We start from the raw sequence: 57671 nt of genomic DNA, 5'->3' as shown, positions 1-57671 counted from the left end.
TCACAACACTAAGTCCATCTTCTATAATTAATAGAATCATAAGCATTTCTAAAGTAACGATAAAAACACTTAAAATCGCAGAAAATTTAGGAGTAATAGTACGGTTATATTTTTTGAAAATGTATCCAATATAACCTGTTATAATCCCAGCCAAAATTGATGAAATTGCACAACTTACTGCCGTCGTCCCACCAAGCATATAACGATGAATACCCGCAATAGAACCTACTCCAATTCCGACGATAGGACCGCCAAGCAATCCACTAATTCCAACACCCATGATTCGTGTATTCGCAATTGTGCTGGATGATGAAACACCTTGTAACCAATTTTCATTCATAATAGTATTTCCTGCTATTTCAATCCCTGTGTAATTGCTTACAATTGTAAACACTGAAAAAATACAAATAAGCTTAAACTTATCTACATATCCGTCTTGCTTATGAAGAAGACGCCGGAACGTTTTAATATGAGAAAGTAAAAATCCTAAAATAACAATAAGTCCGACGCGTTCAATCATCATAAGTACTAAATTTAGCATCTGTGATTCATTCCTTTTTATATTAGTTAGTTTTATTATGGGAAAATAATGAAGCGTGCGTCAAGGAGAATGAAATGTTTTTTGAAATATTTTACACATAACTATCCCCTCTTTATTTGACAATCTAACAGAAGAGTGCTAAAAATAAAGTAATATAATACAGTCCTTTAACCCAACCCCGTGAGGTTGAGAAGGAAGTCGGAATATACTATACGTATGGTCTTTTTTAGGGATACGTATGCTTTTTTGGCCTTCTCATCATATCAGGTGAGAAGGCCTTTTGTTATTCTTCCATAGCGACTGTAGAAGAAAATAAGGAGGATTAATGATGAACGTCACTACTGATGTACAATCAACAACAGAGGAGACGAAAGAGAAAAGATATAAAACATTGTTTGGTTCTGCGCTAGGATATGCAGCAGAAGGTTTAGACATGTTGCTCTTATCTTTCGTACTCGTCTACATTTTAAAAGAATTTCATTTAAGCCCTGTTGAAGGTGGAAACTTAACATTAGCTACCACAATAGGAATGCTAATCGGGTCTTATTTATTTGGATTTATTGCTGATTTATTTGGGCGTATCCGTACGATGTCCTTCACAATCTTACTATTCTCACTAGCAACAGCACTTATTTATTTCGCAACAGATTATTGGCAATTATTAATTCTTCGCTTTTTAGTTGGAATGGGAGTTGGTGGTGAATTCGGGATTGGGATGGCCATCGTAACTGAAACATGGTCTAAAGAAATGCGCGCTAAGGCGACATCCGTTGTTGCACTTGGATGGCAATTTGGCGTACTAGTCGCTTCACTCCTTCCGGCATTTATCGTCCCACATTTCGGATGGAGAGCTGTTTTCTTATTTGGACTCATTCCCGCTCTACTAGCTGTTTACGTCCGCAAAAGTTTAAGTGAACCGAAAATATGGGAACAAAAACAACGATACAAAAAAGAATTGTTACAAAAAGAAGCTAAAGGTAATTTAACAACTACTGAGGCAGAACAACTAAAGCAAATGAAAAAGTTCCCACTTCGAAAGTTATTTGCCAATAAAAAAGTAACGATAACAACAATTGGTCTTATTATTATGTCATTCATCCAGAACTTCGGATATTATGGAATTTTCACATGGATGCCAACTATTTTAGCGAATAAATATAACTACACATTAGCAAAAGCGAGCGGTTGGATGTTCATCTCTACAATCGGCATGCTAATTGGAATTGCAACTTTTGGTATTCTAGCCGATAAAATTGGCCGCCGTAAAACTTTTACAATCTATTATGTCGGTGGTACTATATACTGTCTCATTTACTTCTTCTTATTCACAGACTCAACATCATTGTTATGGGGAAGTGCACTGCTTGGATTCTTTGCCAATGGCATGATGGGTGGATTCGGAGCAGTTTTAGCTGAAAACTATCCTGCTGAAGCTCGCTCGACAGCAGAGAACTTTATTTTCGGTACAGGACGTGGGTTAGCTGGATTTGGACCTGTTATTATCGGCTTACTTGCTGCAGGTGGTAATTTAATGGGAGCATTATCTCTCATCTTCATTATCTATCCAATAGGTTTAGTTACAATGCTATTATGTGTCCCAGAGACGAAAGATAAAGTATTAGAATAGATTGAAACTGTACGAAATGTTTATCCAAATACTGTCCCCTCAGGAAAAGTATTTGGATAAATAGCAAAGAGGAAGCATCTCAAATGAAATGCTTCCTCTTCTTATATAAATACAATTATTTATTTTGATTTACTAGCTTTTTGAAACAAGAAGCTAGTTTTATCTTCTTCTTTTACAATACCTTGTTTTAACGCTAATTCCCCTGCGACTTTAGGCGCTAGCCATAGCATTGGGAATAACAGAATAGATACCGGAACAGCCGTCACTACAATGAAGGATTGTAAGGCGTTAATACTTCCCTCACCCATATATAAAAGAATCGCCGCAACTGCGCCCATAATAAGCGACCAAAAAACTCGCAAACTAATTCTAGGATCTCCATCTCCAGTCACTGCCATTGAAATCGAATAAGCCATTGAATCTCCTGTTGTCACTACAAATAAAATTGTTAATAAAAGAAATGCAGGTCCAATAATATTAGATAGTGGCAGTTGCTCTGTAATTGCAATCATAGCCGCTGGCATACCAGATTCACTTAATGCGGTCGAGATAGAACCAGGATTCATTAACTCATAAAACACACCTGATCCCCCTAGTATAGTAAACCAAAACGTTGTAATAATAGGTGCAATAATTCCAATTGCAACGATGATTTCTCGGATTGTTCTTCCTCTTGAAATTCGGCTCACTAAAATTGCCATCATCGGTCCATATCCAATAAACCATCCCCAGAAAAAGATTGTCCACGATCCTAACCAAGCTGTATCACCACGATATGTGCTCATTGGAATAAATTCATTTATATAAAATCCAAACGAAGAAACAAATGAATCGATAATAAATCCACCTGGTCCAAATAGTAATACAAATACCATTAATAGAACTGCTAACCTAACATTTAAATTACTTATAATTTGAATCCCTTTATCAATTCCTGTTACCGCAGATATAGTAGAAACAGCTACTACACAAACAATAATGGCTAATTGAGTAGTAAACACATCAGGAATGTTAAACAATGCTTGTAACCCATAGCTTGCTTGCAAGCCTAAAAATCCGATTGGACCAATCGTCCCTGCAGCTACTGCAATAATGGCAAATACATCAATCATCGTTCCAAGCCAACTCTTTCGCAATTTCTCTCCAAAAATAGGATATAAAAGCGTTCGAGGCTTTAAAGGCATATCTTTATGATAATGCCCGTACATCATAACTACCGCACTAATTGTACCTAAAATCGTCCAAGCCAGGAAACCCCAGTGCATATAACTTTGTGCTAAAGCAGGCATTACCGCTTCTTTCGTTCCAGCAGTTATACCTTCATGTATTGGTGGCACCGTCATCAAGTGGTACATCGGCTCTGCGGCTGCCCAAAAAACGCCACCTCCAGCAAGTAATGTAGACATAATAATAGCGAGCCATTTTGTCGTACTAATCTCAGGTTTTTCTAATCCCCCAAGTTTAACTCTCCCATATTTCGAAAACGCCATACACATTGCAACAACAAATGTACCAATTAATAAAACCTGCCAAAAGGCACCAAAATATTTAATTGAAGCTGCAAAACCGCTATTAATGGCTCCCTCTACGTAACTTTTATTTAAAATAACTGCAATTACAAATAATAAAAGTGAGCCACCACTAATAAGAAATACAGGCCAATCCGTTTTTCGACTCTTCATCCTCATTTACACTTCCTCCTTCCTCAGCAATCTAAAAAAACAACTTTATTATGTTTTCTTGTTTACACCCAAAACACAATGATTATATAAGAATAATAATTCATCAATTTCCTACACACTTATGTTGTCCCTAAAAATATGCTAAATCCCTTATTTAAAAGAAAATTTCTATTCCTATTACATAAAAAAGCAAAACAAAAGACCTTATATTTCTATAAGGTCTTCGAAACAGAAATTTGATTATAACATAAGGAACTCCTTGGTTCAAAAAGTCCTTTCCAAAAATAACCGATAGTAAAGGCTTCCATTTGCTACGTAACAGTAATTAAAAAAAATTATATTTTGCAGAAAAAAAACTATACTAGCTATTATTTATGAAAGAAATTCGGCTTCAAAATTTCATTTGGATACGGTTTATGATAAATATGAGTGGTAGCTGGCGACAACGGTGGAATGAGCCACACCCAATTACCTGTTACAACCCGTCCACATGCCACTTCCTGCTTCTCAAATTGTTGAAATTGTTGTGCAGCTGTATGGTGATCCACAATACTAACTCCTTGTTTTTTAAAAGAATGTAAAACAGCCACGTTTAATTCAATTAGCGCCTTGTCTTTCCATAACGTACCGTTTCTCGATGTATCGAGCTTCATCATCTCCGCAACAGCCGGAAGTAAATTATAGCGATCATGATCCGCTAAGTTACGAGCCCCAATCTCCGTTCCCATATACCATCCATTGAACGGGGCTGCCGTATAAGAAATACCACCAATTTCTAAGCGCATATCTGAAATCATTGGAACCCCATACCATTTTGCTCCAAGTGACGAAATCGGGTATTCTGGGTGTTCAATTGGCACTTCTTTTACTTCTTCTCTCGGAATTTCTTTATATATAGGTGCCTTCCCGTTTATAGAAAACACAAGTGGCAATACATCGAAATTCGTACCTTCTCCTTGCCAGCCAAGTTCCTGACAAAAATCCGTAAACTCAGTGGAATGAGCGTCACCAATCACTCCCATTTCTGTTTTATATCCTGCATACCGAATCAATTGGTGATTATAAATTCGTATATTATTTTCTTCACCTTGATATTGCTTAAAAATTGTAATTGTCGGTTTAACTTTCCCATCGTTCGTTGCATATTTAATATGATGAATTAATGCATTGTATACACCTTCCTCATCATTTACTTCACGTGCATCTAATATGTGCATCTTACTCCAAAATAGTCTTCCGATACATCGATTACTATTGCGCCATGCCATTCGTGATCCATGAACAAGTTCTTCAAATGTATGCTCATACGTCCCCGTCTTCTCTATTTCAATTTGAATTTCTTTTATTCTCTCTTCTATGAATTGTTCTTTATTAAGCTCTTTATAGCAAACCGTAATAAAATGACTCGCTTCCTCTATTAATTGTTTCGTTTTACTCATAAACGATCTCCTTCTATTTCAACAAAACGTTACTACTTTACAGTATAAGCAAAAAGAATAAGAGTCACAAATGAAAGTCGAAGTGTTACTTTTATTGTAATATTTTTCAGAAAATTAAAGAGATTACTATTGACTTGTATAAAAAATAGGTGTATTTTTGACTCAGGTAAATTATTTTTACCTAGACCAACTTTTTTAATAAGAAAGGAGGGAATGTTATGTCTTCATTTCAATTGCCAAAGCTTTCATATGACTATGATGAACTAGAGCCATATATCGATAGCAACACGCTTTCTATTCATCATGGAAAGCACCATGCGACATACGTAAATAACTTGAATGCCGCTTTAGAAAACTATACGGAATTACATAATAAATCTTTAGAAGAGTTACTATGTAATTTAAAAACTTTACCAAAAGAAATTGTTACAGCTGTCAGAAATAACGGTGGTGGACATTATTGTCATAGTCTTTTTTGGGAATTAATGAGCCCGCGAGGTGGCGGTGAGCCTAATGGAGACGTTGCAAAAGTAATTGATTATTATTTCAATACCTTTGACAACTTAAAAGATCAACTTTCCAAAGCAGCTATTAGTCGTTTTGGAAGTGGCTATGGATGGCTTGTTCTGGACGGTGAGGAACTTTCCGTTATGAGTACACCCAATCAAGATACACCTTTGCAAGAAGGTAAAATTCCATTACTCGTCATCGATGTATGGGAACACGCCTATTATTTAAAGTATCAAAATCGGCGTCCAGAATTTGTTACCAACTGGTGGCATACGGTGAACTGGGACCGGGTAAATGAAAAGTATTTACAAGCAATTCAATCACAAACACATTAGTCGTGCGTATAAGGTAAATTTGGTAATGTAAAATTAGTATTGTCGAAATCCTCCAGAATCCCCCGGATTGCCACCGGGGGATTTATGATTATTTCATTGTATTTATGTAATAAAGTAAAACTTTTTCCGTCTCTAATTTCAACTCTCGGAACGGGAATCCTAATTCACGAGCCTTTCCATTATGTAACGTACAATTAATCACTCCATTATAAGGAGCTATATTCTCTCCTACTTCTTGAATGAGCGCTTTTATCCCGGTATTCTCTTCTATGAAACGCATAACTTCTCTGGTAGAAACCACCCCGTTACTACAAGCATTAATTGGCCCTTCTATGTCCTTCATCCCGCACCAAGCTAAAAATTCTCCTGCTTCTTTTTCATGTATAAATGACAACTCTCCATCTACATGATCCACAACGATAGACTCTTGTTTCACAACATGTTCAACGTAAGATTGTAATCTTTTCGTATAATCGTTTTCTCCAATAACGACGGGAAATCTTACCGCAACGACTGGGAATGTTGCATGTTGAAATAAAACTGCTTCAGCTAATCGCTTACCTTCACTATAATTGAAATCATTCCTACCTCCATACGTAATTGTATACTCGTACGGATTGAAGTTTTCTTCTAACAGGCCTAGCGCAGGCTCATAGACAGCCATTGAAGATGTCATAATGTATTTCTTCGTTTTTCCTTTTAGCACTTCACATATTATCTTCGCTGCATTCGAGCTATAGCATAAATTATCGTATACGATATCATAACTTTTACCTTCAAAACGCTCTTCTAGTAGCCTCTCATCTTCTCTATCTACAATCAGTCTTTTTACTGCACTTCCAAAGGGATCTTCAGTAACTCCCCTCGTCGCAATCGTTACATCATGTCCAGCTTGCAACAGTACTTCTACTAAATGTTTACCAAAAAATCTTGTTCCCCCTAGCACCAATACTTTTTTCACCTTCATCATCCCCGTTTTTACAAATTGTAAAATACTACCTCTATTATTATAAACGCTAAAATAAAAAAACATGGAATCAGTTTAACGATTCCATGTTTTTTCTACACACGATACATTAACGTACTCGATATTTAAAAATACAATAGCAGCAATATAAAATAGAAATTACTGATACATAAACCCATAGTTCATATATGAATCCCTCGCCCCATACTCCCATAAAATAAAAGAGTGAAGGCAACGTCAATGTTACCCACGATTGTACAAAAGCAATTCTGCCAAGATATTGATTGATATTCTTTTTTTGTGCATTTAATACAAAGAATAAATACCAAAGTAATGCCCACATAAACCATGTTAACGCATTAACAACATCGTGGAATTGAACAAATGAAACAACCATATAGAATAAAGCAATAAGTGCTACCCAAATACAGAACCAGCCTAGTCCACTACTATCCATTCCTTTAATAAAAGTAACGCCTACATATAAATAAGTTAAACCAAATAAAAAAGTAGCTGCATATGAATATACCGTCCAATTACTTTGATCAGAAATCATAATTAAATAAAACGGTATAATAATTTGTAACGCCCCTACAAATAAATTAAAAACACCTGCACTTTTCATCTCTACTTTTCCTAATATGACAAGACTATTTAAAAATAAAGCTGCACCTGAAAGTAATAATCCTACGTAACCCATATATATTCGTGTGAAAATCTTTCCCTTTCACACTTTTAACCTCCCCACAATATAAAGTGATACTTTATCCTGCATTAACGAGCAGTAAAACCCCCACCTCAAAATTCAGCTAGAGCAAAGAAGTTAAGTGGGAGATCAACTGCCCGTAAAGCCCGATTGGTGAAAGCTAATAATCAGTGGGGATGAACAACCCCCACCCACTGATTAAAGTTTCACTTTATTATTTTTCTTCCTATTTAAAACTACATACATAATTTTTAATCTGAATAAGTTAGACTTCCTACCTTAAAAAACAACAAATTTAAAACGCTTTCAATAATAAATAACCCTATCAAAACATGAAATAGGATTCCTTGATTATAAACGTACTCTAACAATGATACAAGTGTTGGAATACTTTTCAATACTACGTTTTGAATTTCTATAAAAAATTAGTAGAATGATACATTTTCCCTATCTCATTCTATTAATTTTTTGCATAGAATATCGTACACTCATATTAATTTAGAAAGGTTTGATATTTATGCCTCTTCATTATCCAAATCATTTTGTTTTTCACTCCACAGGTGTATTAACAAGAGAGCTCGCAACTGTTTCAGCAGTAGTAAACATTGTAAATTTAGATGCATATTACACACACCATGTAACTATAGAGGTTTGGGATTGGTCTAACTATTCTAATCCTGTAAAATTACCTGTACTACTTGGTGAAAATACGGAAGTAGCATTCCCATATATTTTACAAGGCAACCACTTAGCAGTTTTTTATGCTGATTTAGATGACTCTATTGATTTGTATGAAATTCGTATTTCTTATCCTGGCCACTCCAATATTGTTGCAAATTGTTTTGGGCGAAGTATCCCGCCATATACAAGCCAAGAAGGTAATACAGTATACCATAAACAACTCGTTCGAATTCATTAAATCTCCCCCTATTATGTGAAAGGGGCTGGTCAGTAATACATTTATCTTTATAAGATAATCGTATTACTGACCTAAAGCGTGATAGTCAATCTTGATAGTTTCTCATTTTGAACACTTGCTATTTATATGAAGAAAGTAGTGGATCCTTCTTAAATTACTTTTGGATGTGGAGATTTATGTTCACACCAATCATTCAAATTTTACAAATTGATTTTCCTGAATTAGATCTTATTCATTCTGTATCGACAGGGTATGGTGGATTGCTTGGTGCTGCAATTAGTGCCAAGTCCGATATACCATTTATTCTAACTGAACACGGTATTTATTCTCGGGAGTGTGAAGAAGAAATACTACAATCTACTTGGATACCAATTGAATATAAAAAAAGATGGGTTTCTTTCTTTCATCACTTGTCTCATCAAGCATATGAACAAGCCGCTGATGTAATTACGTTGTTCGGCCGAAATAGTGCATATCAAAAAGAATTAGGTGCTCCGGCCCATAAACTAAAAATCGTTCCAAATGGCGTTACTTTATCTGACTATAAAGGGTTACGTAAACCAAAATACAATTCGGATAAACTCATCATTTACGCTATTATACGAGTTGTACCAATTAAAGATGTAAAAACAATGATTTATGCAGCTAAATTATTATTAGAAAAAGATATTCCATTTATATTTTACTTACTAGGTCCTGATACGGAAGAAGCAGAATATGCTCAGGAATGTCGTGATTTAATTCAACAATTAGGATTAGAAGAGCATGTAATAATGACCGGCAAAGTAAATATTAAAGATTACTTAAAACAAACAGATATTCTCGTATTAACAAGTATATCTGAAGGACAACCATTAGCCTTGTATTATAAAATTGTGATGCTATTTTTATTTTTAGCTTTAAACATCATTTGGATTCAATCCATTTATTTAACAGCAGCTAAAGATTATCAGTCCATCGCTCTTGCATTTTTAATTGGTTCCATTTTCTCCTTATCTGGAATTGCACTTATCGCTTACTGGCATCCAACACTTGGAATAGAACACGGATTGGCCCTATTACTTTTAATTTCTTTTACAATCGGGACTTTCATTACATTAGTGTGGTTAAGTATAGTTATTGTACGAATGTTTCCAAATAGCGATGCTACTGAACAATTTACCTTTCTTTCTTATTTAGATAAATATCCAGAACTATTTTGGTCAAGCTTACTTTACAATATTGGCATTTGGGTATGTAACTTTGTTATTTGGTTCGGAGAAGGGCGAGGAAATATTGAAAACATGTTTATTTATCATCAAATTTATGATACATCTGTTTTCTGGGCTTATTTAAGCATTATCCCAACCTATATTTTCTTCGTAGTATCCATTGAAACAAGGTTTTATGAACGGTATAAGAAGTTCTTCGGTTCAGTTAACAATGGGGCGACATTAAATACAATTTTACAATTAAAAGAATCAATGAACTTTGTCCTAAAGCAAGAAATGGAACGAATACTTCGTAATCAAGGTATTTTTTCTTTACTTATTATTTTTATAATATGGATGTTTAGTTCACAATCTGGGAACGTAACACTTGAATACTCTATTTTGCAGCTGACTATAATTGGTGCTTATGCAAACGGGATGGTCCTTGTTATCACGTTACTACTCTTATATTTTGAAGATCGTAAAGGGGCATTTCGAACATCAGCCCTGTTCTTTTCTGCAAATTTGTTATTAAGTCTTCTTCTACTTCCATTTGGGTTCAATGGTTACGGTATTAGTTTTGCACTCGGATCTTCTATTACATTCTTATATGCTATTTCTAGACTCTTTACTTACATTAAAGATATTGATTACTATACGTTTTGTCAGTCAAATACTCCTATAAAACGGCAAACTTTCTTTACTAAATTTGCTAATAAACTTAATGGAAATCAATAAATAAAAATGACCTTTTGCTCCCGCAAAAGGTCATTTTTTTATCTGTTTATTAAACTTCTAGATAGCCATTTTTGTTATTTGATTGCCATCTCCAAGAGTCTGCACACATCTCTTCTAATCCGCGTTTTGCTTCCCATCCTAATTCACGCTTCGCTTTCGATGCATCTGCAAAACATACTGCCACATCGCCAGGTCGACGCTCCGTAATTTTATAAGGAACTTCTTTTCCCGAAACCTTTTCAAATGCTTCAACCATTTCCAACACACTATAACCAGTACCTGTACCGAGATTGTATGCATCTATCCCAGTAGTGCCAAGTACCTTTTCAAGCGCCTTTACATGGCCATTTGCTAAGTCTACAACATGAATATAATCACGGACACCCGTGCCATCTTTTGTTGGATAGTCATTTCCAAATACACTTAATTCCTCTAACTTCCCTACTGCTACTTGCGTTACATATGGCATTAAGTTATTTGGAATTCCGTTTGGATCTTCTCCAATGCGTCCACTTTCATGTGCACCAAATGGGTTGAAATAACGAAGTAATGCAATACTCCATCCTGCATCTGCAAATGCTACGTCACGCATAATTTGTTCAATCATTAATTTCGTTTGACCATATGGATTCGTTGCACTTAATGGAAACTCCTCCGTAATTGGTGATGTTTCTGGAATACCATACACTGTTGCAGACGAACTGAAGATCATCTTCTTCACATCATGCTTCTGCATCACTTCACATAGCACTAATGTGCTTGTAATGTTGTTATGATAATACGTTAACGGAATTTCTACTGATTCCCCTACAGCCTTAAAGCCTGCAAAGTGAATAACAGCTTCAATTGTATTTTCTTCAAAAATCGTATCAAGTGCTTCTCGATTTAAAATATCTTCTTTATAAAATTTAAACTGTTTTCCTGTTATCTCTGTCACTCGATTTATAGACTCTGCTGAGCTATTCGAAAGATTATCTACTACTATAATTTCGTAACCGTTTTTTAGTAATTCTACGCATGTATGACTACCAATATATCCTGCTCCACCTGTTACAAGTATTGCCATAATTATAGTCCTCCATATTTCATTCATTATAAACTTCTCAAAGTATATCACATATTTCTTATCATATGTTTATTATGCGAACACAGAAACTTACATTTTATCCCATGATTTTTAGTACAATACACGATTCAAATCAGGTAATAAAAAAACGCCACATAACAGACATCGCGTGGCGTTTTTTGATCAAATTACGTAACAATATACACTTAGAAAATGTGCAAGACTACCTAACAATACAAAAACATGAAAAATTTCATGGTGTCCCATATATTTAAACTCCAACCATTTTGGCTTCGCACCGTAAATAAACCCACCAATTGTATAAAAAATGCCTCCAAGTACTAAGAAAATAATACCTCCTGTACTTAGATTCTCAGCTAGCGGTGCAAAGAATAGAACAATTAACCAACCCATCAGAAGATAAATTGCTGTCGATAACCATCTTGGACAATTAAACCAAAACATTTTAAAAGCAATACCACAAATTGCCGTTGCATAAACTAAACAAAATAATAGTAAACCATTTGCCGAATTTAATGTAATTAAGCAAAAGGGTGCATATGTACCTGCAATTAATATGAAAATCATAGAATGATCTAGCTTCCTAAAGAAATAAATAACACGTTCACTGGCTACGACACTATGATACACAGCTGATGCCATATAAAGGACCATCATCCCGATACCGAATAAAATAACAGCTGTAATTGCAGCAACAGATGGCATCTTAACAGAAACTTTCACAAGCATAGCTAATAATGCAATAAATGATAATACAGCTCCTCCTAAGTGAGTAAATGCATTAACCGGTTCTCTTACATAAACATTCATATAAACACCCCTCATATAATTACATGTAGTTTTCATAACTACATGTAATTATATACGTATTATCCGTACGGGTCAACATTTACAATTCATTTGTTTCGTAATACCATATTTAAAGATATACTAAACATTAAGTTCCACTAAGTTATAAAAGTGAGGGGTTCTACGTGGAAAATATAAATAAATTACTTGAATCATTACATTTAGAAAAAAGTATTAAACTTGAGGATATCCCAAATGTCGACTTATATGTAGACCAAGTTGTCCAACTATTTGAGAATACTTATGCGGATACAACGAGAACTGATGATGAAAAAGTATTAACAAAAACAATGATTAACAATTACGCAAAAGGGAAATTATTCATCCCTATCAAAAATAAAAAGTATTCAAAAGAACATATGATTTTAATCAGCTTAATTTATCAATTAAAAGGAGCTCTTTCCATTAATGATATAAAAAGCTCCTTAGAAAATATAAATGCACCGTTAATAAACGATGATACATTCGAATTAAATGCTCTATATAAAGATTACCTTTCTCTTACTGACACCAATGTGGAAAGCTTTAAGCAAGACGTGAATAACCGTGTTAAGGAAGTAAACGAGGTTTCTTCCTTAGAAGATCCAAAGCTAGAAAAGTTTTTATTACTAACATCCTTCGTGACTATGAGTAATATGTATAGACGTTTAGCAGAGAAACTAGTTGATGACCTCAAAGAAACTTAAACAAAAAAAACTATCCACCTGTTAGAGGTGGATAGTTTTTTTGTTTACTTAATTGCTTCATGAACCTTTAATTGTTTTCCTTTAATCGTTGTGTTTTTCATATTTTTTAAAACAAGTGGTCCTTTTCCATTTAATATTTCAACGTAAGAAACATTGTCTTGTATTGTAATAATTCCTATATCTTCTGCTGTAACACCTTTAATTTTAGCAATTGTACCGACGAAATCTACCGCCCTAATTTTCTTTTTCTTCCCGCCATTAAAGTACAATTTCATAATTCCTTTGTTTAGGTCTGCATTTTTATCTTTCTTTATAATTGGTTTAGCATGTATCTTTTCCTCAAATACTGCTTTCCCTTTCATAACTTCTTCTTTTGAAGGTGCAAGTGCCTTTGGAATTTCAAAGCCAATGTACTCCTCAATCTCTTCTAAAAATCTATTTTCATACGGCGTCATGAATGTAATAGCTTTCCCGTTATTACCAGCTCGTCCCGTTCTTCCCGTACGATGTACATAACTTTCTTTTTCTAATGGAATATCATAGTTAATAACATGTGTAATATTATCAATATCAATTCCTCTAGCAGCTACGTCTGTCGCTACTAAATAACGGAACTTTCCTTTTCTAAAATCGTCCATAACTTCAAAACGATCTTCTTGTACCATACCACCATGTATTTTGTCACAAGGATAGTTAACCCGCTTTAACTGCTGAAATACATGATCTACATTTTCTTGCGTACGGCAAAAAATAATACAACTATCTGGATTCTCAATCGTTGTTACATCTTTAAGAAGTGAAAGCTTCTCCTCTTCTCTCATCTCAAAAAGTGTATGTTCAATTTTATCTGTTGTAATCCCGGTAGCCTTAATTTCAATATGCGTTGGCGAATCCATATACGTACGAGATAACTTTTCAACATCTTTTGGAAGTGTTGCTGAAAATAGCATTGTCATTCGTTTTTTAGGTAATTCGTCAATAATTGCCTCTACTTGATCGATAAAACCCATATTCAGCATTTCATCCGCTTCATCAATAACTAAATACTTCAAACAATCTAAAGAAAGGGTACCTTTTTCAATATGATCTAACACACGGCCAGGAGTCCCAACTACAATATGTGTTTTTTGCTTTAACTCTAATTTTTGACGTGCAAATGGAGATTTACCATAAACTGCAGCGGCCTTAATTCTTTTGAAACGACCTATATTCGTAATATCTTCTTTTACTTGCACCGCAAGCTCTCTCGTCGGTGTTAAAACTAAAGCTTGTGGCTTATTCTCTTCCCACTCCACCATTTCACAAAGTGGTATGCCAAATGAAGCGGTTTTTCCACTTCCAGTCTGTGATTTCACGACAAGGTCTTTCTTTTGCAAGGCAACTGGAATAACCTCTCCTTGCACTTCCGTTGGATGTTCATATCCTAAACCAGTAAGTGCTCTTACAATTTCTTTACTTAATGCATAATCAGCAAAACTTTTTTTACTCATATATTAACCTCTTTTTATTCTGTATTATTTTCTTTTTTCGCTTTTTCTATCAATGAATCATCATATACCTTATTATCACCTTATTCATTATACTTGAAAGCTCACATAAAAAGGCGAATCATTCGTGATTCGCCCGACTAAACAAAAGGATCTTCTATTTTAAAAATTTTTCAAAAATATTATTCTGCCTTCTGACCGGTAATAACACTTTCTTTCTTCGGCTTCTCTTCTATTACTTTTTCTTCCTTACGGTTCTCATCTTTTGTTTTATCTACATCTACTGCCCTCGGCACACTCTGTATAATTTGTTCATTCGCATTTTGATAATATATTTTAAACTGTTCTTTCCCTTTCGTTTCCCTAATAATTACGTTAAGTTGCTCTTTTACATCCGCAAACTTCTGCTCGTTTTTCAAATCCTCTACTTTAACTAGCATTTGCTTATATTTTTCTTCCTCATCTTTTTGATTAGCTAAAACTTCTCGTTTTTCTTTTGTTTGGCTAATATAACTGAACTAGCAGAATCATTTTCAATTTCCCTCAATAACGAAATTGCTCGGTCTATATTACTTTCCTGTAACGCTTCAATCATTTTATTTGTTTGATTCACCTTCAGCCTTATTCCCGATCATCCTTCTTTTCTTTTAATGCTAATTCAAAAGATGCGACTGCTCTATCGTATTCTTTATTTTCCAATGCTAAATCTCCTTGTTTCTCTGCCTTATCAAATGCATCATTATTGCTACATCCGGCAGTAACCAACAAAGTTATTCCTATTATTAGTATTAACTTTTTCATAGTATTTCCTTAGCCCCCCTCGCTCAAAATAAGAGGCATACATACAATCTTATGCAATTATCGCAACTTCCCTTACTTTTTATAAACGAACATTATTCATAAGAAACCTATTTAAATTCGTTTTTAACGTTATTTTTAAAATATATTAGCTTCTTTTCAAAAAAACGTTAAGAAAATCTTTGACTTCTTACTGAAAATGATGTAAATTATCCTATAGACGAACATTTTCAATCAATAAAAATAAAATATTCGTATTTTAGGGGTGTAAATGATGGAAAACGTATTTGACTATGAAGATATTCAATTAATTCCTGCAAAATGCATTGTAAATAGCCGATCTGAATGTGATACAACTGTCACTTTAGGAAAACATAAATTTAAATTACCTGTCGTACCTGCAAATATGCAAACGATTATTGATGAAAGAATCGCAACTTATTTAGCTGAAAATAATTACTTCTATATCATGCATCGTTTCCAACCAGAGAAACGAATTTCATTCATTAGAGATATGCAATCACGTGGATTAATTGCTTCAATCAGCGTTGGTGTTAAAGAAGACGAGTACGAATTCGTACAACAATTAGCTGCTGAGCAACTTTCACCTGAATACATTACAATCGATATCGCACATGGTCACTCTAACGCTGTGATCAACATGATTCAACATATTAAAAAACATTTACCAGAAAGCTTCGTTATCGCTGGAAACGTTGGAACTCCAGAAGCGGTAAGAGAATTAGAAAACGCTGGTGCTGATGCAACAAAAGTTGGCATTGGACCTGGTAAAGTTTGTATTACTAAAATTAAAACAGGCTTTGGAACTGGCGGTTGGCAGCTAGCTGCACTTCGCTGGTGTGCAAAAGCTGCAAGTAAGCCAATTATCGCTGACGGTGGTATTCGTACACATGGCGACGTAGCTAAATCAATTCGATTTGGAGCAACTATGGTTATGGTCGGTTCTCTATTCGCAGGTCATGAAGAGTCTCCAGGGGAAACAATCGAAAAAGATGGCAAACTTTATAAAGAGTACTTCGGTTCAGCTTCTGAATTCCAAAAAGGTGAGAAGAAAAACGTTGAAGGTAAGAAAATGTTCGTTGAGCATAAAGGTTCTTTAGAAGACACTTTAATCGAAATGGAACAAGATCTTCAATCTTCTATCTCTTACGCTGGTGGAACAAAATTAGACGCAATTCGTACTGTAGATTATGTAGTCGTGAAAAACTCTATTTTCAACGGTGACAAAGTATATTAATTTATAAATTTAACTAGAAGGACAAGCATTTTTTATGCTTGTCCTTCTTTTTCATGTATAAAAATGTAAAATATTTTCATTTAACTGAATTTTCTAGTATTATGTTTTTAGATACTTATAATAAGGGGGATATAACAAATGAAAAATGTAATTGAGAAGCGCCTTATTCGCGCGGAAGTCTCTACTGAATTGACATGGGACCTTTCTGATTTATACGAATCTGACAAAGAGTGGGAAACTGCATTACGTGTATTAACAGACGATATAAAAAAACTTGATGCATTTAAAGGACAATTACACACTAGCCCCGCTACCTTATTAAATTGCCTACTTTTAGAAGAAGAGCTTTTAATGAAGCTAACAAAACTCGGCGCATATGCAAATTTAAAAGAATCCGCTGATCGTACAGATTCAGTTATTCAAGCGAACTCTTCCAAAATTTCCGCTCTAAGAACGAATGTACATACTGCACTATCCTTTATTCATAACGAAATTCTCTCATTTGAGGAGGGAACAATTGAAAAATATTTAACTGAGGAAATAAAACTTGAACCTTTCCGTAAATCATTACTAGAGATACTCAAAAAGAGGCAGCACACACTCTCTCCTGAAACAGAAGAAGCTCTTGCTGCACTCGGCGAAGTTCATAGTTCACCCTACAAAATTTACGGCATGACTAAATTAGCCGATATGGATTTCCCTTCTATACAAGATGAACAGGGAAATGATTTGCCTGTATCGTTTGCATTATTCGAAAGCAAATATGAGTTTTCTCCAAGCGCATATATACGTAAAAAAGCATATTCATCATTTGTTTCCACATTGAAACGATATAAAAATACAGTTGCAACAACATATGCTACTGAAGTAAAAAAACAAGTGGCGCTTTCTCGTTTGCGCAAGTACGAGTCCGTTACCCATATGCTTTTAGAACCTCAAAAAGTTCCACTTGAAATGTATAACAACCAACTAGATATTATTTATAACGAATTAGCGCCTCATATGCGCCGTTTTGCAGATTTAAAAAAGAATGTATTAGGGCTTGATCAAATGCTTTTCTGTGACTTACATGCACCGTTAGATCCTGAATTTAATCCAACAATCACTTACGAAGAAGCTGGCAAACTCATTCAAGATTCTTTAAAAGTATTAGGAAATGAATATAGTTCCATTATCGAAAAGGGCTTCAAAGAAAGATGGGTAGACCTTGCAGATAACGTAGGAAAATCAACAGGTGCCTTCTGCTCTAGCCCATACGGTTCTCACCCTTATATTTTAATTACATGGCAGGGTACGATGCGCGGGTGTTTCACATTAGCTCATGAATTTGGACATGCTGGTCATTTTTATTTAGCAAATAAAAATCAGCGTATTATGAATGTGCGTCCATCTATGTACTTCGTTGAAGCTCCATCAACAATGAATGAATTACTATTAGCCCAGCATTTACTTGCGACTACTGAAGATAAGAGAATGCGCAGATGGGTTATTCTGCAACTACTCGGCACATATTACCACAACTTCGTTACCCATCTACTTGAGGGAGAATATCAAAGAAGAGTATACGCTCTAGCAGAAGAAGGGCAAGCACTCACAGCTACAACTTTAACTGAAATAAAAACGAAGGTCCTTTCGACATTCTGGGGAGATTCCGTAGAAATTGATGAAGGCGCCGGTTTAACATGGATGCGTCAACCTCACTATTATATGGGCTTATATTCTTACACATATTCTGCGGGACTAACTGCTTCTACCGCTGTAGCTCAAATGATTAAAGAAGAGGGACAACCTGCTGTTGATCGCTGGCTTGATGTACTCCGTGCAGGCGGTACAATGAAACCACTTGAATTAATGAAACACGCTGGAGTAGACATGTCAAAACCAGATGCAATCCGTAAAGCCGTTTCTTACGTCGGTTCCTTAATTGATGAATTAGAACGTTCTTATCAAGAATAAAAATAAGCCCTCGCTTTATGAGGGCTTATTCTATATTTACTTTCCAAATCTTTTGCGGTATCCGCACTTTCTACATAGTTCTTCTACTGCAACCCTTTTTGAAAATCCATCCACAATATTGTTCGCTCTTTCACCTTCAATAATATTAGAGAATGAATCATTATTAATATTTCCAAGATTAATAATTCCCTCACCATCTAGACAACAAGGAATAACCGTTCCGTTCGCTAAGATTCCAGCCTGATTTCGAAGACCATGACAGAATCCTTTTCCATCATCCTCTTCTTCATGCAATGCCGGCCACTGGAACTCATAGTCTTGATTAATAAAGACACGTTCCGCAATTTTTATACCTTTTCCCGGTGTAAGCTTCTCTTCAATTTGATAAGATAGATCAAACTCATTTTCAATTATAGATAATAAATCCCTATTTTTTTGGATTTCAGCATTTGTTTTATTATCCTGAGTTAAATTCCATAATCTTAGTGAAACGATTAAGTCCGATTGACTTGTTGCCTCTCTAATGAAAGAAAGTATACTCCTTACATAGCCCTCTTTATCTTGCGAACCTGGGTGTCCATCAAAACTGTGCAGTGAAAAATTCATTTGTCTTAACGCAGGCTTATTTAACAGTCTATGCCTTCTCTTATTAATTAACGTTCCGTTCGTTGTAATATTAACTTTAAACCCTTTTTCATGGCTTAAATCTAATAGTTGATCTATTTTCGGATGGAGCAACGGCTCACCCTTCACGTGCAAATAAATGTAGTCTGTGTGAGGTTTAATTTGGTCTAATCTTTTAGCAAAATCCTCTACAGAAATGAATTGCTTCTGCCTTTCCGTCGGCGGACAAAAGCTGCACGCAAGATTACATACACTCGTAATCTCCAAGTAAAACTTCTTAAACTTCTTCACCTTTAATTCCTCACTTCTATGACTACTTATACTTTTTCCCTCTTCATATTACAGCATATTTTTTTAGAAATAGAAACATACTTATTTTAGGAAATCTACATACCATCTATTAATGTTTAAAAGACCATCGGTGATTTTTGTCCAATGGTCTTTTTTACTCTTTATATACAAATGAAAAATTTATTTATGATACGGTTCACCACGATTAATCCGAAACGCTCTATACACCTGCTCAAGCAATACTAATCGCATTAATTGATGTGGTAATGTCATCTTCGAAAAAGAAAGAGATTCGTTTGAACGCTTCATTACTTCAGAACTAAGCCCCAGTGATCCACCAATTACAAATGTGATCTTGCTCTTTCCATATGTAGCAAGGCGATCTATACTTACCGCAAATTCTTCTGATGATTTTTGTTTTCCTTCTATAGCTAACGCAATGACATGCGTATCATCAGAAATTTTATCCAGTATACGAATACCTTCTTTTTCTTTTACAATTAACATTTCTGCTGCACTTAAATTTTCTGGTGCCTTTTCATCTGGCAATTCAATTACTTCTACTTTTGCGTAAGAAGATAATCGTTTTAAGTATTCTGCTATACCTTGTTTTAAGTATTTTTCTTTTAATTTTCCGATTGAAATAATCGAGATATTCACATTTATTCCCCACCTTACAAACACGTTATCCACAGGACTTATCCACATATCCACAAATGTTACCCACATATTGTGTGAGAATCTGTGTTCGATACAACATATGTCGCCTCATTTTGACAAAATTCACATGTTTTTTTCTCTTCTTTAGAGTTATCCACATTGTTAATAACCGGTGCGACTTCACACTCATCCACAATGATATCTAATGCTAATTCAACATGTTCTAAACAACAAGGTAAATTCATATTCTTCACCTCACTTTTCTACAATAGAAAACAGGAGGTAGGCCCTCCTGTTTTTAATACTTTTGAATGCCTAATTTCACCGTTGTTGTCGCTCGTTTTGTACCACGATAAAACGTAAGAGTCATTTTATCATTAATTTTTTTATTATATAAGGCCGTGCGGAACCCAATAATATCGTGCACCGCTTTTCCATCTACCGCCACAATAACATCATGTTCTCTAAGACCCGCATCCGTACCTGGCGAAGGACTTTTCACATCTAAAATGCAGACCCCTTCTGTTACGTTACCTGGTAAGTGTAATGTTTTTGACCAATAGTAACTCGGAATCTCATTTAATGATCTTAGTTCAATCCCAACGTAAGGTCTTTTTACTTTACCGTACTTTTCTAGTTCATTCATAATAGGAACAGCTCTCGTAACTGGAATAGCTAGTCCAATTCCTTCTACTTCTTTTGCTGCAATTTTCATTGAGTTAATACCTATTAATTGTCCCGCTACATTTACAAGCGCTCCACCACTATTACCTGGATTAATTGCCGCATCTGTTTGCAATACTTCTACTTGCCAATCGTAATGTCCATCTTGATTTAAATCTACAGGAACAATACGCTCATTAGCCGAAATAATACCTTGTGTGACAGTTCCGGAAAATTGTAGCCCAAGTGGATTTCCAATCGCAATAACTGGTTCTCCTCTACGAACGGTATTAGAGTCGCCAATTTCAATCACTTTCTTCACATACTTCGCATCTATTTCAAGTACCGCTAAATCAGTGACTACATCGGTTCCTAATACTTTACCTGGAATTTTCTTACCGTCACTTAAGCTCACTTCAATACGATTCGCCCCAGCAACAACGTGGTTATTCGTTACAATATACGCATTTCCATCTGTTTTCTTATAAATCACACCAGATCCTGTACCAGCTTCCGAATCAGCCTCTGAAAAATCGTCTCGTTGAATATTAATAACACCAACAACAGCCTCTGAAGCACGATCAACAGCGTCTACAAAGCTAATCTGTTTAACAGGAACATTTCCACTTTGAGCTTCAGCCATATTTTTTTCACTTGCTTCAGCTTGCGGAAGCTTACCTGCATGATTTGAAAATAAAGGAGCTCCAAATGCAAATAATGAAGCCCCTACAATTGTCCCTGCTATGCTAGAAATGACAATACCTTTATGTTTCTTTTTCCCTGCACGTTTAATACGATATTTTTCTTCATCAATAAAGGACATATTTGTTCACCTATCTTCCTGAAAACAACTATATTCACCTTTATTGTTTACTAAAATGAAGAATTATACGTATTGAATTTTCGTAGGCATTTTTTGATCCGTATCATGTATTTCAAAGGATTCTCCAACCCCAAAACCTTTTTCTTCTAATACTTGTGATACAGACATACGCGCTAATTCTTTCATGTTATTATCTAGGCTTAAATGCGCTAAATAAATGTGTTTTGTCTCATCTGTAATAACATCAGCCATCGCTAATGCAGCGTCCTCATTACAAACGTGGCCAACGTCGCTTAAAATACGTCGCTTAATGCTCCATGGATAGCGTCCCATACGAAGCATTTCCACATCATGATTGCTTTCAAACACGAAAGCATTTGCTCCCTTAATAACACCTTTCATACGATCACTTACGTAGCCCGTATCTGTAATAAGAGCTAACTTTCTATTATTGTTATGAAAAGCGTAAAACATCGGTTCCGCCGCATCATGAGAAACACCAAATGATTCAACTTCAATATCCCCAAATGTTTTCACGTCTCCTACTGAGAAAATGAATTTTTGATCAGTTGGGATATTGCCTACTAAATGTTCCATTGCATTCCATGTTTTCTCGTTCGCATAAACAGGTAAATCATATTTACGCGCCAATACACCTAATCCTTTAATGTGATCACTATGCTCATGTGTTACAAGAATACCTGATATGTCATTTATATTCAGTTCCGCCTGTTTAAATAACGCCTCTGTAGCTTTACCACTTAAACCTGCATCGACAAGCAGTTTTTTTTCATCTGTTCCTACATATAGCATATTCCCTGTACTTCCACTTGCAAGTACACTAAAATGCATGCTCATTCTTTCTCACTCCATTATGTTCTTCCGGCACTTGAGTTTCCCCTAATTCCATAACTTGTCCTTCAATTGCATTCACAAAAAAATCCTTTTTTTGTTCTGTCTTTAAGTTCCATGTTGGAGCAAGCACTTGTATATTAGAAGAAGACTCCGCAAGAGTCGCATATCCAATCTGCGCCTCTTTCACGTGCGTATTTTCTGCAATTTTATTTTTCAAATATATATTTTCTAAAGCTGTTTGAGCAGTAATAATTTCTTGTTCTTTCGTCTTTTCGCTTTCGCCCATTTCCTTCAAATCCGTTAACATTGTTTGTGTATATGAAATAAGCTCATTTTTTTCATTTAAATCTACAACAATCATCGCACGATTATTGTAGAAGATTGGTTTATCTTTATACTTTTGAAAGAAGTAAACTTTTGAGTCCTTTATTGCTCCAAACTCATATTTTTGTCCATCCAGCACATAATTTTTCAAAAACTCATTATACTTATCTTTTGACAATGATTTTGTATTTAAAAAAGGCTCTTTTAATTTACCCTCTATTTGATATTCATCTTGCACATGCGCTGTCTGATTTTTTAAAGATTGCACATCTTCTTCTTTGAAACCCTTATTTTTTGCCATTATAAATGACTCTTTTTTCGGTTCTTTAGGGAAATTTCCCATAGTAATTTTTTCAGCTTTTAATTGTTGATCGATTTTCGTTTCCGTCACAAGTTCTAATTGATTACTATCTTGCTTTTGAATGAACTGAAAGATAAGAAAGAGGTCTAAAACAAAAAAGGTCACAATAAATATGGTTTTAATTCGATCCCAATCCATTTAGTCCCCCCTCACTCCACTTATATATTTGTTGCTTACCATCTTCTTCACATTTTACATACCATATCGGCTGTAAGACAGCGATTCTCACATCACTGATGGACGGTTCCAATGACATTTTATAACCAATACCAACATCCTGAATTGATTTTTTATCAATTTCTGGATTATTCTCTAGTGATGTCATCACTGTACGACCTGATGCGAGAGAAGTTGTTTGTTGTTTACTAGGCAAAGTAATACTGAACTCAAAAAAGGGTCTTTCATACTGCATAATTTCACCTGAACCCCATACTTGTTTTAATTCCGCTATTCCATTTGCATTAAATACAGGCAAACCATCCTCATATAAACGGAATGAAGTTTTCCTCCCATTAATATAATCAAAACGATAGGACTTCAAGGATCCACTATGCCCACTTACAAAGTCAAAACTTTTTTGTAAAATTACCGCATTATCCGTAGATTTATCACCATGTACAGCGGAATTTTTATATTTCAACATTGCATCCGACTTATCAATTTCCATAGAACGGATACCATCTGTAAATGTTTCCTTTGTTTTTTCAGAAATAGGACTTAAATAACGTGGATCACTAAATAAAGCATTTTTAAATGGATCCACTTCTAGTTTAGCTGTAATATACTCTGCCTTACTTAATTCCGTAATCCCCTCTGGTAAAAAAAGTTTTTTTGTATCATTTATTTGATACTCAAAATATGGTCTTGCTACTGTTATAAGTTGATTTTGAGCATTTATAATATCCTTTATATAAGCACCACTCAATGTTGCTTGATATATTTTATGAGGAGTATCATAGGAAACAAAGCTAACTTTAATTTCTTGGTCCTTACTTCTAGAAGGATCAATTATAATACGATTAAAACTTCTGTTACTTCCTATGTTTTTATCTTTAATATTAAACATATTTTTAATCGTATCTAACGGGATATTTGTAGGAAAAACAAATTCAATTTTTTCTTCTCCGTGTACATAAGACAGAAAATCACCTTTAGGGACTGTCCCCGTTATTTCCTCGAAATTATGTAATTCTCCGTTTTCAAGAATTTTATAGATCGAATCCACATTTTCCTTCTTTTCGCTTACATAATGATTTTTCTCTTTATGAATAACGACAGAGGATGGGCGAACAACCTCCGAAATCTTTATCGTATTTATCTCTTCGTTACCTTGAACGAACTTTGTATTTTGCATAGAAGTAGAATCAGGAACATATGTCCACAAGTTAAAAGTAAGAAATAGACTAATGACAACCAAATTAATTAGAACTATCGTTTTAAAGTTTTCCATACTCATTCCCAATCGTCCTCTTCATCTGTCGCCATTGGCAATGTGAAATAAATAGTTGTCCCTTTTCCTTCCTCACTTTTCGCCCAAACTGAGCCGCCATGTGCCTCGATCATTTCTTTCGCAATGGCTAACCCAAGACCTGTACCACCCATTTGTCTCGAACGCGCTTTATCTACACGATAAAAACGTTCAAATATTTTATCTACATTTTCTTTCGGAATTCCCATTCCTTGATCACTCACACTAATCTCTAATAACTCCCCGCGGTCACGTAGGCGATATGTTACTGTACCACCTTCTGGCGAATATTTTAGTGCATTGGAAATAATGTTATATAAAACTTGTGTAATTTTGTCTGTATCCATATCAATAAATCGAGATTTTTTAGAGAAAGATCGTTTGAAGCTTACATTTTGCTCTTTAGACATTTCAAAACGATCGATAACGTTATTAAAGAAATCAGTAAAGTCGACCCATTCCTTCATTAAGCGATGTTCTGTACTATCTAGTTTAGATAGTTGTAACAATGCATTTACAAGCCTGATCATTCTTTCCGTTTCTTCTTGTGTAACTGTTAAAAATTGCGGTGCAATATTTGGATCTTGCCATGCCCCATCAGTAAGTGCTTCTAAGTAACTGCGCATCGTTGTTAACGGCGTTCTTAACTCATGAGATACGTTCGCAACAAACTCACGGCGCTCTTGTTCTATCCGCTCCTGCTCTGTTACATCATATAATACAGCAATTAAACCATTTGCCTTCCCTGTTTCTTTTTGAATAACAGAGAAACTAGCACGTAAAATATATGGTTCATTTCTCGTACTAAAATCTAATAAAACTGAATCAGGCTCTTCATATAAATGATCCAGTGTAAATTCTTCTTGTATTCCTAGCACTTCTAACACTGATTGATCTAGTGCCGTTTCACGCGAAACATTTAACATCTTTTCCGCAGGATCATTTAATAAAATGATATCCCCTTTTCGATCAGTAGCAATTACTCCATCTGTCATATGTGATAAAACGGATGATAATTTTCGTCTTTCACTTTCTGTGGAGGAACGAGCTTGTTGTAATTTTTTAGATAAATTGTTAAAAGATAATGCTAATTGCCCAATCTCATCGTGACTATGCACCTTTACTTTTCGCGAATAATTTCCTTTCGCCATTTCAATTGCTTGTCTTCGCATATCTGAAATTGGTCTCGTAATTGTTTGAGCCAATAAAATTCCAAGTACAGCTGTTACTAATAAAGCAATTACTGTCCCCGTTGCGAAAATTTGGTTGATGTCCTTCATTTGTTTGTACACATCTTCCATAGATGCAACGATATGAATGACACCAAGTACCTCTCCGCCTGGCTCTTTTAGAATAGGGGTAATCATAACTTGAACTCGATGACCTGTATTTCCATCTTTTTCAATCTTTGACTCTGGTTTCTTTTGTACCATTACACGTTGTACAGCTGTATCTGCTGACGTTCTTCCTACCTTATTTTGCTTAGATCCGTCTGAAATTGCCATTAATTTTTTAGTAGAATCAATTACACTTACTTCTTGAATATCTTTCTTACGATCTGATGCGAATTTTTGAATCGAATCATTAATAGCTTTATCTACTGATTCTGTTTTAGGACGTTCTTTTACAAACTCTTGCTTCAGGTTATAAGAAAGTAGATTTGTTTGCTGCGTTAAGGAATCTTGAAAGCCTTTTACAAGGCTTTTTTCTAATTCCCTGACGAAATATACACCAATTACTTGCATTGCTATTAATATTAACAGCATATATATGAGCACAAATTTTAAATGAATAGATTGAAAAAAGCCAACTTTCTTCATATACTATTCCTGTTCTGGGTCACGCAAGTAATACCCTACCCCACGTCTAGTTACAATTAAAGTAGGATGACTTGGATTATCTTCAATTTTTTCGCGTAAACGACGTACTGTTACGTCTACTGTACGTACATCTCCAAAATAATCATAACCCCAAACTGTTTGTAATAAATGTTCACGAGTCATAACTTGACCTAAATGCTTTGCTAAATAATGTAGTAATTCAAATTCACGATGTGTAAGCTCAATGCTTTCTTCACGCTTTGTTACACTATAAGCGTTCGAATTGATAACGATTGGTCCAATAACCATTTCGGTATTTTCTTCTTTCTCTGCAGCACCACCCTGCTGATGGCGACGTAAATTCGCTTTCACACGAGCAAGTAACTCCCTCGTACTAAATGGCTTCGTTACATAATCATCTGCCCCAAGCTCAAGCCCTAATACTTTATCAATTTCAGAGTCTTTTGCTGTAAGCATAATAATTGGCATTTCTGAGCTTTTACGTATTTCACGACATACCTCTAAACCGTCTTTTCCCGGTAACATAATATCTAATAAAACCATATCTGGCTGTTCTTCATTTGCTTTTTCAATCGCCTCATCACCATCATGCGCCATTACAATTTCAAAACCTTCTTTTTCTAGGTTGAACTTCAAAATATCCGCAATTGGCTTTTCATCATCAACTACTAAAATTTTCTTTCCCATCATCGTCTATTTCCTCCTTATAAAAATATGATCAATAATCCTCAAACATATTGGTGTTTCTATAGTATGTTCCTATATGACAACAATCTTAGTCTAAGTATTTCTCCTCTATTCTCATAGACTCATGTATCATCCACTTTTACACGGAATCCTATACGATCTATAGAAAAACCTCTAGCTTCAACTGCTAGAGGCTCCTCATTCTATTGTAAAATAACTACCCACATTTGTAAAACTGGACAAAATAAAAAGGATATTAAGTGGGCCCACTTAATATCCTGAGAGTGGCTCGGGACGGAATCGAACCGCCGACACGAGGATTTTCAGTCCTCTGCTCTACCGACTGAGCTACCGAGCCAAAACTATATATAAAACCACTAATGGTGGTATAAACAAAAGTGGCGGTCCCGACCGGGGTCGAACCGGCGATCTCCTGCGTGACAGGCAGGCATGTTAACCACTACACCACGGGACCAAAAATGAACATAAAAAAACATGACCCGTACGGGATTCGAACCCGTGTTACCGCCGTGAAAGGGCGGTGTCTTAACCACTTGACCAACGGGCCACGAAAAATAAAATGGTGAGCCATGAAGGATTCGAACCTTCGACCCTCTGATTAAAAGTCAGATGCTCTACCAACTGAGCTAATGGCTCATACTCACCAACGTCATATTTTCGTGACGACAAGACATATCATAACATGTTATCTTTCATTTTTGCAATACCTTTTCTTATTTTTTATAAAAAAATAAGAAAAAACTCATAAAAATATGAGTTTTTTCTTAAAAAAATCAATTTTTTATATCAATTAAGCTTCGTATACATTACGAACGATATTTGTTTGATTACGATCTGGTCCAACCGAGAACATAGATAATTGGATTCCTGTTAATTCAGAAACACGCTCTACGTATTTTCTTGCATTTTCAGGAAGTTCATCCAATGATTTCATAGTAGTAACATCTTCTGTCCAACCTGGAAGCTCTTCATATACAGGCTCACATTTCGCTAAAATGTTTAAGTTAGCTGGAACTTCATCGATAACTTCGCCATTGTATTTGTAAGCAACACAAATTTTAAGAGTTGGGATACCTGTTAATACATCGATAGAGTTTAATGATAAGTCTGTTAAACCACTAACACGACGTGCATGTCTTACAACAACGCTATCGAACCAACCTACACGGCGTGGACGACCAGTTGTTGTTCCGTATTCACGACCAACTTCACGAATTTGGTGACCGATTTCATCATTAAGTTCAGTAGGGAATGGACCATCACCAACACGGCTTGTATATGCTTTACATACACCTACAACGCGAGTAACTTTCGCAGGACCAACTCCAGTTCCAACTGTTACACCACCAGCAATTGGGTTAGAAGATGTAACGAACGGATACGTACCGTGGTCGATATCAAGCATAACACCTTGTGCACCTTCAAATAATACACGATTATTGTTATCTAGTGCATCATTTAATACGACAGATGTATCGCATACGTAATGTGCGATTTGTTGTCCGTATTCGAAGTACTCTTCAAAGATTTCTTCTACGCTGAAACCTTCTGTATCGTACATTTTTTCAAACAAACGATTTTTCTCCACTAAATTACGCTCAAGCTTCTCTTTAAATGCTTCACGGTCTAAAAGATCAGCCATACGGATACCAATACGAGCAGCTTTATCCATATATGCAGGACCGATACCTTTTTTCGTTGTACCAATCTTGTTATCACCTTTACTCGCTTCTTCTAATTCATCTTGTTTTAAGTGATAAGGTAAAATAACGTGCGCACGGTTACTTACACGTAAATTATCAGTACTTACACCACGATCGTGTAAGTATTTCAACTCTTCAAGTAATGCTTTCGGATCTACTACTAAGCCATTTCCGATTACACAAATTTTCTCTTTATAGAAAATACCAGATGGAATTAAGTGTAATTTATATTTAACTCCGCCGAAAACAATTGTATGTCCCGCGTTATTTCCACCTTGATATCTTGCAACTACTTCCGCATGCTCAGAAAGAAAATCAGTGATTTTACCTTTTCCTTCGTCGCCCCATTGTGTTCCTACAACTACTACTGAAGACATTATTAAAGCACCTCCGCAATTTTCAAACGATCTATTCAAACAATATAATTGTACCAAAACAGAAAGAGAAGTCAACCAAAAAGCGAACATTTTTTTATCGAAAAACGTTTTCGTTCGTAAGAATTACATATTCACCTTATGAAAGCCCTATCTTTCATATAAAAAAAAAGAAACACATCTTATTATAAGAAATGTGTTTCTTTTTTATACTGCCTTTATGCGTGCGGTGCATGTCCATCCTCAAAGCGGCGTTCTAAGTTGACGAATTTATTAAATTCCTTAACAAACGCAAGCTCTACTGAACCTACCGGACCATTACGTTGCTTTGCAATGATAATTTCAATTGTATTTTTATTTTCTGTTTCACGATCATAGTAATCTTCACGATATAGGAAGGCTACAATGTCAGCATCCTGCTCGATACTTCCTGATTCACGAATGTCAGACATCATCGGACGTTTATCTTGACGAGATTCTACACCACGAGATAACTGCGACAAGGCAATAACAGGTACTTGCAATTCACGTGCAATCCCTTTTAATGTACGAGAAATCTCAGATACTTCCTGCTGACGGTTTTCTCCTGATTTCCCACTTCCTTGAATAAGCTGTAAATAGTCAATCAAAACCATCCCAAGACCTTGCTCTTGCTTTAATCTACGACATTTTGCTCGAATCTCATTTACTTTAATCCCTGGTGTATCATCAATATATATACCAGCATTAGAAAGGCTACCCATCGCCATTGTTAATTTCGCCCAATCATCAGAAGTTAATGAACCGGTACGAAGTCTTTGTGCATCAATATTTCCTTCTGCACAAAGCATACGCATAACAAGCTGATCAGAGCCCATCTCTAAACTAAAAATCGCTACATTTTCATCAGTTTTCGTCGCTACGTTTTGTGCGATATTTAGTGAAAATGCAGTTTTCCCTACCGATGGACGCGCCGCCACGATGATTAAATCATTTCGCTGAAAACCTGCGGTCATCTTATCTAATTCAGTAAATCCAGTTGGTATCCCGGTAACTTCACCCTTTTGATTATGCAAAAGTTCAATTTTATCATAAGCATCTACAAGAACATCTTTAATGTTTTGGAATGCTTTTGCATTTGTTTGGTGAGATACTTCTAATATTTTTTTCTCAGCCTCATTTAAAAGGCCATCCACATCATCTTCTCGCTCGTATCCATCCGATACAATATGAGTCGCCGTTCGAATTAAACGACGTAAAAGTGCCTTTTCAGCGATGATGCGTGCATAATATTCTACGTTAGCAGCTGTTGGAACAACTTCTGCTAACTCTGCTAGATAAGAAACCCCACCAACTTCTTCTAGTAATCCTTGATCAGCCATCGCTGATGTCATTATTACTAAGTCGATTGGTTCTCCCTTATCAGACAACCCAAGCATGACTTCAAAAATTTTTTGATGTTTCGTTCGATAAAATGAGTCAGGTACCAATAGTTCCGATGCTGACGTTAACGCATCCTGATCAATTAATATGGCACCTAAGACTGCCTGCTCAGCTTCTATATTATGCGGAGGGGTACGATCAGCCATTACATCACTCATGCGCAATCCTCCTTGCTTAATTTATTTTTATTGTTCACTAACATGAACTTTTACTGTTGCTGTTACTTGCGGATGCAATTTCACATTGACGTTTGTATAACCTAATGCACGGATTGCATCATCCATTTCAAATTTACGCTTATCAAGTTTAATCTTGTGTGACTTTTGCATTACATCTACAATTTGTTTACTCGTGATAGAACCAAATAAGCGGCCACCTTCTCCAGATTTCGCCTTTACTTCTACAGTTAATTTCTCTAATGTTTCTTTCAGCTCTTTTGCATTCTCAACTTCTGCTGCTGCATCTTTTTCCTCTTTGCGCTTTTGAGCATCTAAAGTTTTCATACTGCTGTTTGTCGCTTCGGCAGCTAACCCCTGTTTTAGTAAGAAATTATTTGCATAACCGTCTGGTACGTTTTTTATTTCTCCTTTTTTACCTTTACCTTTTACGTCTTTTAGAAAAATTACTTTCATGATTGTGTGCCTCCCTGTAAATAGTCATCAATAACAAATTGAAGCTTCTCCTCCGCTTCATCTACTGTAACATTTTTCATTTGTGTGGCTGCATTTGTTAAGTGCCCGCCACCTCCTAAATTCTCCATAATTAGCTGTACATTCAATTCACCTAAAGATCTACCACTAATTCCAATGAAATTTTCTCCACGTTTTGCAATAACAAACGATGCAATGATACCTGTCATTGTCAATAATGTGTCTGCTGATTGTGCAATAAGTACTTGGTCATAATATTCATCACCATCAACTTTAGCAATCGCAATTCCATTTTTATAAATGTACGCATTTTTAATGGCTTTTGCAACTCGTAAATACTGACCCATATCTTCTTTTAAAAGCTCTTGTACAAGTACAGTGTCTGCGCCATGCGAGCGTAAATAAGAAGCGGCATCAAATGTACGAGCGCCTGTACGGAATGTAAAACTTTTCGTATCAACAATAATACCAGCTAACAATGCCGTTGCTTCTAACATTGTCATCTTTAAATTTTTCGGTTGATACTCAAGTAATTCTGTAACAAGCTCTGCCGTTGAAGAAGCGTATGGCTCCATATAAACAAGTAATGGATCTTCAATGAAATCTTCCCCGCGGCGATGATGGTCAATAACTACTACATTTTCAATCTTGTGTAACAGTTTTTCCTCCATCACCATTGAAGGTTTATGCGTGTCAACAACAACAAGTAATGAATCATCATTTGCAAATTCCATCGCTTGCCCTGGTGTAATAAAATGTGACCATAACTCTTCATTTTGTTTCACTTTATCCATCAAACGTTTGATTCCTTTATCAGAATCATTTTCATCTAATACAATATATCCTTTGCGCTCATTTAATTGAGCTACCTTTAAAATACCAATCGCTGCACCAATCGCATCCATATCAGGAGCTCTATGCCCCATTATAATGACATTACTGCTTTCTAATACTAAATCCTTTAATGCATGTGAAATAACCCTAGCACGTACACGAGTACGCTTTTCAACCGGATTCGTCTTACCACCGTAAAACTTAACTTTACCCGTTGCTTGTTTAATAGCTACTTGGTCTCCTCCTCGTCCTAATGCAAGGTCTAAACCAGATTGAGCCATCGCTCCAAGTTCTGATAAAGGTAAATCACCTGAGCCAACACCAACACTTAATGTAAGTGGTATATTCCTTTTTGATGTTTCTTCACGCACTTGATCCAAAATACTAAATTTCCCTTTCTCCATTTGCGCTAAAATACTTTCATTTAGTACAACGAAGAATCTTTCTGAAGATGCACGTTTCAAATATGCACCATACTTAACGGCCCATTCATTTAGACGTGACGTCACAAGACTTGTTATATTCGTACGTAATTGGTCATCTAATCCTTGTGTAACTTCATCATAGTTATCTAAATAAATAACAGCTAAAACAGTGCGCTGATCTTCATACATCTTTTCAATTTCTGTTTGTTCCGTTACATCAAAGAAATAAATTAGCTTTTCTTCTTTCCTTACAAAAACACGAAACTTTCGATTATTTAAAGAAACTATATCGTCAGAAGTTTCCCCCTTAATAAAAAGGAGTAATGTTTCTGATACATCGTAAAGGTGCCAACCAGCTAATGCATGCTGCCCCAAACATGATGATAAATAAGGATTCGCCCAATCAATCCCATAATCCTTATTGTATAACAAAATACCAATTGGCATTTGGTTAAATGCTTCATTACTCACTTTCTTTACCCTTGTAATCATATCTGTCGTATGTTTTTCAAAATTCCTTTGAAAAGTAAGTTCGAATCGTATAACGAAAAAAAGTACAATACAAAAGATAAAGAAGGCTGATATCCCCATAATTAAATGAAAGTAACAGAGGAGTGAAATTAGCACGAATACAAAAAATGCCAATACGTAAACAGGATATAAAAACCACTGTTTCTTATAAAATTCAGGCATGTATACAACTCCTATAAAGTAAAACTAACTCACTTTCCAGTTAGTTAAACAAATTAAAATAGTGTAAGGAATATTATTTTATTCCCCTATTTTAGAACGCAATGAAATCCCTAAATCAATTATACCTAAGATTGTTACAAGAGGAAACATCATCGGAATAAACATGCAGACAATAAAACTAATAATAGGAACACCTTTCGTAAAACCTTTGCTATGCGCTATAAAAGCGATAAATGTCAGACCTTGCAGTACTAGTAGTAAAGCAAATATGACATATAAATTAGAAAATACCATATGTAAATATGATGTCGGTTCTACTTTTATAAAAGTTGATAGCAAAATAAATATAACGTAATACCAAACAATACTCTTTGGTAATTGTATATCTTTAAATTTAGGCCACGGTATAACGTCATGCTTTAGTTTTCTCAAAACACTACCTGATATCATAACTGTAATCCAAGAAAAACATACAGAAACCATTACAAGCAAACTTGGGAATAACGTTTGTAACACATCATTAAATTGTGCAAATAATTCTTTTTGCTCTTTACTAATAGGCATACCCGCAGCAGTAACTATCTTTTCACTTTGCGCCATACTTTCATTAAACATATTTTGCATTAGCTTCATTAAATCTATGTTAAAAAACTTTATACTCGCAACATAAATGAGCATAATACCAATTAAGTACGCAAGCGTCCCCGCCATTAAAGTTTCTACCGGATTTTTTCGTTTTTTATACATATATCCTAAAACGATACCTATCAATCCAAACATAGTTGTCTTTACTAGGTTCATCGGCTGGCTGACAATAACAGTAATAAAAAGCGCCGCAGTAAAAACTATAAAGGCGTTAGATAATCTATATCTTATCGTTAGCAATATAAATGGCAATGGCAACGCAAACGTTACAACTGTACCTAAAATTGGAACATACATAGATATAAGCAATAACATTGCATATATCGCTAACAGTGCTGCACCCTCAGTAATAAATTTCGTATTCTTCATCATCTAACCTCTCTTTCAAAAAAGAAAAGCATAGCAAAATGCACAGTAGAGTCCGACTCTACTGTGCATTTCATACGCTATTATTCACCAACATATGGTAAAAGTGCCATTTGACGAGCACGTTTAATTGCAACTGTAAGTTTGCGTTGGTATTTCGCGCTTGTTCCTGTTACACGACGAGGTAAAATTTTACCGCGCTCAGAAACGAAACGTTTTAATAAATCAACATCTTTATAGTCAATGCGAGTGATGCCGTTAGATGTGAAGAAACACACCTTACGACGCTTCGCACGTCCACCTTTGCGTCCTGCCATGTCTATTCCCTCCATTCTTTGTTAAAAATAGCCGATTCACACCATTAAAATGGTAAATCGTCGTCCGAAATGTCAATCGGTTGACCAACATTCGAAAATGGATCGTCATTCTTCGTAAATCCAGAGTTACCTTGATTACCTTGGTTACCTGAATTACTAGATTGACCAAATGGGTTAGAGCTTTGGTTACCGAAACCAGCTCCTGATGGTTGCTGATTGAATGAACCACGTTGCTCCCCACCGCCATTACGCGGCTCTAAAAATTGTACGCTCTCCGCAAGAACTTCTGTTACATATACACGTTTACCATCTTGTCCATCGTAATTACGAGTTTGAAGACGTCCGTCTACGCCTGCTAAGCTACCTTTTTTCAAATAATTTGCCACGTTTTCTGCTTGTTTACGCCATATTACACAATTAATAAAGTCAGCTTCACGCTCACCTTGTTGATTCGCAAATGCGCGATTCACAGCTAACGTAAAAGTAGCTACTGCAACACCATTGGGCGTGTAACGTAAGTCAGGGTCCTTAGTTAAACGACCAACGAGGATAACACGATTCATCAATCGAACCACTCTCCCTTATATATCAATTATTTTTCTTCTTCTTTAACAACGATATGACGAAGGATATCTTCGTTGATCTTAGCTAAACGGTCGAATTCGTTAATCGCCTCTGAGTTAGAGTTCACGTTTAAGATCATGTAGAAACCTTCACGTAAGTCGTTGATTTCGTAAGCTAAACGACGCTTACCCCACTCTTTCGTGTTAATGATTTCTGCACCATTGTTTGTTAAAACACCTGCAAAACGTTCAACTAAAGCTTTTTGAGCTTCTTCTTCAACGCCAGGACGAATGATGTACATAATTTCGTACTTTCTCATTACACTTTCACCTCCTTTTGGTCTAAACGGCCCATAATGGGCAAGGAGCAATTAATTTATAGTAATTACTCACGAGTTTAGATTATATCATAGTAAGTTATATGAATCAACTCACCAATACGTAAAAAACTTGGCAAACACATAATATATTTGCCAAGCTCATATCTTTATTTTTCCTAGGAAATATTAAATTAAACGTTGAAGCGGAAGTGCATAACATCTCCGTCTTTTACGATATACTCTTTTCCTTCTAAACGTACTTTTCCAGCTTCTTTTGCAGCTGTCATAGAACCTTTTGTCATTAAATCATCATAAGAAACTGTTTCTGCGCGAATAAATCCACGCTCAAAGTCTGTATGAATTACGCCAGCACATTGTGGTGCCTTCATACCTTGTTTAAACGTCCATGCACGTACTTCTTGCACACCAGCTGTGAAGTAAGTTGCAAGTCCTAATAAATCATATGCAGCACGAATTAATTGATCTAAACCAGATTCTTCAATGCCTAGTTCTTCAAGGAATACTTTTTTCTCTTCCTCGTCTAGCTCAGCGATTTCTTCTTCGATTTTTGCACATACAACGATTACTTGAGAATTTTCATTTGCTGCAAATTCTTTTACCATTTGTACATATTTATTGTCAGAAGGATCCATAATATCATCTTCACTTACGTTTGCTACATATAGCATTTCTTTCGTTGTAAGTAAATGAAGGCCTTTAACAATCTTCATTTGCTCTTCTGTAAATTCAACAGTACGAGCTGGTTTTCCCTCTTCAAAAGCTTCTTTTAAACGAACTAAAATTTCATGCTCATATACAGCTTCTTTATCTTTTTGTCTTGCTAACTTCGCAACTCGTTCGATACGCTTATCAACAGATTCCAAATCCGCTAAGATTAGTTCTAAGTTAATTGTTTCAATGTCATCAATTGGATCTACTTTTCCTGAAACGTGCGTAATATTTTCATCTTCAAAACAACGAACAACTTGGCAAATTGCATCTACTTGACGAATGTGAGATAAGAATTTATTTCCTAACCCTTCACCTTTACTCGCACCTTTTACGATACCTGCAATATCAGTAAATTCAAATACAGTCGGAACAGTTTTTTTCGGTTCTACTAATTCCGTTAATTTATTTAAACGCTCATCTGGTACTTCTACAATCCCTACGTTTGGATCGATTGTACAGAATGGATAGTTCGCAGATTCTGCTCCTGCTTGTGTAATTGCATTAAATAAAGTGGACTTACCTACGTTAGGTAATCCAACAATCCCAGCCGTTAATCCCATATTTTTCACTCCTATGTCTCAATCTTTCATCATTATAGATAGTAACGAAAAAAATGACAAGTTTCCACCAAATGAAAAAAAGCAACGGCTGTCTACTGCAGCCGTTGCTTTTTCACTATTCTTCGTGCTTCACAAGTATTTTTTTTACCTTGCGATCAAACTCTCTTCGAGGAATCATTACCGAATGGTCACACCCCTCGCACTTAACGCGGATATCCATTCCCATACGAATAATCTTCCAGCGATTTTCACCACATGGATGGGCTTTCTTCATTTCCACAACATCGTACAAGTTATATTGCTTTTGCTCCATTCTCTAAATCCCTCCCACTATTAAATTGCTTTTTCACTAACTAATTCTTCGCGACTATATAAAACCATACGTGGGTATGGAATTTCAATCCCATGTAAATCAAGACGATTTTTAATCTCTTTGCGAAGAGCCCTCGCAATAACTGCATGCTGCATCGGCTCAACTTCAGCAATAACACGTAATACAACTTCAGACGCTGCCAATGTTTGAACACCTAGCAATTGAGGTGTTGTTACCATTTTCTCATATTTTCCTGGTAATTCTACTAATAAATCTTCAATAACTTGCTCCGCTCGTACTATATCACTTTCATAAGAAATAGATACATCAACAAATGCTACACTATTACTAACGGAAAAGTTCGTTACTTGTACAATACTACCATTTGGTATTATATGAATTTCACCTGTCCAGCTTTTCATCTTTGTTGTACGTAGTCCAATTTCCAAAACAGTTCCTTCAAATTGCCCTATTCTTACATAATCACCTACTGAAAATTGATCCTCTAACAAAATAAATAATCCTGTAATAACATCTTTAACTAAACTTTGTGCACCAAAACCGACTGCTAAACCAATTACCCCAGCACCGGCTAATAGACCTGATGCATTAATATCAAACACACCTAAAATCGCAATTAACATAATGAACATAACAACGTATGCCACAATATTTTCAAGCAACTTCGCTACCGTAACTGTACGACGTTCTGAAATTTGAATCGGCGAACGGCTTCCCATACGAAACGCATTTCGTACAATTGCCCTTGCAACTCGCACAACGATTGCACCAAGTATTAAAATAACGATTATTTTTAGTGACTTCACACCTATATTCGTCCAATCAATGGACTCAAACCATTTCAACGCTAAATCCATGTCCCTCTACCTCTCTAGCTAAAATTTCTTTTTAGTTATCCTTATTATTGTATCAGAACTCTCTCTGATTTCTGAAAAAAATTTATGACTTTAATTCCATTTGTTAACTTCCATTCAGGTATAAAATGAAACGAATATATATATACTAGTACTATTATTTCCATTTTCATTCACAGTTTGTAAAAAGTATGCACTTATAATTTTCCATTTCACACACCATATAACATATTGTGAAAATTTATTAAAAGGATGGGTGCTTCATGAATATTAGAAGTTTTCGCTTACCTTTTTTTGAAAAAGAAACTCAAAATGTTATGCATCATGACTTAGAAGCCTCTGAGACAATCAGTAATTTCTTACTTTCCCATATTCCCATTAAGACTAATATGCCACTCATTCTCGTTTGTATCGGAACAGACCGTTCCACCGGTGATGCACTTGGTCCATTAGTTGGTACTAAACTAGAACAAATTGAAATCAAAAACCTTCAAGTATTCGGCACACTAGACGAACCAATACATGCACTAAATCTAGAGGAGAAAATTCAGAATATACAGAAAGAAAACCCTACTTCATTTATTATTGCTGTTGATGCATGTTTAGGAAAATCTCAAAGTATCGGTTCTATAACTACCGGAAAGGGTCCCAGTAAACCTGGAGCTGCGATGAATAAGAAATTACCTGAAATTGGTGATTTGCATATTCATGGCATCGTAAATTTAAATGGTTTCATGGAGTTTTTCGTACTTCAAAATACAAGACTAAGTTTAGTTATGAAGATGGCCGATGTAATTGCACAAAGTATAAAAGAAACCGATCAAAAATTATCTGCATTAAAAAAAGCAAACCATCTATAAACAATAAGATGGTTTGCTTTTTAATTTCCCTTTGATAATAATTCTAAAATTCGGTTTAAATCTTCTTTATTAAAAAATTCGATTTCGATTTTACCTTTTTCTTTTTTCGTTTCTTTAATTTTTACATCCGTACCAAACTTTTCTCTTAAAAACGTTTCACGCTCTACAAAAAATATATTTCTTTCTTTTTTCACTTGTTGTGTTTCACGTGAAACACGTTGATTAATTTCCTGGACAATTTGTTCCAATTGGCGAACATTCAGTCCTTCTTTTTCAATTCGCTTCAATAAAGATTTCAACTGTTCTTCATCTTTTATTGTAAGTAAAGTTCTTCCATGAGCCATTGAAAGTTGACCGTTTGCAATCATATCTTGAACGAATGAAGGGAGGCTTAACAAACGAGTATAATTTGCGATATAAGGCCTACTTTTACCAAGACGTTTTGCTAATTGTTCTTGTGTTACATTTAGCTCGTTCATTAACATCTGATATGCCATTGCCTCTTCCATAGGATTTAAATCTTCTCGTTGTAAGTTTTCAAGCAAAGCAAATTCCATCATTTGCTGCTCATTTAATTGCCTTACGACAGCAGGCACTTTCTCAAGTCCGGCCTCTTTAGCAGCACGATATCTTCTTTCACCTGCAACTATTTCATATCCTTTAATACTCTTTCGAGCAATTAAAGGTTGCAATATACCGTGCTCTTTAATAGAAGCCGCTAATTCCTGAATCGCTTCTTTATTGAAATATTTACGTGGTTGATATGGATTCGGCCTTAATTCAGTTACTATAATCTCCTGAATTGTTTCTTCTTCTTTCACATCTAAATCTGGAAAAAACACGTTGATTCCTCTTCCTAATCCCTTAGCCACCTGCAATCACTTCCTCTGCTAAATCTAAATATACTTCTGCTCCTCTTGATTTAGCGTCATACTGCATAATTGGTTTTCCATGACTTGGTGCCTCACTTAAGCGAACATTACGAGGAATAATCGAACGATATACTTTATCTCTAAAGTATTTTTTCACTTCATCTATAACTTGAATTCCTAAATTTGTACGAGCATCCAACATCGTTAACAATACACCTTGAATTGCTAAATTTTTATTTAAATGCTTTTGCACAAGTCGAACTGTATTTAATAGCTGACTTAACCCTTCCAGCGCGTAATATTCACACTGTACAGGAATAATAACAGAATCTGCTGCTGTTAATGCATTAATCGTTAATAACCCTAAGGATGGGGGACAGTCAATAATAATATACTCATATTCATCACGAATTGGCTGTAACGCTCTTTGCAAGCGTACTTCCCGGGAAATGGTTGGTACCAATTCAATTTCAGCACCAGCCAATTGAATTGTAGCGGGTAGAACATCTAAGTTTTCAGTTGCGGTTTTCCGTATGGCACCTTGAACATCTGCATCTTCTACAAGAACATTATAAATACATTGATCTAATTCAGACTTTTCAATCCCTACACCAGTCGTTGCATTTCCTTGAGCATCAATATCTACGAGAAGGACTTTTTTTCCTACTTGTGCCAATCCAGCCCCTAAATTAACGGATGTTGTTGTTTTTCCAACACCGCCTTTTTGATTAGCAATAGCAATGATTTTTCCCATGATGTCACCTACTTTCAACCTTTCTTTCTTATTCTAGAAACAATTACGTTTATTGTAACATGAAATAAAAGTTTTTCTTTTACGTCCTTATTAAACTTCAAAATTTATTTCTAAACTCCTTCTTGCTTTAACAAGAAAATATAGTAAAAGAGACCTCTCCAATAGGATAAGGTCTCTAGCACGTAATTATTTTTTCTTCGGAATTTTAATCGTAATTTGATAGTATTCATCAAACTCTTCTTCCGCAGAATTAACATTCAAACCACTGTTAGCAACCATTTGTAATGATTGTCTAATCGTGTTCATAGCAATTCTCGCATCTCGACTTACTGCTTTTTGCTTCGCTTTGCGCTTTGGTTTTACTTCTTCTAGTAACTTTGCAATTCGTTCTTCTGTTTGCTTTACATTCAATTGCTTCTCCACAATCTCTTGTAAAACCTTCAGTTGTAATTCCTCATTTTTCAAAGGAATAAGGGCGCGAGCATGCCGTTCTGTAATACTTTTTTCTAATAATGCACTTTTGATTTCTTCAGGCAATTTTAATAATCGCAATTTATTTGCGACTGTCGATTGTCCTTTTCCAAGTCGTTGTGCCAATGCTTCTTGTGTTAAATTATGTAACTCAATCAGCTTTTGATATGCCACAGCTTCCTCGATTGCTGTTAATTCCTCACGCTGCAAATTTTCAATTAACGCTACAGAAGCTGTCTCAGTATCATTTAAATTCTTTATTATTGCAGGAACTTTTTCCCACCCTAACTTTGTTGCTGCGCGGAAACGCCTTTCCCCGGCAATAATCTCGTACTTATCATCCTCATACTGTCTCACAACAATCGGCTGGATAAGCCCATGTGTACGAATCGTTAATGCTAGCTCCTCAATACGTGCATCGTCAAAAACTGTTCGTGGTTGATAACGGTTAGGGGTAATGTTTACTATCGGAATTTCCTGTATTTCTTCATATACCTTTTTAGCTATTTCTTCATGGCTTTCGTCTTGTAATTCGAATTCGCTCTCTTTATCTCCAAAGCCAAATAAACGAGAAAACGTATTTTTCATACATATTCCACCACCTTTTAGGCCTATTGACTGTTCTACATAAAATGTTTCCTATGAAACATTTACGTTTTCATTTATATAATTTAATCTTACGTCTAATAAGATTTATTTTTCAATAGGTAATTTATTGGGCGTTCCCGGTTTGCGTGGATATTTCTTTGGTGTCTTGCGCTTTTTCTCGATTAATAAAATATTACGCTCGCTTTCTTCAAACGGTAATTGGAACGTAGACATTTCTTTCAATTCTCCGCCAAGTACCTCTAAAGCATATTTGCCATTTTCGATTTCTTCGTTCGCCGCTGCACCTTTCATTGCAATGAATGTTCCCCCTACTTTTACAAGTGGTAAACATAGCTCACTTAATACAGAAAGACGTGCAACTGCACGTGCCATTACAATATCGTATGCTTCACGTACACCTTCTTTTTTTCCAAATGTTTCAGCACGATCATGACAAAATGCAACATCACTTAATTCTAACTTTTGCGCTAAGTGATTTAAGAAATTAATACGTTTTTGTAATGAATCTACAATTGTTACTTTTAAGTGCGGGAAACAGATTTTTAAAGGGATACTTGGGAATCCAGCTCCTGCTCCAACATCACAAATAGAAAATGGTTTCGAAAAATCATAATAAAAAGCCGCTGTAACAGAATCAAAAAAGTGTTTTAAGTATACTTCTTCTTTCTCCGTAATAGCCGTTAAGTTCATTTTTTCATTCCACTCTACTAATGTTTCAAAATAGATTCCGAACTGCTCTAACTGTCTAGAAGAGAGGGAAATCCCCTTCTCTTCTAGCATAGATTGAAATTGTTCTATGTTCATCTAGCAATATCTCCTTACTATGTTATTGGTTCGATACTCGTGCAATTTTTCCTTGTTCAATGTAAATAAGCAAAATTGAAACATCAGCTGGATTTACACCAGAAATACGTGAAGCTTGCCCCATTGAAAGCGGACGAACATCTTTCAATTTCTGTCTTGCTTCTGAGGCAAGGCTAGAAATCGCATCATAATCAATATCCACAGGGATTTTTTTGTTTTCCATTTTCTTCATACGTTCTACTTGCTGTAAAGATTTCTCGATATATCCTTCGTACTTGGTCTGAATTTCAACTTGTTCCGTAATTTCATCACTTAATGCTACTTCACTTGGTACTAAAAGATGAATATGCTCATATGTCACCTCTGGACGACGTAATAAGTCACTTGCACGTATTCCATCTTTCAATTCACTTCCGCCAATACTACGAATTAATTCTTGAACTTCAGGACGCGGTTTAATAAAAATACTCTCTAACCGTTCCTTCTCCTGTTCAATTTGTAACTTTTTATTTGTAAATCGCTCATAGCGATCTTCTTTAATTAAGCCAATTTCACGACCAACTTCAGTTAAACGAAGGTCAGCATTATCATGGCGTAATAATAGGCGATATTCTGCACGAGACGTTAATAAACGATATGGTTCATTTGTACCTTTCGTTACAAGGTCATCAATTAAAACACCAATATAAGCATCAGCACGACCTAAAATAACTTCTTTTTTACCTAAAGAACGACACGCTGCATTAATCCCAGCCATAAGCCCTTGTCCTGCTGCTTCTTCGTAACCAGAAGTTCCGTTAATTTGTCCTGCTGTATATAAATTTTTAATTTTTTTCGTTTCAAGTGTTGGCCATAGTTGAGTTGGTACGATCGCATCATATTCAATTGCATAACCCGTACGCATCATTTCAACATTTTCCAGGCCAGGAATTGTTCTAAGCATTGCACGCTGTACATCTTCTGGTAAGCTCGTCGATAAGCCTTGTACATATACTTCTTGTGTATTACGTCCTTCTGGCTCTAAGAAAATTTGATGACGTGGTTTATCATTAAATCTTACTACCTTGTCTTCAATTGAAGGGCAATATCTAGGACCTGTTCCTTTAATCATACCAGAATACATAGCTGAGCGATGTAAGTTTTCATCTATTAAACGATGTGTTTCTGTACTTGTATACGTTAACCAACATGGAATTTGATCCATAATAAATTTTGTCGTTTCAAAAGAGAAAGCACGTGGCTTATCATCACCTGGTTGAATTTCTGTTTTACTATAATCAATCGTATTACTGTTTACACGCGGAGGTGTACCTGTTTTAAATCTAACAAGATCAAAACCAAGTTCCTCTAAGTGTTCAGATAATGTAATAGATGGTTGCTGATTATTTGGACCACTTGAATATTTTAAATCGCCCATAATAATCTCACCACGTAAAAATGTTCCCGTTGTAATTACAACTGTTTTCGCTGTGTATTCAGCACCAGCTTGCGTAATTACCCCTTTACATACACCATCTTCAATAATTAAACGCTCTACCAGACCTTGAAACAACGTTAAGTTTGGTGTTTCTTCAATTGTTTTCTTTAATTCATGCTGGTAAGAGAATTTATCAGCTTGTGCACGAAGCGCGCGTACAGCTGGTCCTTTACCCGTATTTAACATACGCATTTGAATATGTGTTTTATCAATATTGCGTCCCATTTCTCCGCCTAATGCATCAATTTCACGAACAACAATCCCTTTTGCTGGTCCACCAACAGAAGGGTTACATGGCATGAACGCTACCATATCTAAGTTAATTGTTAACATTAATGTTTTTGAGCCCATTCGTGCTGCCGCAAGACCAGCTTCACATCCTGCATGACCTGCACCGATTACTATGACATCATATGAACCGGCATTGTATCCCATTGTTTATTCCTCCTAATAACCTCTATCTTACTAAATCATCTCTGATTAAAGTTTTACTTTATTTTCCTAAACAAAATTGAGAGAACAATTGGTCAATTAAACTTTCATGGACAGTATCACCAGTAATTTCACCAAGTATTTCCCACGCTCTTGTTAAATCAATTTGAACCATATCAATCGGAACACCATTTTCTATCGCTTCAATTGCATCGTTAATTGTTCTTCCTGCTTGTGTTAATAATCCGATATGTCTCGCATTAGACACGTATGTCATATCCGCAGAATCAATTGTTCCTTCAAAGAATAAATCAGCTATTGCCTTTTCAAGCTCATCTATTCCTTGCTCCTCAATTAAAGATGTTGTAATAACACGATTGCCTACCGCTAAATCTGTAACACGTTCCATATCAATTTCTTGCGGTAAATCTGTCTTATTTACAATGACAATGAAATCTTTTCCCTGTACGGCACGGAATAGATCCTCATCTTCATTTGTTAAAGCCTCGCTATAGTTCACTACAATTAACACTAAGTCTGCTTGGCTCATCATTTCCTTCGAACGCTCTACACCAATTCGTTCAACAATATCTTCCGTTTCACGAATTCCGGCTGTATCTATAAGTTTAAGTGGTACACCACGCACATTAACGTACTCTTCAATAACATCACGAGTTGTTCCTGCAATATCAGTTACAATTGCCTTTTTCTCCTGAACAAGACTATTTAATAGCGATGATTTCCCAACGTTAGGTCTACCGATAATCGCGGTAGAAATGCCTTCACGTAAAATCTTTCCTTGCTTCGATGTTTCTAATATCTTTGCAATTTCAGCACGGACATGTGTAGCTTTCTCAATTAAAATATTATGCGTCATCTCTTCTACATCATCATATTCTGGGTAATCTATATTCACCTCAATATGAGCTAATGTTTCTAATATTTCTTGACGCAGATGGCCGATTAATTTAGATAATCGTCCTTCCATTTGGTTAATCGCTACATTCATAGCACGATCTGTTTTCGCACGGATTAAGTCCATAACAGCTTCCGCTTGTGATAAATCAATACGTCCATTTAAAAAAGCACGTTTTGTAAATTCACCAGGCTCTGCCAGTCGTACTCCTTGCGCTAAAATAAGCTGTAATACTTTATTTACCGAAACAAGTCCACCATGACAGTTAATTTCTACTATATTTTCACGCGTAAAAGTCCTTGGTGCACGCATAATGGACACCATAACTTCTTCAATAACTTGATTTGTATCTAAATCGACAATATGACCATAATGAATTGTATGAGAAGAAACCTGTGTTAAATCCTTCCCTTTAAAAATACGATTGACTTTCTCAATCGCATCATCCCCACTTACTCGAACAATGGCAATTGCACCTTCCCCAAGTGCTGTGGAAATTGCGGCAATTGTATCAAATTCCATGTCCTTTCACCTCACTTGCTTATTTATCTCTATTTCAACATGAACTTTTTCCGTCACTAAATTATTAGGATACCATAACGAACCTATCTACAAAAGAATAATAACTCATTTTATTATGTCCTTATGTAAAAAACACTAAACTTATTCACAGTGGATAAGTTTAGTGTTTTTTAGTTATCCACATTTATTTTCTCCTCAAAAAAACCGGCACTCAATTGAGTAACCGGTCACTTGGAAGATATTACAACATACCGATGTGGTTCTTTCCCTTCAGAAGTTGTAATGATATTTTGATGATTAGATAATGCTTGGTGAATAATTTTTCGTTCAAAAGAAGGCATTGGTTCTAGAACAACTCTTTTTTTCGTACTCACTACTTGTTTTGCTAATCGATAGGAAAGAGTTTCTAACGTATTTTTTCTTTTACTACGATAGTTTTCAGCATCCAGTGTAATACCAATATATTGCTTTGTATTACGGTTCGCAACAAGCTTTGTTAAATACTGTAAAGAATTCAACGTATTCCCTCTTTTACCAATTAAAACACCAATGTTTTCACCAGAAATTGTAAATTCAACTTCGCGTCCTTTTACAATTTTTCTAATTTCAACTTCCACACCCATATTTTGAATAACATTTTTTAAATATTCTTCACATTCTTGGATTGGATCTTTTTTCAATACAACTTCTACAACAGCGGGGCGATTCCCAAATAAACCTAGGAACCCCCTCTTACCCTCATCGATAATATTTATATCTACTCGATCTTTCGAAGCATTTAATTGTCTTAAAGCATCTTGTACTGCCAGCTCGACTGTTTGTCCTTTAGCAGTAATCATACTCACTTGCTTGATCCTCCTGCCTTACTAGCCTTAATTTCAGGCCCTTTGATCATATACATTTGAGCGATACCAAAGATATTACCAACTACCCAGTACAATGATAGTGCTGCTGGGAAGTTAATTGCAAAGACTAAAATCATAATTGGCATAAGCCAAATCATCATTGCCATTTGCGGATTTTGTCCAGCCGTTCCTGCCATTGCAAGCTTTTGCTGAATAAACGTCGTAATAGCTGCAACAATTGGAAGGATATAGAACGGATCCGCCTGTCCTAAATCGAACCATAAAAATGTATGTTCACTAATTGCTGTTGTTCTCATAATCGCATGATAAAACGCGAATAAAATAGGCATCTGAACAAATATTGGTAAACATCCTGCTAATGGGTTTACACCATTCTTTTGATATAACTGCATCATTTCTTGTTGTAGTTTTTGCTGTGTTGCTTGATCTTTAGAACTATATTTCTCTTTTAATTTCACCATTTCTGGTTGTAACGCCTGCATTGCTTTCGTACTCTTCGTTTGTTTAATCATTAATGGTAATAATGCAAAACGAATGATAAGAGTTGTAACAACGATTGCTAAACCGTAATTACTACCAAATAATTCTGCAAAATACGTGATTAACTGAGAAAGCGGGTATACGAAATATTCATTCCAAATCCCAGTGCTTTTCGGTGTAATCGGCTGATTTGTTTCACTACAACCGGTAGCGATTGCCATTAACATAATAACCATGGCTAATAAACCTATTTTCTTTTTCAAAGCCTGCTCCTCCTTGTTTCGGTATGTATATAGTGTAATTCATTTCCTTACGCTACTTTTTTATTCTTTTCATACCAGAGCGTTTAAAGACATGAATTAAGCTTTTCTTTAACTCTTCATATGTCATCTCTGCACAAGGCTTCCTTGCTATTATAACAAAATCTTTTCCAGAATCTATCTCATCTTTTAATTCTATAATCGATTGGCGAATCATACGCTTAATTCGATTACGCACTACTGCATTTCCTATTTTCTTACTAACAGAAAGACCAATGCGAAAATGCGGCTGTTTTTCTTTATCTAATTTGTATACAACAAACTGGCGATTGGCATTTGATTGTCCTTTTTGGAAAACAGCCTGGAATTCATCATTCTTTTTTATACGATTTTTTTTCTTCATATCATTTGACACTCCTGTATTTCATCAGCGGAAACTCATTATTATTAGAAAAAAAGACCACTGAACGTTCAGTGGTCTACGCAGATAATACTTTTCTTCCTTTACGACGACGAGCTGCAAGCACTCTACGTCCGTTTGCTGTGCTCATACGGCTGCGGAAACCATGTACTTTGCTGCGCTTACGTTTATTTGGTTGGTAAGTTCTTTTCATTATATGACACCTCCCTGAGGAATATCTGTTAAAGACAGTCTAATAAATTATAGTAAATCAAATAGGAAAATGTCAATGGTTCTCGAAATTTTCATCAAATATTCATTTTCAACCTATTCACATACTTTTTCACAGTCCCTATATTTCCTTGTGGATAAATATTTTTTCTCTTTTTTATATCCACAAACTCTTTTTTTACTTTTACACAGTATATCGTGTTGTGGACAAGTTTATTCCACAAGGTATTGATTTTGTGGATAACTTTCTTAAATTCATTGCTATAGCTGCTTTTTTTTGATATTATAGTTGTGTTTTCACTTTGAATAAGTTTTCCACACCTTTATTTTATCCACAATTTGTGTATAACATGTGGATAGTTTAAATCACATGTGAGTAAATAGTTGTCCACATGTGTTATTTTGTCGAAAACTCTATCTCGGATACTAACGACGTTTTTATATTTTAAAATACGTTTCGTATAAATATGCATTAGAAATATTTACAGGTTGTACAATTGTTGCGCAACCTTATTCTTTTACCATCTTTGTAAAGGAGGGACACCTTTGGAAAATATCTCTGATTTATGGAATAGTGCCTTAAAAGAATTAGAAAAAAAGGTAAGCAAGCCAAGTTATGAAACCTGGTTAAAATCAACAACTGCTCATAACTTAAAAAAAGATGTATTAACTATTACAGCTCCAAATGAATTCGCTCGTGACTGGCTAGAATCTCATTATTCGGAACTAATCTCCGAAACACTTTATGATTTAACAGGGGCAAAACTAGCTATTCGTTTTATCATTCCCCAAAGTCAGGCAGAAGAGGATATAGATCTCCCTTCTGTTAAGCAAAAACACGCACATGATGAGTCTAATCACTTACCACAGAGTATGTTAAACCCAAAATATACATTTGATACATTTGTTATTGGCTCTGGTAATCGTTTTGCACATGCTGCTTCTTTAGCTGTAGCTGAAGCACCAGCTAAAGCCTATAATCCGCTCTTTATTTACGGGGGCGTTGGACTTGGAAAAACACATTTAATGCACGCAATTGGGCATTATGTAATTGAACACAACCCAAATGCAAAAGTTGTATATTTATCATCTGAAAAATTTACAAATGAATTTATTAATTCAATTCGTGATAATAAAGCTGTCGATTTTCGTAATAAATATCGTAATGTAGATGTCTTATTGATAGATGATATTCAATTTCTTGCTGGAAAAGAACAAACACAGGAAGAGTTTTTCCATACATTTAATGCGTTACATGAAGAAAGTAAACAAATTGTGATTTCAAGCGATAGACCACCAAAAGAAATCCCAACTTTAGAAGATCGCCTTCGTTCTCGCTTTGAATGGGGGTTAATTACGGACATTACGCCACCAGATTTAGAAACTAGAATCGCAATTTTACGTAAAAAAGCAAAAGCAGAAGGTCTTGATATACCAAATGAAGTTATGCTTTATATCGCAAATCAAATCGATTCAAATATTCGTGAACTAGAGGGTGCACTTATTCGAGTTGTAGCTTATTCATCTTTAATTAATAAAGATATGAATGCTGATTTAGCGGCTGAAGCGCTTAAAAATATTATTCCAAACTCTATACCTAGAATTATTTCTATTTCTGATATTCAAAAGGCTGTTGGGGGCGTCTATCAAGTAAAATTAGAAGATTTCAAAGCAAAAAAACGGACAAAATCCGTTGCATTCCCTCGCCAAATTGCGATGTATTTATCACGTGAACTTACGGACTCATCTTTGCCAAAAATAGGTGAAGAATTTGGTGGCCGCGATCATACAACAGTAATCCATGCTCACGAAAAAATTTCGAAGCTATTAAAAACGGATACTCAATTACAAAAACACGTTGAAGAAGTTAAGGATATTTTAAAATAGTAGTAGCTGAATAGTGTGAATAACTTAGCTTATTTTACGCACAGTCTATCCACATGTAGATAGACTGTTTTTACATCTTTAAACAGGGTTATCCACATATCCACAAGCCCTATTACTATTACTACTACTTTTTTATCTTTATTAAATAAATAAAATCTTATACTTACCGGAGGTTTTTCGTTATGCGTTTTACAATACAAAAAGACTATCTTGTAAGAAGTGTACAAGATGTAATGAAGGCAGTTTCTTCTCGTACAACAATTCCAATTCTTACAGGGATTAAAGTTGTAGCAACTGAAGAAGGAGTTACTTTAACAGGTAGTGATGCAGACATCTCTATCGAATCATTTATCCCAGTCGAAGATGCTGGAAAAGAAATTGTGGAAATTAAACAATCAGGAAGTATTATTTTACAAGCAAAATATTTTAGTGAGATCGTAAAAAAATTACCTAAAGAAACTGTCGAAATTTCTGTGGAAAATCATTTTATGACAAAAATAAAATCTGGAAAATCAGAGTTCAACTTAAATGGTTTAGATGCTGCTGAATATCCGTTATTACCACAAATCGAAGAACATCATGTATTTAAAATTCCAACAGATTTACTAAAGCACATGATTCGTCAAACAGTATTTGCAGTTTCAAGTTCTGAAACAAGACCGATCTTGACAGGTGTAAACTGGAAGGTATATAACAGCGAGCTAACTTGTATTGCAACAGATAGTCACAGACTAGCACTTCGTAAAGCAAAAATCGAAGGGTATAATATTGCCGATGAATTTCAAGCGAATGTCGTTATTCCTGGTAAGAGCTTAAGTGAATTAAGTAAAATTCTAGATGAATCTGAAGAAATGGTAGATATCGTTATTACGGAGTATCAAGTATTATTCCGTACAAAACATTTATTATTCTTCTCAAGATTATTAGAAGGAAATTATCCAGATACAACGCGTTTAATTCCAGCTGAAAGTAAAACTGATATATTTGTAAATACAAAGGAATTTTTACAAGCGATTGATCGTGCGTCGCTGTTAGCAAGAGATGGTCGTAACAACGTTGTTAAATTATCGACATTAGAACAACAGATGTTAGAGATTTCTTCGAATGCACCAGAAATCGGAAAAGTAGTAGAAGAGGTTCAATGTGAAAATGTAGATGGAGAAGAATTAAAAATATCTTTTAGTGCAAAATATATGATGGACGCATTAAAGGCTTTAGATAGTACAGAAATTAAAGTTAGTTTTACTGGAGCGATGAGACCGTTTTTAATTCGCACAGTAAATGATGATTCCATTATCCAATTAATTTTACCAGTCCGTACTTACTAAGTAAGGATTAAGGGTTGCTAGTGTAAAGGTACTAGTGACCCTTATTTGATTTGTGGGGTATTACTTTCCTAATGCTAGTTTATTTAGTACAATGAAAGAATGAACACTTTCAGAAAGTGAGCGATTTTATGAAACTTATTAAGATTTCAACAGAATACATTACACTAGGACAATTTTTAAAGTTAGCTGATGTAATTGATACAGGTGGCGCTGTGAAATGGTTCTTACAAGAATATGAAGTATACGTGAATCAAGAACTTGAAAATAGAAGAGGCCGAAAGTTATATGCAAATGATATTGTTGAAATTCCGGGAAGCGGAACTTTCCAAGTTCAGGCATAAAGGGGGATCCCTTTGTTTATTACAGAAATACAATTAAAAAACTATCGCAATTATGAGCATTTAGAGCTTTCCTTTGAGGATAAAGTCAATGTAATTATTGGTGAAAATGCGCAAGGGAAAACGAATCTGATGGAAGCTATTTATGTATTGGCGATGGCGAAATCTCATAGAACTTCGAACGATCGTGAACTCATTCGTTGGGATGAGGATTATGGTAATATAAAAGGTAGATTACAAAGGCGAAATAGTTCAGTATCCTTAGAATTAAATATTTCAAAAAAAGGTAAAAAGGCAAAGTTAAATCAGTTAGAACAACAAAAATTGAGCCAGTATATTGGTGAAATGAATGTTGTTATGTTTGCCCCAGAAGATTTAAATCTTGTAAAAGGAAGCCCTCAAGTACGAAGACGCTTTTTGGATATGGAACTTGGACAAATAGCTCCGGTCTATTTGTATGAATTAAGTCAATATCAAAAGGTACTCACGCAACGAAATCATTTACTTAAGAAGATGCAAGGGAATAGTAAAAATGAGGAAACGATGTTGGATGTATTTACACTTCAACTTATTGAGCATGGTGCAAAAATTTTGCGAAAACGTTTTGAGTTTTTGCATTTACTACAAGAATGGGCTGCTCCAATTCATCGCGGAATTAGCAGGGGATTAGAGGAGTTAGAAATCGTTTATAAACCAAGTGTAGATGTATCAGAATCAATGGATTTGTCGAAAATAAAAGAAGTATACTATGAAAGTTTTCAATCTGTGAAACAACGTGAAATTTTTCGGGGTACAACTTTACTTGGTCCTCATCGTGATGATTTACAATTCTTCGTTAATAGTAAAAATGTTCAAGTCTTTGGTTCACAAGGACAACAACGAACAACCGCACTATCCCTAAAATTGGCCGAAATTGAATTGATATACTCAGAGGTTAAGGAATATCCAATTCTTTTACTAGATGATGTGTTATCAGAATTAGATGATTATCGTCAATCGCATCTGCTAAATACAATTCAAGGAAAAGTACAAACCTTTGTGACAACGACGAGTGTCGAGGGAATTGAACACGAAACATTGAAAGAAGCGAAAACAATTCATGTAACGAACGGCACGGTAGATTGTGAAATAGACAGAAAATAATTTCTGTTTAAATGGAAAAGTAGGTGATCTTTGTGTCAATGGAACAAAAGCAAATGCAGGAAAATGCATATGATGAAAGTCAGATTCAGGTGTTAGAAGGACTGGAGGCAGTTCGAAAGCGTCCTGGTATGTATATTGGTTCTACAAGTGGAAAAGGTCTTCATCACCTCGTGTGGGAAATTGTTGATAACAGTATTGATGAAGCTTTAGCAGGATATTGTGATGAAATTAATGTCAGTATTGAAGAAGATAATAGTATTGTTGTAACAGATGATGGTCGTGGTATCCCTGTTGGTATACAAGAAAAAATGGGACGTCCTGCTGTAGAAGTTATTATGACGGTACTCCATGCCGGTGGTAAATTTGGCGGTGGTGGTTATAAAGTTTCTGGTGGTTTGCATGGTGTAGGTGCATCTGTTGTAAATGCTTTATCAACAGAATTAGAGGTATTTGTACATCGAGATGGAAAAATACACTATCAAAAATATGAACGCGGGGTCCCAGCTGCAGATTTAAAAGTAATAGGTGAAACTGATCGTACAGGAACGATCACACGCTTTAAGCCAGATTCAGAAATTTTTACAGAGACGACAGAATACGAATTTGATACATTAGCGACTCGTATGCGTGAGTTGGCGTTTTTAAATCGTAATATTAAATTAACAATTGAAGATAAGCGTGAACATAAGCAAAAGAAAGAATTCCATTATGAAGGTGGAATTAAATCATATGTTGAACATTTAAATCGTTCAAAACAACCGATTCATGAAGAACCTGTATATGTTGACGGTTCAAAAGATGGGATTCAGGTTGAGGTTGCTCTTCAATATAACGAAGGCTATACAAATCATATTTATTCATTTACAAATAATATTCATACGTATGAAGGCGGTACACATGAGGTAGGTTTTAAGACTGCTCTAACACGTGTAATTAACGATTATGGTCGTAAAAATAATATTTTAAAAGATGCGGATAGTAATTTAACTGGTGAAGATGTTCGTGAAGGCTTAACAGCAATCGTGTCAATTAAGCATCCAAATCCACAATTTGAAGGACAAACAAAGACGAAACTTGGAAATAGTGAAGCGAGAACGATTACAGAGTCTGTATTCTCAGAGGCGTTTGAAAAGTTCTTACTAGAAAATCCCAATGTTGCACGTAAAATTATAGATAAAGGGACTATGGCAGCACGTGCACGTGTAGCGGCTAAAAAGGCTCGTGAACTAACGCGCCGAAAGAGTGCTCTAGAAGTTTCAAGTTTACCAGGGAAGCTAGCTGATTGTTCTTCTAAAGATCCAGCAATTAGCGAAATTTACATCGTGGAGGGTGACTCTGCGGGCGGATCTGCAAAACAAGGACGCGATCGTCATTTTCAAGCGATTTTACCACTGAAGGGTAAAATTATTAACGTTGAAAAGGCACGTTTAGATAAGATTTTATCAAATGATGAAGTTCGTACAATTATTACAGCAATCGGTACAAATATTGGTGGGGATTTTGCTATTGAAAAAGCTCGCTATCATAAAGTTATTATTATGACAGATGCCGATGTTGATGGTGCACATATTCGTACCCTATTATTAACGTTCTTCTATCGTTATATGCGCCAAATCATTGAGTGTGGATATATATATATCGCACAGCCACCGTTGTTTAAAGTACAACAAGGTAAAAAAATTCAATATGCTTATAACAATAAAGAACTTGAAAAAATACTAGCTGAATTACCAGCTCAACCTAAGCCCGGGATTCAGCGTTATAAAGGTCTAGGGGAAATGAATCCAACTCAGCTGTGGGAGACGACAATGGACCCAGAAGTACGTTCGTTACTTCAAGTTTCCCTTCAAGATGCAATTGAAGCGGATGAAACATTTGAAATTTTGATGGGTGATAAAGTAGAGCCGCGTCGTAACTTTATCCAAGAAAATGCAAAATACGTGAAAAACCTTGATATTTAAGTGAGTAATGACAGGAATCTAAGTATTCCTGTCTTCTACATATAAATCAATGTATGTGTAACGGAAATGTAAGAGGAGGTGCTCGTTGATGTCAGACAATCAACAACAAGCACGAATTCGAGAAATTAATATTAGTCATGAAATGCGTACCTCATTTTTAGATTACGCAATGAGTGTTATCGTGTCTCGTGCATTACCAGATGTTCGTGATGGATTAAAACCAGTTCATCGTAGGGTTTTATATGCGATGAATGATTTAGGAATTACAGCTGATAAAGCATATAAGAAGTCGGCGCGTATTGTCGGCGAAGTAATTGGTAAGTATCACCCGCACGGTGATTCAGCTGTTTATGAAACAATGGTACGTATGGCACAAGATTTTAGTCAACGTTACATGCTTGTTGATGGACATGGTAATTTCGGTTCTGTTGATGGAGATTCAGCGGCAGCAATGCGTTATACAGAAGCAAGAATGTCTAAGATTTCTATGGAATTAATACGCGATATTACAAAGAATACAATTGATTATCAAGATAACTACGATGGTTCTGAAAGAGAGCCAGTTGTATTACCAGCGCGTTTCCCTAACTTATTAGTCAATGGTACGACGGGTATTGCGGTTGGTATGGCAACAAACATTCCACCGCATCAACTTGGAGAAGTAATTGATGGTGTGTTGGCATTAAGTCATAACCCTGATATCACTATCGCGGAATTAATGGAATATATTCCTGGGCCAGACTTCCCAACTTCAGGTTTAATCTTAGGGCGAAGTGGAATTCGAAGAGCTTACGAAACAGGTCGCGGTTCTATTATACTTCGTGCTAAAGTTGAAATTGAAGAGAAAGCAAATGGTAAACAAACTATTATCGTAACAGAACTACCTTATCAAGTTAATAAGGCGCGATTAATTGAAAAGATCGCAGAACTAGTTCGTGATAAGAAAATTGAAGGTATTACAGATTTACGTGATGAATCAGATCGAAATGGTATGCGTATTGTTATGGAAGTACGTCGTGATGCCAATGCCAATGTACTATTAAATAATCTATATAAACATACAGCACTCCAAACAAGCTTCGGTATTAATATGTTGTCTCTTGTAAATGGAGAGCCACAAGTCTTAAATTTAAAACAAAATCTATATTATTATTTAGAGCATCAAAAGGTAGTGATTCGTAGACGTACTGCTTATGAATTAGAGAAAGCAGAAGCGCGTGCTCATATTTTAGAAGGCTTACGAATTGCTTTAGATCATCTTGATGAAGTTATTACTTTAATCCGTAGTTCAAAAACAGCTGATATTGCAAAACAAGGTTTAATGGAACGTTTCGGCTTAAGTGAGAAACAAGCGCAAGCGATTTTAGATATGCGTTTGCAACGTTTAACTGGATTAGAACGCGAAAAAATCGAACAAGAATATCAAGATTTAATGAAGATAATTGCAGAGTTAAAAGCAATTTTAGCAGACGAAGAAAAAGTTCTTGAAATTATTCGCGAGGAATTAGCTGAAGTAAAAGAGCGTTTTAATGATAAGAGAAGAACAGAAATTACAATTGGCGGTATGGAAGCTATAGAGGATGAAGATTTAATCCCAGAACAAAATATCGCAATTACACTTACTCATAATGGTTATATTAAGAGGTTACCGGCTTCTACGTACAAAACACAGAACCGTGGGGGACGTGGTGTACAAGGAATGGGTACGAATGATGATGACTTTGTCGAACATTTATTAACAACGTCTACTCATGATCATATTTTATTCTTCACAAACAAGGGTAAAGTATACCGTACAAAAGGATATGAAATTCCAGAGTATAGTCGTACAGCAAAAGGTATACCGATTATTAATCTATTAGGGGTAGATAAGGGTGAGTGGATCAACGCTATTATTCCAATTCGTGAATTTGGTGACGACCAGTTCTTATTCTTTACAACGAAACAAGGTATCTCTAAGAGAACACCACTTTCATCATTTGCCAATATACGTACAAATGGTTTAATTGCAATTTCTCTTCGTGAAGAGGATGAATTAATCTCTGTACGCTTAACATCTGGTGATAAGGATATTATCGTTGGGACAAGTAACGGTATGTTAATTCGTTTCAATGAGCAAGATGTGCGTTCAATGGGACGTAATGCGGCTGGTGTAAAAGCAATTACATTAGGTGATGAAGATCAAGTTGTAGGTATGGAAATTGTCGAAGAGGATGTAAATGTTCTAATTGTAACCAAAAATGGTTATGGAAAGCGTACACCGATTGATGAATACCGTCTGCAAAGTCGTGGTGGTAAAGGTCTGAAGACTTGTAATATTACAGATAAAAACGGTAAGTTAGTAGCGGTTAAGTCTGTAACAGGTGAAGAAGACATTATGTTAATTACAGCAGCAGGCGTTATTATTCGTATGCCGGTTGATCAAATTTCTCAAATGGGACGTAATACACAGGGTGTTCGTCTAATTCGATTAGAAGATGAGCAAGAGGTAGCGACAGTAGCAAAAGCGCAAAAAGATGAAGAAGAAGAATCTAATGAAGAGGATTCGTCTGAAGAGTAAGAGTGGGGATTTCTCCCCCTCTTATTTTTTTATAATAATACTTGCATAGCAATAGGAAAGTGTATATAATAGGAAAAGTCAGCAAATGAGAGATACAAGTTATCGAAAAAAACTTGTTGACGAAAATAATATACTGTGATATATTATGAAAGTCGCTGAAACGCGATGTTGAACTTTGAAAACTAAACGAAACAAACAACGTGAAACGTCAATTTTTATTTTTAGATGCTAGACAAACTAACTTTATTGGAGAGTTTGATCCTGGCTCAGGATGAACGCTGGCGGCGTGCCTAATACATGCAAGTCGAGCGAATG

55 protein-coding genes, 4 tRNA genes and 1 rRNA gene (1 of these 60 running past the window's edge) are annotated in these 57671 nt (G+C 35.5%); 15 read left to right on the top strand and 45 right to left on the bottom strand.

The genetic code is table 11. From position 1 onward, the window contains the following. Positions 1 to 541, bottom strand: partial view of a two-component system sensor histidine kinase LytS gene (gene lytS / locus MR066_RS20475; protein ID WP_002089899.1) — the beginning only. 1229 nt of this gene lie to the left of the window's left edge; the window shows 541 of its 1770 coding nt (coding positions 1-541); it begins with the start codon at positions 539 to 541; its stop codon lies beyond the left edge, outside the window. A gap of 328 nt (positions 542 to 869) precedes the next feature. On the opposite strand from lytS, the gene MR066_RS20470 reads away from it, so the two are divergent. Beyond that, positions 870 to 2168, top strand: a complete 1299-nt coding sequence (locus tag MR066_RS20470; protein ID WP_242248354.1) for an MFS transporter — start codon at positions 870 to 872, stop codon at positions 2166 to 2168. Positions 2169 to 2287: 119 nt separating this feature from the next. On the opposite strand, the gene MR066_RS20465 is transcribed toward MR066_RS20470, so the two are convergent. Further along, on the bottom strand, positions 2288 to 3856 hold the full coding sequence (locus MR066_RS20465; protein ID WP_242248353.1) for a BCCT family transporter: 1569 nt from the start codon (positions 3854 to 3856) through the stop codon (positions 2288 to 2290). Between the two features lie 362 nt (positions 3857 to 4218). Beyond that, positions 4219 to 5289, bottom strand: a complete 1071-nt coding sequence (locus tag MR066_RS20460) for a nitric oxide synthase oxygenase (RefSeq protein WP_242248352.1) — start codon at positions 5287 to 5289, stop codon at positions 4219 to 4221. 218 nt (positions 5290 to 5507) lie between these two features. Here MR066_RS20460 and sodA point away from each other — a divergent pair, with 218 nt between their 5' ends. Beyond that, positions 5508 to 6134 (top strand): superoxide dismutase [Mn], encoded by a 627-nt coding sequence (gene sodA, locus MR066_RS20455; protein WP_002034977.1) that lies wholly within the window; start codon positions 5508 to 5510, stop codon positions 6132 to 6134. Between the two features lie 88 nt (positions 6135 to 6222). Here sodA and MR066_RS20450 read toward each other — a convergent pair whose 3' ends face one another. Together MR066_RS20450 and MR066_RS20445 are read right to left on the bottom strand one after the other, a co-directional pair. Next, complete coding sequence (locus tag MR066_RS20450) at positions 6223 to 7167, bottom strand: NAD-dependent epimerase/dehydratase family protein (RefSeq protein WP_242248351.1); 945 nt, start codon at positions 7165 to 7167, stop codon at positions 6223 to 6225. A 43-nt stretch (positions 7168 to 7210) separates the two neighbouring features. After that, the gene (locus MR066_RS20445) at positions 7211 to 7801 is read right to left on the bottom strand and encodes an AmiS/UreI family transporter (protein ID WP_242248350.1); all 591 of its coding nucleotides are present in this window, start codon (positions 7799 to 7801) and stop codon (positions 7211 to 7213) included. Between the two features lie 523 nt (positions 7802 to 8324). Between MR066_RS20445 and MR066_RS20440 the strand changes: the two genes are divergently transcribed. Both MR066_RS20440 and pelG read left to right on the top strand, forming a co-directional pair. After that, the gene (locus MR066_RS20440; protein WP_242248349.1) at positions 8325 to 8726 is read left to right on the top strand and encodes a hypothetical protein; all 402 of its coding nucleotides are present in this window, start codon (positions 8325 to 8327) and stop codon (positions 8724 to 8726) included. Between the two features lie 107 nt (positions 8727 to 8833). Next, entirely contained in the window at positions 8834 to 10654 is a 1821-nt protein-coding gene (gene pelG, locus MR066_RS20435) for an exopolysaccharide Pel transporter PelG (RefSeq protein WP_277929066.1), read from the top strand. 49 nt (positions 10655 to 10703) lie between these two features. On the opposite strand, the gene galE is transcribed toward pelG, so the two are convergent. Both galE and trhA read right to left on the bottom strand, forming a co-directional pair. Further along, positions 10704 to 11720 carry a UDP-glucose 4-epimerase GalE gene (gene galE / locus MR066_RS20430; protein WP_061673857.1) on the bottom strand — a complete coding sequence of 339 codons (1017 nt, stop codon included), beginning with the start codon at positions 11718 to 11720 and terminating at the stop codon, positions 10704 to 10706. Between the two features lie 183 nt (positions 11721 to 11903). Continuing rightward, entirely contained in the window at positions 11904 to 12551 is a 648-nt protein-coding gene (trhA, locus tag MR066_RS20425) for a PAQR family membrane homeostasis protein TrhA (protein WP_002016441.1), read from the bottom strand. A gap of 164 nt (positions 12552 to 12715) precedes the next feature. Between trhA and MR066_RS20420 the strand changes: the two genes are divergently transcribed. Further along, positions 12716 to 13276 carry a DUF1836 domain-containing protein gene (locus MR066_RS20420; protein WP_242248345.1) on the top strand — a complete coding sequence of 187 codons (561 nt, stop codon included), beginning with the start codon at positions 12716 to 12718 and terminating at the stop codon, positions 13274 to 13276. Positions 13277 to 13320: 44 nt separating this feature from the next. Here the strand turns inward: MR066_RS20420 and MR066_RS20415 are convergent, their stop codons facing one another. The 4 genes from MR066_RS20415 to MR066_RS20400 all read right to left on the bottom strand — a co-directional run bounded on the left by MR066_RS20415 (position 13321) and on the right by MR066_RS20400 (position 15564). Then, on the bottom strand, positions 13321 to 14766 hold the full coding sequence (locus tag MR066_RS20415; protein WP_242248343.1) for a DEAD/DEAH box helicase: 1446 nt from the start codon (positions 14764 to 14766) through the stop codon (positions 13321 to 13323). A 179-nt stretch (positions 14767 to 14945) separates the two neighbouring features. Next, positions 14946 to 15203, bottom strand: a complete 258-nt coding sequence (locus tag MR066_RS20410; RefSeq protein ID WP_242248341.1) for a hypothetical protein — start codon at positions 15201 to 15203, stop codon at positions 14946 to 14948. Positions 15204 to 15238: 35 nt separating this feature from the next. Then, positions 15239 to 15376 carry a hypothetical protein gene (locus tag MR066_RS20405; protein ID WP_242248339.1) on the bottom strand — a complete coding sequence of 46 codons (138 nt, stop codon included), beginning with the start codon at positions 15374 to 15376 and terminating at the stop codon, positions 15239 to 15241. Positions 15377 to 15384: 8 nt separating this feature from the next. After that, the gene (locus MR066_RS20400; protein ID WP_242248337.1) at positions 15385 to 15564 is read right to left on the bottom strand and encodes a hypothetical protein; all 180 of its coding nucleotides are present in this window, start codon (positions 15562 to 15564) and stop codon (positions 15385 to 15387) included. Between the two features lie 271 nt (positions 15565 to 15835). On the opposite strand from MR066_RS20400, the gene guaC reads away from it, so the two are divergent. After that, complete coding sequence (guaC, locus tag MR066_RS20395; protein WP_002068771.1) at positions 15836 to 16819, top strand: GMP reductase; 984 nt, start codon at positions 15836 to 15838, stop codon at positions 16817 to 16819. 138 nt (positions 16820 to 16957) lie between these two features. Then, positions 16958 to 18775, top strand: a complete 1818-nt coding sequence (pepF, locus tag MR066_RS20390) for an oligoendopeptidase F (RefSeq protein ID WP_199662994.1) — start codon at positions 16958 to 16960, stop codon at positions 18773 to 18775. Positions 18776 to 18811: 36 nt separating this feature from the next. Here pepF and MR066_RS20385 read toward each other — a convergent pair whose 3' ends face one another. The 24 genes from MR066_RS20385 to MR066_RS20270 all read right to left on the bottom strand — a co-directional run bounded on the left by MR066_RS20385 (position 18812) and on the right by MR066_RS20270 (position 38188). Further along, positions 18812 to 19690, bottom strand: a complete 879-nt coding sequence (locus MR066_RS20385) for a radical SAM/SPASM domain-containing protein (RefSeq protein WP_002016446.1) — start codon at positions 19688 to 19690, stop codon at positions 18812 to 18814. Positions 19691 to 19870: 180 nt separating this feature from the next. Next, on the bottom strand, positions 19871 to 20350 hold the full coding sequence (gene rlmH, locus MR066_RS20380; protein ID WP_002130178.1) for a 23S rRNA (pseudouridine(1915)-N(3))-methyltransferase RlmH: 480 nt from the start codon (positions 20348 to 20350) through the stop codon (positions 19871 to 19873). A 59-nt stretch (positions 20351 to 20409) separates the two neighbouring features. Further along, entirely contained in the window at positions 20410 to 20595 is a 186-nt protein-coding gene (locus tag MR066_RS20375) for a CxxH/CxxC protein (protein ID WP_002035001.1), read from the bottom strand. 53 nt (positions 20596 to 20648) lie between these two features. Next, on the bottom strand, positions 20649 to 21836 hold the full coding sequence (locus MR066_RS20370) for a S1C family serine protease (protein ID WP_242248335.1): 1188 nt from the start codon (positions 21834 to 21836) through the stop codon (positions 20649 to 20651). A 63-nt stretch (positions 21837 to 21899) separates the two neighbouring features. Beyond that, positions 21900 to 22694, bottom strand: a complete 795-nt coding sequence (locus MR066_RS20365) for an MBL fold metallo-hydrolase (RefSeq protein WP_113936112.1) — start codon at positions 22692 to 22694, stop codon at positions 21900 to 21902. After that, a complete protein-coding gene (locus tag MR066_RS20360; protein ID WP_242248333.1) occupies positions 22678 to 23514 on the bottom strand; it encodes a two-component system regulatory protein YycI in 837 nt (278 codons plus the stop codon). The genes MR066_RS20365 and MR066_RS20360 overlap by 17 nt, the downstream gene beginning before the upstream one ends. Next, positions 23495 to 24832, bottom strand: coding sequence for a YycH family regulatory protein (locus MR066_RS20355; RefSeq protein ID WP_242248332.1), 1338 nt, complete (start codon positions 24830 to 24832; stop codon positions 23495 to 23497). Before MR066_RS20355 ends, MR066_RS20360 begins: the two co-directional genes overlap by 20 nt. Beyond that, entirely contained in the window at positions 24829 to 26664 is a 1836-nt protein-coding gene (gene walK, locus MR066_RS20350) for a cell wall metabolism sensor histidine kinase WalK (protein ID WP_002166370.1), read from the bottom strand. Before walK ends, MR066_RS20355 begins: the two co-directional genes overlap by 4 nt. 3 nt (positions 26665 to 26667) lie before the next feature. Then, positions 26668 to 27375 (bottom strand): cell wall metabolism DNA-binding response regulator WalR, encoded by a 708-nt coding sequence (gene walR / locus MR066_RS20345; protein ID WP_000971867.1) that lies wholly within the window; start codon positions 27373 to 27375, stop codon positions 26668 to 26670. A 282-nt stretch (positions 27376 to 27657) separates the two neighbouring features. Then, positions 27658 to 27730, bottom strand: a tRNA-Phe gene (locus tag MR066_RS20340). Between the two features lie 41 nt (positions 27731 to 27771). Next, positions 27772 to 27847: transfer RNA gene (locus MR066_RS20335), tRNA-Asp, on the bottom strand. 21 nt (positions 27848 to 27868) lie between these two features. Beyond that, positions 27869 to 27940 (bottom strand) — tRNA-Glu (locus MR066_RS20330). A gap of 13 nt (positions 27941 to 27953) precedes the next feature. Next, positions 27954 to 28029, bottom strand: a tRNA-Lys gene (locus MR066_RS20325). Between the two features lie 154 nt (positions 28030 to 28183). Then, complete coding sequence (locus MR066_RS20320; protein ID WP_242248331.1) at positions 28184 to 29473, bottom strand: adenylosuccinate synthase; 1290 nt, start codon at positions 29471 to 29473, stop codon at positions 28184 to 28186. 215 nt (positions 29474 to 29688) lie between these two features. Beyond that, a complete protein-coding gene (gene dnaB / locus MR066_RS20315) occupies positions 29689 to 31050 on the bottom strand; it encodes a replicative DNA helicase (RefSeq protein ID WP_002016457.1) in 1362 nt (453 codons plus the stop codon). A gap of 27 nt (positions 31051 to 31077) precedes the next feature. Next, a complete protein-coding gene (gene rplI / locus MR066_RS20310; protein ID WP_002130186.1) occupies positions 31078 to 31524 on the bottom strand; it encodes a 50S ribosomal protein L9 in 447 nt (148 codons plus the stop codon). After that, complete coding sequence (locus tag MR066_RS20305) at positions 31521 to 33494, bottom strand: DHH family phosphoesterase (RefSeq protein ID WP_061675567.1); 1974 nt, start codon at positions 33492 to 33494, stop codon at positions 31521 to 31523. The genes rplI and MR066_RS20305 overlap by 4 nt, the downstream gene beginning before the upstream one ends. Positions 33495 to 33572: 78 nt before the next feature. Continuing rightward, positions 33573 to 34508, bottom strand: a complete 936-nt coding sequence (locus tag MR066_RS20300; RefSeq protein WP_242248329.1) for a YybS family protein — start codon at positions 34506 to 34508, stop codon at positions 33573 to 33575. A gap of 80 nt (positions 34509 to 34588) precedes the next feature. Then, positions 34589 to 34822 carry a 30S ribosomal protein S18 gene (rpsR, locus tag MR066_RS20295; protein ID WP_000918874.1) on the bottom strand — a complete coding sequence of 78 codons (234 nt, stop codon included), beginning with the start codon at positions 34820 to 34822 and terminating at the stop codon, positions 34589 to 34591. Between the two features lie 44 nt (positions 34823 to 34866). Then, positions 34867 to 35388 (bottom strand): single-stranded DNA-binding protein, encoded by a 522-nt coding sequence (ssb, locus tag MR066_RS20290; RefSeq protein ID WP_000981963.1) that lies wholly within the window; start codon positions 35386 to 35388, stop codon positions 34867 to 34869. A gap of 26 nt (positions 35389 to 35414) precedes the next feature. After that, complete coding sequence (rpsF, locus tag MR066_RS20285; protein WP_001233782.1) at positions 35415 to 35705, bottom strand: 30S ribosomal protein S6; 291 nt, start codon at positions 35703 to 35705, stop codon at positions 35415 to 35417. A 191-nt stretch (positions 35706 to 35896) separates the two neighbouring features. After that, positions 35897 to 36997: a redox-regulated ATPase YchF gene (ychF, locus tag MR066_RS20280; protein WP_242248327.1), complete on the bottom strand. Its 1101-nt coding sequence runs from the start codon at positions 36995 to 36997 to the stop codon at positions 35897 to 35899. A gap of 115 nt (positions 36998 to 37112) precedes the next feature. Beyond that, positions 37113 to 37310, bottom strand: coding sequence for a DUF951 domain-containing protein (locus tag MR066_RS20275; RefSeq protein WP_000436054.1), 198 nt, complete (start codon positions 37308 to 37310; stop codon positions 37113 to 37115). A gap of 20 nt (positions 37311 to 37330) precedes the next feature. Then, complete coding sequence (locus MR066_RS20270; RefSeq protein WP_002016466.1) at positions 37331 to 38188, bottom strand: mechanosensitive ion channel family protein; 858 nt, start codon at positions 38186 to 38188, stop codon at positions 37331 to 37333. Between the two features lie 260 nt (positions 38189 to 38448). Here MR066_RS20270 and yyaC point away from each other — a divergent pair, with 260 nt between their 5' ends. Next, complete coding sequence (gene yyaC, locus MR066_RS20265; protein WP_002089953.1) at positions 38449 to 39045, top strand: spore protease YyaC; 597 nt, start codon at positions 38449 to 38451, stop codon at positions 39043 to 39045. Between the two features lie 20 nt (positions 39046 to 39065). Here yyaC and spo0J read toward each other — a convergent pair whose 3' ends face one another. The 10 genes from spo0J to rpmH all read right to left on the bottom strand — a co-directional run bounded on the left by spo0J (position 39066) and on the right by rpmH (position 48122). Further along, positions 39066 to 39917 (bottom strand): stage 0 sporulation protein Spo0J, encoded by an 852-nt coding sequence (spo0J, locus tag MR066_RS20260; protein ID WP_170935246.1) that lies wholly within the window; start codon positions 39915 to 39917, stop codon positions 39066 to 39068. After that, on the bottom strand, positions 39910 to 40671 hold the full coding sequence (gene soj / locus MR066_RS20255) for a sporulation initiation inhibitor protein Soj (protein ID WP_002016469.1): 762 nt from the start codon (positions 40669 to 40671) through the stop codon (positions 39910 to 39912). Before soj ends, spo0J begins: the two co-directional genes overlap by 8 nt. A 186-nt stretch (positions 40672 to 40857) precedes the next feature. Then, positions 40858 to 41730 (bottom strand): nucleoid occlusion protein, encoded by an 873-nt coding sequence (gene noc / locus MR066_RS20250; RefSeq protein WP_002016471.1) that lies wholly within the window; start codon positions 41728 to 41730, stop codon positions 40858 to 40860. A gap of 105 nt (positions 41731 to 41835) precedes the next feature. Further along, the gene (rsmG, locus tag MR066_RS20245; protein WP_002016472.1) at positions 41836 to 42555 is read right to left on the bottom strand and encodes a 16S rRNA (guanine(527)-N(7))-methyltransferase RsmG; all 720 of its coding nucleotides are present in this window, start codon (positions 42553 to 42555) and stop codon (positions 41836 to 41838) included. 22 nt (positions 42556 to 42577) lie between these two features. Continuing rightward, complete coding sequence (gene mnmG, locus MR066_RS20240) at positions 42578 to 44467, bottom strand: tRNA uridine-5-carboxymethylaminomethyl(34) synthesis enzyme MnmG (RefSeq protein ID WP_002016474.1); 1890 nt, start codon at positions 44465 to 44467, stop codon at positions 42578 to 42580. Between the two features lie 58 nt (positions 44468 to 44525). Then, positions 44526 to 45902 (bottom strand): tRNA uridine-5-carboxymethylaminomethyl(34) synthesis GTPase MnmE, encoded by a 1377-nt coding sequence (gene mnmE / locus MR066_RS20235; RefSeq protein WP_113708782.1) that lies wholly within the window; start codon positions 45900 to 45902, stop codon positions 44526 to 44528. Between the two features lie 227 nt (positions 45903 to 46129). Continuing rightward, complete coding sequence (gene jag / locus MR066_RS20230) at positions 46130 to 46747, bottom strand: RNA-binding cell elongation regulator Jag/EloR (RefSeq protein ID WP_002130196.1); 618 nt, start codon at positions 46745 to 46747, stop codon at positions 46130 to 46132. Further along, positions 46744 to 47511 (bottom strand): YidC family membrane integrase SpoIIIJ, encoded by a 768-nt coding sequence (gene spoIIIJ / locus MR066_RS20225; RefSeq protein WP_002089960.1) that lies wholly within the window; start codon positions 47509 to 47511, stop codon positions 46744 to 46746. The genes jag and spoIIIJ overlap by 4 nt, the downstream gene beginning before the upstream one ends. 52 nt (positions 47512 to 47563) lie before the next feature. Next, complete coding sequence (gene rnpA, locus MR066_RS20220; RefSeq protein ID WP_002089963.1) at positions 47564 to 47911, bottom strand: ribonuclease P protein component; 348 nt, start codon at positions 47909 to 47911, stop codon at positions 47564 to 47566. Positions 47912 to 47987: 76 nt separating this feature from the next. Next, positions 47988 to 48122, bottom strand: coding sequence for a 50S ribosomal protein L34 (gene rpmH, locus MR066_RS20215; RefSeq protein ID WP_002068706.1), 135 nt, complete (start codon positions 48120 to 48122; stop codon positions 47988 to 47990). A gap of 563 nt (positions 48123 to 48685) precedes the next feature. Here rpmH and dnaA point away from each other — a divergent pair. The 7 genes from dnaA to MR066_RS20180 form a co-directional block, all read left to right on the top strand. Continuing rightward, complete coding sequence (dnaA, locus tag MR066_RS20210; RefSeq protein ID WP_002016481.1) at positions 48686 to 50026, top strand: chromosomal replication initiator protein DnaA; 1341 nt, start codon at positions 48686 to 48688, stop codon at positions 50024 to 50026. 182 nt (positions 50027 to 50208) lie between these two features. Beyond that, positions 50209 to 51354 (top strand): DNA polymerase III subunit beta, encoded by a 1146-nt coding sequence (gene dnaN / locus MR066_RS20205; RefSeq protein WP_002016482.1) that lies wholly within the window; start codon positions 50209 to 50211, stop codon positions 51352 to 51354. A gap of 128 nt (positions 51355 to 51482) precedes the next feature. Continuing rightward, positions 51483 to 51695 (top strand): S4 domain-containing protein YaaA, encoded by a 213-nt coding sequence (yaaA, locus tag MR066_RS20200; RefSeq protein WP_002016484.1) that lies wholly within the window; start codon positions 51483 to 51485, stop codon positions 51693 to 51695. 12 nt (positions 51696 to 51707) lie between these two features. Beyond that, entirely contained in the window at positions 51708 to 52835 is a 1128-nt protein-coding gene (gene recF / locus MR066_RS20195; RefSeq protein ID WP_002016486.1) for a DNA replication/repair protein RecF, read from the top strand. Between the two features lie 38 nt (positions 52836 to 52873). Further along, positions 52874 to 54796 (top strand): DNA topoisomerase (ATP-hydrolyzing) subunit B, encoded by a 1923-nt coding sequence (gene gyrB / locus MR066_RS20190; protein ID WP_002034986.1) that lies wholly within the window; start codon positions 52874 to 52876, stop codon positions 54794 to 54796. A gap of 88 nt (positions 54797 to 54884) precedes the next feature. Then, positions 54885 to 57356 carry a DNA gyrase subunit A gene (gene gyrA, locus MR066_RS20185; protein WP_002016488.1) on the top strand — a complete coding sequence of 824 codons (2472 nt, stop codon included), beginning with the start codon at positions 54885 to 54887 and terminating at the stop codon, positions 57354 to 57356. 243 nt (positions 57357 to 57599) lie between these two features. Next, positions 57600 to 57671, top strand: a 16S ribosomal RNA gene (locus tag MR066_RS20180); the annotation flags it as partial.

This window comes from Bacillus cereus group sp. BfR-BA-01523, assembly GCF_022662615.1.
In the GTDB taxonomy this organism is placed as follows: domain Bacteria; phylum Bacillota; class Bacilli; order Bacillales; family Bacillaceae_G; genus Bacillus_A; species Bacillus_A mycoides.
The sequence above is the reverse complement of the archived record's forward strand: the minus strand, read 5'-3'. Positions and strand labels throughout refer to the sequence as shown.

What these genes read in the sequence shown, in the direction of transcription:
- galE (WP_061673857.1), bottom strand. Translation starts at nt 11,720, where the DNA reads ATGGCAATACTTGTAACAGGTGGAGCAGGATATATTGGTAGTCATACA.
- MR066_RS20305 (WP_061675567.1), bottom strand. Translation starts at nt 33,494, where the DNA reads ATGCCTGAATTTTATAAGAAACAGTGGTTTTTATATCCTGTTTACGTA.
- MR066_RS20470 (WP_242248354.1), top strand. Translation starts at nt 870, where the DNA reads ATGAACGTCACTACTGATGTACAATCAACAACAGAGGAGACGAAAGAG.
- MR066_RS20440 (WP_242248349.1), top strand. Translation starts at nt 8,325, where the DNA reads ATGCCTCTTCATTATCCAAATCATTTTGTTTTTCACTCCACAGGTGTA.
- rplI (WP_002130186.1), bottom strand. Translation starts at nt 31,524, where the DNA reads ATGAAAGTAATTTTTCTAAAAGACGTAAAAGGTAAAGGTAAAAAAGGA.
- trhA (WP_002016441.1), bottom strand. Translation starts at nt 12,551, where the DNA reads ATGAATGTTTATGTAAGAGAACCGGTTAATGCATTTACTCACTTAGGA.
- MR066_RS20415 (WP_242248343.1), bottom strand. Translation starts at nt 14,766, where the DNA reads ATGAGTAAAAAAAGTTTTGCTGATTATGCATTAAGTAAAGAAATTGTA.
- mnmG (WP_002016474.1), bottom strand. Translation starts at nt 44,467, where the DNA reads ATGGGATACAATGCCGGTTCATATGATGTCATAGTAATCGGTGCAGGT.
- MR066_RS20460 (WP_242248352.1), bottom strand. Translation starts at nt 5,289, where the DNA reads ATGAGTAAAACGAAACAATTAATAGAGGAAGCGAGTCATTTTATTACG.
- MR066_RS20375 (WP_002035001.1), bottom strand. Translation starts at nt 20,595, where the DNA reads ATGAATTTACCTTGTTGTTTAGAACATGTTGAATTAGCATTAGATATC.
- noc (WP_002016471.1), bottom strand. Translation starts at nt 41,730, where the DNA reads ATGAAAAATACGTTTTCTCGTTTATTTGGCTTTGGAGATAAAGAGAGC.
- MR066_RS20465 (WP_242248353.1), bottom strand. Translation starts at nt 3,856, where the DNA reads ATGAGGATGAAGAGTCGAAAAACGGATTGGCCTGTATTTCTTATTAGT.
- gyrB (WP_002034986.1), top strand. Translation starts at nt 52,874, where the DNA reads ATGGAACAAAAGCAAATGCAGGAAAATGCATATGATGAAAGTCAGATT.
- MR066_RS20450 (WP_242248351.1), bottom strand. Translation starts at nt 7,167, where the DNA reads ATGTTTTTTTATTTTAGCGTTTATAATAATAGAGGTAGTATTTTACAA.
- gyrA (WP_002016488.1), top strand. Translation starts at nt 54,885, where the DNA reads ATGTCAGACAATCAACAACAAGCACGAATTCGAGAAATTAATATTAGT.
- MR066_RS20275 (WP_000436054.1), bottom strand. Translation starts at nt 37,310, where the DNA reads ATGGAGCAAAAGCAATATAACTTGTACGATGTTGTGGAAATGAAGAAA.
- MR066_RS20365 (WP_113936112.1), bottom strand. Translation starts at nt 22,694, where the DNA reads ATGAGCATGCATTTTAGTGTACTTGCAAGTGGAAGTACAGGGAATATG.
- guaC (WP_002068771.1), top strand. Translation starts at nt 15,836, where the DNA reads ATGGAAAACGTATTTGACTATGAAGATATTCAATTAATTCCTGCAAAA.
- sodA (WP_002034977.1), top strand. Translation starts at nt 5,508, where the DNA reads ATGTCTTCATTTCAATTGCCAAAGCTTTCATATGACTATGATGAACTA.
- rsmG (WP_002016472.1), bottom strand. Translation starts at nt 42,555, where the DNA reads ATGAACATAGAACAATTTCAATCTATGCTAGAAGAGAAGGGGATTTCC.
- dnaN (WP_002016482.1), top strand. Translation starts at nt 50,209, where the DNA reads ATGCGTTTTACAATACAAAAAGACTATCTTGTAAGAAGTGTACAAGAT.
- pepF (WP_199662994.1), top strand. Translation starts at nt 16,958, where the DNA reads ATGAAAAATGTAATTGAGAAGCGCCTTATTCGCGCGGAAGTCTCTACT.
- MR066_RS20370 (WP_242248335.1), bottom strand. Translation starts at nt 21,836, where the DNA reads ATGTCCTTTATTGATGAAGAAAAATATCGTATTAAACGTGCAGGGAAA.
- rpsF (WP_001233782.1), bottom strand. Translation starts at nt 35,705, where the DNA reads ATGAGAAAGTACGAAATTATGTACATCATTCGTCCTGGCGTTGAAGAA.
- MR066_RS20400 (WP_242248337.1), bottom strand. Translation starts at nt 15,564, where the DNA reads ATGAAAAAGTTAATACTAATAATAGGAATAACTTTGTTGGTTACTGCC.
- MR066_RS20445 (WP_242248350.1), bottom strand. Translation starts at nt 7,801, where the DNA reads ATGGGTTACGTAGGATTATTACTTTCAGGTGCAGCTTTATTTTTAAAT.
- walK (WP_002166370.1), bottom strand. Translation starts at nt 26,664, where the DNA reads ATGAAGAAAGTTGGCTTTTTTCAATCTATTCATTTAAAATTTGTGCTC.
- ychF (WP_242248327.1), bottom strand. Translation starts at nt 36,997, where the DNA reads ATGGGATTAACGGCTGGGATTGTTGGATTACCTAACGTAGGTAAGTCC.
- yaaA (WP_002016484.1), top strand. Translation starts at nt 51,483, where the DNA reads ATGAAACTTATTAAGATTTCAACAGAATACATTACACTAGGACAATTT.
- MR066_RS20410 (WP_242248341.1), bottom strand. Translation starts at nt 15,203, where the DNA reads ATGCTAGTTAAAGTAGAGGATTTGAAAAACGAGCAGAAGTTTGCGGAT.
- MR066_RS20320 (WP_242248331.1), bottom strand. Translation starts at nt 29,473, where the DNA reads ATGTCTTCAGTAGTAGTTGTAGGAACACAATGGGGCGACGAAGGAAAA.
- soj (WP_002016469.1), bottom strand. Translation starts at nt 40,671, where the DNA reads ATGGGAAAAATCATTGCTATTGCTAATCAAAAAGGCGGTGTTGGAAAA.
- rpmH (WP_002068706.1), bottom strand. Translation starts at nt 48,122, where the DNA reads ATGAAAAGAACTTACCAACCAAATAAACGTAAGCGCAGCAAAGTACAT.
- walR (WP_000971867.1), bottom strand. Translation starts at nt 27,375, where the DNA reads ATGATGGGAAAGAAAATTTTAGTAGTTGATGATGAAAAGCCAATTGCG.
- MR066_RS20270 (WP_002016466.1), bottom strand. Translation starts at nt 38,188, where the DNA reads ATGGATTTAGCGTTGAAATGGTTTGAGTCCATTGATTGGACGAATATA.
- mnmE (WP_113708782.1), bottom strand. Translation starts at nt 45,902, where the DNA reads ATGGAATTTGATACAATTGCCGCAATTTCCACAGCACTTGGGGAAGGT.
- dnaB (WP_002016457.1), bottom strand. Translation starts at nt 31,050, where the DNA reads ATGAGTGATGTAATGGCTGATCGTACCCCTCCGCATAATATAGAAGCT.
- rnpA (WP_002089963.1), bottom strand. Translation starts at nt 47,911, where the DNA reads ATGAAGAAAAAAAATCGTATAAAAAAGAATGATGAATTCCAGGCTGTT.
- MR066_RS20360 (WP_242248333.1), bottom strand. Translation starts at nt 23,514, where the DNA reads ATGGATTGGGATCGAATTAAAACCATATTTATTGTGACCTTTTTTGTT.
- rpsR (WP_000918874.1), bottom strand. Translation starts at nt 34,822, where the DNA reads ATGGCAGGACGCAAAGGTGGACGTGCGAAGCGTCGTAAGGTGTGTTTC.
- yyaC (WP_002089953.1), top strand. Translation starts at nt 38,449, where the DNA reads ATGAATATTAGAAGTTTTCGCTTACCTTTTTTTGAAAAAGAAACTCAA.
- MR066_RS20355 (WP_242248332.1), bottom strand. Translation starts at nt 24,832, where the DNA reads ATGAGTATGGAAAACTTTAAAACGATAGTTCTAATTAATTTGGTTGTC.
- MR066_RS20300 (WP_242248329.1), bottom strand. Translation starts at nt 34,508, where the DNA reads ATGAAGAATACGAAATTTATTACTGAGGGTGCAGCACTGTTAGCGATA.